Source organism: Streptomyces sp. NPDC087420 (assembly GCF_044744165.1).
Taxonomy (GTDB): domain Bacteria; phylum Actinomycetota; class Actinomycetes; order Streptomycetales; family Streptomycetaceae; genus Streptomyces.
In genome coordinates this window covers 1-57671 of sequence record NZ_JBIUXU010000015.1, presented here as the reverse complement: position 1 = coordinate 57671, position 57671 = coordinate 1, and the positions used below count along the sequence as shown (strand labels likewise).

Here is a 57671-nt window from a genome sequence, read left to right as displayed (position 1 = left end):
GCGCCGCGGAGGGCGTCGCGGCGACGAGGGTGGCCGAGGCGGCGGCGAGCAGGGCGGCGCGCAGCCGGCGGGAGGTGAGCAGCATGGACCACCGCTACCAGCGCCGGGCCGCCCCACCCCGGCGACGCGCGCGGATCCCACCCGAACGGGTGCGGAGGCCGCCGGGCGGGGCTCAGGCCGTGGCCGGCTGCTGGGCGCGGCTCACGTCGTACACACCCGGCACGTCCCGCATCGCGCGCATGAGGCTCGGGAGGCCCGCCGCGTCGGGCAGTTGGAGCGTGTACGTGTGCCGGACGCGCTGCTCGCTGGGCGGTTCGACGGTGGCCGAGACGATCGCCGCGTCGGCCGTGGCGATCGCCTCCGTGAGGTCCGCGAGCAGCCCGGGGCGGCCGAAGGACTCGGCGTAGAGCGTGACCCTGCATTCGGCCGCGTCCCCCCAGCTCACCCCGACCGGGGCCCGGTCGAGCGCCTTCATCCGCGCGACGGCGGGGCACTCCTCGCGGTGGACGGTGACGGCGCCGCCGCGCACGGCGAAGCCGACGACCGCGTCGGGCGGTACGGGCGTACAACAGCCGGCGAGCCGTACGGTCGCGCCCGGCAGGTCCACGACGGCGTTGGACGCCCCGCGCCGGTCGGCGGTGAGGGCGGCGGGCGCCCTGGGCGTCGCGGCGGGCGCCTTGACGCTCTCCGGATGCGCGGCCAGCCAGCCGGTGATCGCGATCCTGGCGGCGGGGGTACGGGCGTGGTCGAGCCACTCCGGAGAGGGCCCGGAGGCCGCGTCGTGGGACAGGAGCAGCTGGACGGTGTCACCGTCCCGCAGGACCGTACTGAGCGTCGCCAGACGGCCGTTGACGCGCGCGCCGAGGCAGCTGTGCGCCGCCTCGCCGTACTGCGCGTACGCGGCGTCCACACAGCTCGCCCCGGCGGGCAGCCCGAGCATCCCCCCCTCGGCGCGGAAGACCGTGATCTCGCCGTCCTGGGCGAGGTCCGCGCGCAGGGTGGTCCAGAAGGTGTCCGGGTCGGGCGCCGCCTGCTGCCACTCCAGGAGCCGGGAGAGCCAGCCGGGCCTGGTCGGGTCCGCGCGCTCGCCGTCCTGCGGCTCCGCCACGTCCACGGAGGCGTACGGGTTGCCGAGGGCGACCACGCCCGCCTCGGCGACGCTGTGCATCTGGTGCGTACGGATGAGGACTTCGGCGACGGCGCCGTCCGGTCCCGCGACCGCCGTGTGGAGCGACTGGTACAGGTTGAACTTGGGCGCCGCGATGAAGTCCTTGAACTCGGAGATCACCGGCGTGAAGCACGTGTGCAGCTCGCCCAGCACGGCGTAGCAGTCGGCGTCCTCGCCGACCAGCACCAGCAGCCGGCCGAAGTCGGTGCCGCGCAACTCGCCGCGTTTGAGCCTGGACCGGTGCACGGACACGAAGTGCCGCGGCCTGACGAGGACTTCGGCGGTGATGTCCGCCTCACGCAGCACCTGCCTGACGTCCTCGCAGATGGCGGCGAGGGCGTCCCCTGCGGTGGCGTTGTCCGCGATCAGCGCGCGCGTGCGGGCGTATTCCTCCGGATGGAGGATCGCGAACACCAGATCCTCCAGCTCGGTCTTGAGCGCCTGGACGCCGAGCCGTTCGGCGAGCGGGATCAGGACGTCGCGGGTGACCTTGGCGATCCGGGCCTGCTTCTCCGGCCGCATCACGCCCAGCGTGCGCATGTTGTGCAGCCGGTCCGCGAGCTTGATCGACATGACCCTGACATCGTTGCCCGTCGCCACCAGCATCTTGCGGAACGTCTCCGGCTCCGCCGCCGCGCCGTAGTCGACCTTCTCCAGCTTGGTCACCCCGTCGACCAGGTAGCAGACCTCGTCGCCGAACTCCGCCCGCACCTGATCGAGCGTCACGTCCGTGTCCTCGACGGTGTCGTGGAGCAGGGAGGCGGTCAACGTCGTGGTCTCCGCGCCCAGTTCGGCGAGGATCAGCGTCACGGCCAGCGGATGGGTGATGTACGGCTCGCCGCTCTTGCGGAACTGCCCGCGGTGCGAGAACTCCGCCAGGACGTACGCCTTGTGCAGCACGGAGAGGTCGGCGTCGGGGTGGTGGGCCCGGTGCGCGTCGGCCACATGGCCGATGGCGTCCGACAACCGCCCTCTGGAGGCAGGCCCCAGCAGCGCGGCCCTGCCGATCCTGCGCAGGTCGATCCGGGGAAGGCCGCGTCTGCGGCCGTGGGCACCAGGGCTGGTGGCCTCTGCGCTCATGGGGCACCTCCGGCAGCTTCGACCGGCGGCGGAGGAGCAGGAGCGCCCTCCGGGCCGGTGCTTGATGCTACCGAGCCCACCACGTGGTCCGGACCAGCTCCCGCCCAGCGTGAAACTGATCACTCGTTCGAGCGAACATTCGGTGTCGATCCGTGCCCTCTCGACCGGCTTCTCAGCCGAACGCCGTTGCCTGCCAGGCGGGTTCGAGGTGACCTTCCGCCACGATGACGGCGGGACCGGTCATCTCGATGCCGCCGTCCGGGCGTTCCGTGACGACCAGTCGGCCACCGGGGAGGTCCACGGTGTACGTGACGGGCTCTCCGGTCACCGCGGGGTCCACGCCGTCCCTGCGGGCGGCGGCGACGGCCACGGCGCAGGCGCCCGTACCGCAGGAGCGGGTCTCCCCCGAGCCGCGTTCGTGGACGCGCATCGCGACGTGGTTCGGGCCGCGTCCGACGACGAACTCGACGTTCACCCCGTCGGGGTAGGCGCTCGCGGGGGTGACGGCGGGCGCGGCGAAGAGCGTGCCCGCGTGTGCCAGGTCCTCGACGAAGGTGACCGCGTGGGGGTTGCCCATGTTGACGTGACGGGCGGCGGTGGCGCGGCCGTCCACGGTGACCGTCACCTCGCCGCCGGGGAGCAGCGCGCGGCCCATGTCGACCGTGATGTCCCCGTCCTCGGCGCCGGCGCCCTTGGCGAGGTGCACCTTCTTCACGCCGCCCCGGGTGGCGACGGCGAGGTCGCCCGGCTCGACCAGCCCGGCGCGCCGCAGGTGGCGGGCGAAGACGCGGACGCCGTTGCCGCACATCTCCGCGACGGACCCGTCGGCGTTGCGGTAGTCCATGAACCACTCGGCCTCGCCGGCCATGTCCCGCGCCTCGGGGTGCGCCGCCGACCGGACGACGTGCAGCAGCCCGTCGCCGCCGATGCCGGCCCGCCGGTCGCAGAGCGCGGCCACGGCGTGGGCGGGCAGGTCGATGACGTTGTCCGGGTCGGGGATGATCACGAAGTCGTTCTCGGTCCCGTGACCCTTGAGGAAGGCGATCGGTGCGGCGGATGCCGTCGGCGGGTTGCTCACGGGATCCATCGTACGAGGTCAGGCACGCGAGGCCAGCCGTACGGGACCGGGTACCGGTTCAGCGGAGGCGTGCGACGCGCCACACGGCGAGGGCGACCACGGCCGCGCCCACGGTGACGTACAGGGCGATGACCCGCCAGTCGGGACGCTCCCCGGAGGACCGGGCGGGCAGCCCCGGCCACGCGTGGCCCACCTTGCGGGCGGCCATCATGCCCCAGCCGGCGGCGCAGCAGCTGATCAGCAGCCCCAGCATCGCGACGACCGCTCCGCCGTCGCCCGTGCCGAAGGCGAGCGGGAAGGCGAACATCAGGGACCCCACCGCGGCGAGCACCACGATCGGCGCGAGCTGCCAGATCCGCAGCCTGCGCTGCGGCCGCAGTTCGACCTCGACCTCCGGGGTGGTGGTCTCCTCGTCGGGCCCGTCGGGACTCAGGCGCGGCGCGTCTTCCTGGGTCTGCCGCGCCGCGGGGTCTCCGTCGCGAGGGCCGGCCTCCATCGCCACGCGCCCTCCCAACTCGGACTCCACTGGTCGATCGATGCTCGATGATGGCACGCTCGCGGGTACGGGAATGACGGCCTGAGCGTCCCGATGCCATCACGTGATCAGGCTGTGACCGCTCGTTCGACCAACGTCAATGCCCGGTGCGGGAGTTCCTCGCGGTGCTCCGTTCCGCCGCTCAGCCAGTGCACGCGCGAGTCGCGGCGGAACCACGAGTCCTGACGTCGCGCGAAGCGCTTCGTGGCCCGTACGGTCTCGGCCCGCGCCTCGTCGTCCGTGCACTCGTCCGCGAGCGCGGCGAGCAACTGCTGGTAGCCGAGAGCGCGGGAGGCCGTACGCCCCTCCCGTAGACCCCGCCCCTCCAGGGCGCGTACCTCGTCCGCCAGGCCCGCCTCCCACATGCGGTCCACCCGGCGGGTGATCCGCTCGTCGAGTTCGGGGCGGGCGACGTCGACGCCGATCTGGAGGGTGTCGTACACCGCGTCGTGCCCGGGCAGGTTGGCGGTGAACGGCTTGCCGGTGATCTCGATCACCTCCAGCGCCCTGACGATGCGACGGCCGTTGCTGGGCAGGATCGCGCGGCCCGCCGGCGGGTCGGCGGCGGCCAGCCGGGCGTGCAGCGCCCCGGAGCCGCGGAGGGTCAGTTCGTCCTCCAGCCGCGCGCGCACCCCGGGATCGGTGCCGGGGAAGTTCAGGGCGTCGATGGCACCCCGTACGTACAGCCCCGAGCCTCCGACCAGCACCGGTGTACGGCCGGCGGCGAGGAGCCGGTCGATCTCCACCCGGGCGAGCCGCTGGTACTCGGCGACGCTGGCGGCCTCGGTGACGTCCCAGATGTCCAGGAGGTGGTGCGGGACCCCGGCGCGCTCCTCCGTCGTCAGTTTGGCTGTCCCGATGTCCATCCCCCGGTAGAGCTGCATGGAGTCGGCGTTGACGACCTCACCGTCGAGTTGCCGGGCGAGATGAACGCCCAGATCGGACTTGCCGGCCGCGGTGGGACCGACGACGGCGATGACCCGTGGTGCGCGAGCTGCGGTTCTCACCTGCCCAGTCTCGCAAACTCCGGGCCCCCGCCCGTACGAGTTGTGTGACGGAACGATTCCGGAGTGCGTTCACGGCGCCTCCGCGGCGCGGGGTCCGGTGCCCGCGAGTACGCTGGAAGGCGGATATGGGGGTTTGGACGCCATATGTCCCCTCATATGTCTTTCGAGGGAAGGTGGGCCATGGGCCTCATGGATTCGTTCAAGGCCAGACTGTCTCCTGCCAAGGACAAGGTCTCCGACCTCGCCCAGCAGCACGGGGGCAAGATCGGTGACGGGTTGGACAAGGCGGCCCGTACGGTCGACCAGCGGACCAAGGGCAAGTACAGCGACAAGATCGACTCGGGTACGGGCAAGGCCAAGAGCGCGTTGGACCGTCTCGCCCACAAGGACGACGGCGGTACGACGCCCGGCGGCACCACACCCGGCGGGACACCGCCCGGTGGCACCCCGCCGCCTCCCGCCTGACGTGTCCGGCGGTCAGGACCAGACCGCGACCGGATAGCCCACGCCGTACGGCGCGCTGTCGTGGAGCAGCGCGCCGTTGAGGTGTGCCCCTTCGGCGGCGCCCGCGAGGATCTGCCAGGGTGCCCTCCCGGCGGCCTGGAGTTCGTACGCCAGCTCCGCGTCCAGTGCCTTGAGAGCGGCCACGTCGGCGGCCCCCAGCGCGCGCGCCACCCCTTCGTCGAAGGCTTCCGCGCGCTCGTCGAGATATCCGGGCGCCTTGAGCGTCCGGCACGCGCTGGCGTCGCCCATCACCAGCAGAGCCGTCCTCCCCGGCTCCCCGGCGATCTCCTTCCCGACCTGAATACACCGCTCGGTGGCGAGAGGTTCCCCCACGCCGAGTCCGGTCACCGGTGCGGCCGTCCAGCGCGCCTGCTCCAGCAGCCAGGCGGCGACCGCGAGGGAGGCGGGCAGCGCGCGGGCCGGCGGCACTCCGGGACCCACCGCCCCGTCCGGTCCCGGCGCGGCGCTCTCGCCTCCCTGCGCGACGCTCTCGCCGAGCCTGACCCGTACGTCCACCCCGAAGCCGAGGAAGGACCCGGTGGCGCCCCCCGGATACGGTCCGCGGGCGGCCTCCCCGGCGGGTCCGACGACGATCAGCCGGTCGGGCCGCGCGGCGGCCAGCACGCCGAGGGCGTCGGCACACGCGGCGCGCGTGCCGTCCAGTTCGGCTCCGGCCCCCGCGGCGACGGCGGGCACGAGCAGCGGCGGACAGGGGCAGACGGCGGCGGCGACCAGCATGTCCGCACCCTAACGCGGGCACGGACGACGCCTCACGGGCCACCGGGTCCGGGACGCGGAGTCCCCGGGCCCGGCCGCCCGGCGGTCACTCGACGGAGCAGCCGCCCGACATCGCGGGCAGCGGCGCCGGCACGCCGATCGTGGGCAGTCCCAGCAGGACCCCGGCGGGCTTCGGCGCCTCCGCGGCGTTCCGCCGCTCCCAGGCGTCTCCGGCGCGGGTACGCCGTACCGCGTCCGTGGGCCCCTCGGCCAGCAGGTGGTGCGGCGCCGCGTAGGTGATCGCGACGGTCACCACGTCGCCGGGGCGCACCTCCTCGTCCGGCTTGGTGAAGTGGACCAGCCGGTTGTCGGGCGCGCGGCCGGAGAGGCGGTGCGTGGCGCCGTCCTTGCGTCCCTCGCCCTCGGCGACCATCACCTCCAGCGTGCGGCCGACCTGCTTCTTGTTCTCCTCCCAGGAGATCTCCTCCTGGAGGGCGGACAGCCGCATGTACCGGTCCTGGACGACCGCCTTGGGCACCTGGCCGTCCATCTCGGCGGCGGGGGTGCCGGGGCGCTTGGAGTACTGGAAGGTGAAGGCCTGGGTGAAGCGGGCCGCGCGGACCGCGTCCATCGTCTGCTCGAAGTCCTCCTCGGTCTCGCCGGGGAAGCCCACGATGATGTCCGTGGAGATGGCCGCGTGCGGGAGGGCGGCGCGCACCTTGTCGATGATGCCGAGGTAGCGGTCCTGCCGGTACGAGCGGCGCATCGCCTTGAGCACCCGGTCGGAGCCCGACTGCATCGGCATGTGGAGCTGCGGCATCACGTTCGGCGTCTCGGCCATCGCCGCGATCACGTCGTCCGTGAAGTCGCGCGGGTGGGGCGAGGTGAAGCGGACCCGCTCCAGGCCCTCGATCGCGCCGCAGGCCCGCAGCAGCTTGGAGAACGCCTCGCGGTCGCCCATGTCGGAGCCGTACGCGTTGACGTTCTGGCCCAGCAGCGTGATCTCGGAGACGCCCTCGCCGACCAGTGCCTCGATCTCGGCCAGGATGTCGCCGGGCCTGCGGTCCTTCTCCTTGCCGCGCAGCGCGGGCACGATGCAGAAGGTGCAGGTGTTGTTGCAGCCGACCGAGATGGAGACCCACGCGGCGTACGCGGACTCGCGGCGGGTCGGCAGGGTGGAGGGGAACGCCTCCAGCGACTCGGCGATCTCGACCTGGGCCTCCTCCTGGACGCGCGCGCGCTCCAGGAGGACCGGCAGCTTGCCGATGTTGTGCGTACCGAACACGACGTCGACCCAGGGCGCGCGCTTCACGATCGTGTCGCGGTCCTTCTGCGCCAGGCAGCCGCCGACGGCGATCTGCATCCCGGGCCGCCTGGTCTTCATCGGGGCGAGCCGGCCGAGGTTGCCGTAGAGCTTGTTGTCGGCGTTCTCGCGCACCGCGCAGGTGTTGAAGACGACGACATCGGCGTCGCCGTCGGCGTCCCGGGGCGCCCGGACGTACCCGGCGTCCTCCAGGAGCCCCGACAATCGTTCGGAGTCGTGGACGTTCATCTGACACCCGTAGGTGCGGATCTCGTAGGTTCGGTCAACGCCCACTGACAGTCTCCGGTCGCCGCTGCTCATCGGACCAGGGTAGGCGGTGGCGGGGACCCGTCTCGAACCCCGCTCCCTCTTCCGTAGTGTGCTCACTGCGAAGTCCGCACTTCACCCGGGAGGGATTGCCATGCCGAAGAGCCACAGGCTGGGCACCGTAGGCGTTTGGAGTTCGGCGTGGACCCACGCGCTGAGCGGCGGCGGATCGCTGTACACGAGCGCGTTCGACGACGCCGCGGCGGAGCTCGACGCGCTGGGCTACGGCACCATCTGGCTGGGCAGCAGCCCCGCCGTCCCGTATGCGGCGCCGCTCCTCGAAGCGGCCCCCCGGATCACCGTGGCCACCGGCATTCTCAGCATCTGGCAGCACGACGCCGCCGAGGTCGCGGGTCAGCGGGCCGCGCTCGAACAGCGCCACCCGGGACGCTTCGTCCTCGGGCTCGGCGTCAGCCACGACAGCATGACGGAGGGGTACGCCCGCCCGTACTCGGCGATGCGGGAGTACCTGACCGCACTGGACTCCGCCGCCGAGCCGGTGCCCGCCGAGGGGCGCGTCCTGGCGGCGCTCGGGCCCAGGATGCTGACCCTGTCCCGGGACCGGGCGGCGGGGGCGCACCCGTACCTGGTGACCGTCGAGCACACCGCCGAGGCGCGGGGGATCCTCGGCGAGGACGCGCTGCTCGCGCCCGAGCTGAAGGTGGTCCTCGACCCCGATCTCGACGCCGCGCGTGCGCGGGCGCGGGCCTACCTGAGCTTCTATCTCCGGCTGCCGAACTACACGAACAACCTGCTGCGCCTGGGCTTCACGGAGGACGACTTCCGCGACGGCGGGAGCGACCACCTGCTGGGCGCGGTGTTCGCGCTGGGGGACGCAGACGCCATCGCGGCGAGGGTCGCGGCGTACCTCGCGGCGGGAGCCGACCACCTCGCGATCCAGGTGGTGACCGACAACCCGCAGCACGACCTGCCGCTGCACGCGTGGCGCCGGCTGGCCCCGGCGATCGTCCCCTCGGACCACTGAGCACGGCCCCCTCGGCGTGAACGGCCGGGCCCCGGCGTTGAGTGGCGTGGGGCACCGGCGTGAAGTGGCGTGCAGCACCGGTGTGGAGTGGCGTGGAGTGGACAAAACCTGGTCAGCAGAGGGAGCGAACTGGCAGGATCGCGGCATGGTCACCCCATCACCGGGCATCAGGCGCAACCGGGCCTTCCAGGGCGCCGCCGCGGCGCTGGTGGCGCTCGGCCTGCTGACGTGGTGGCTGCTCCCGATCGGGGACGCGGCGCCCAGTGGCGCGGTGACCTTCAGCACCGGGGTCAGGACCGGGGTGTACCACCAGTACGGGGAGCTGCTCCAGGAAGACCTCGCCAAGGATCTGCCGGACGTGTCCGTCACGCTCAAGCCCAGCCAGGGCTCTCCGCAGAACCTGTCCTGGGTGGCGAGGGGCAAGGCCGATTTCACGATAGCGACGGCCGACGCCGTCTCGAACTACATCACGGAGAAGAAGCCCGGGTGGGAGCGGCTGCGCGGCTGCGCCCGGCTCTACGACGACTACGTACAGCTGGTGGTCGCCAAGGACTCCAAGATCCAGTCGGTCGCGGACCTGCGCGGTGCGCGGGTGGGGGTGGGACAACCGGAGTCAGGGGTACGCCTCGTGGCGGAACGGGTGCTGAAGGCCGCGAACCTGGATCCCGCGACGGGCGTCAGGGAGGTCTTCGCCGGGATCGACAAGATGCCGGGCAAGCTCGAACAGGGCGAGCTGGACGCCTTCTTCTGGTCCGGCGGTCTGCCCACCACGGCGGTGGAGAGGCTGTCGGAACGCTTCGCTGTCCGGCTGGTGCCGCTGGACGCCCCGGTGGTCGAGCAGTTGCACGCCGCGGGTTCGCCCGGCACGCGCTACTACCGCTCGGCGGCGATGCCCGCCGACGCCTATCCCGAGGCCAGGAGCGCCCAGGCCGTACCGACGATAGCGGTGGCGAACCTGCTGGTGACCACGGACCGGATGGACTCCGCGCTGACCGAGGGCTTCACCCGCACGGTGATCGACAGCCGGGACGGGATCGGCAAGGAGGTGCACTCCGCGCAGCTGGTGGACCTGCGTACGGCGATCTACACGGACCCCCTGGACCTGCACGAGGGCGCCATGCACTACTACGAGTCGGTCAAGCCCTGAGGCGTACCCGCGCACACCTCGCACGCCCTGCGCTCCTCGCACGCCTCGCACTCCCGCACGCCTCGCACTTCCGGCACTCCCGCACGCCGTCAGTCCCGGTCGGACGACCTCGGCACGCGCAGCGTCACCCGCAGCCCGCGCGGCTCGCCGTGCGCGTACGTGATCGAACCGCCGCCCACCGTCAGCAGGGCCCGGGAGATCGACAGTCCCAGCCCCGAGCCCTTGACGTTCTGATGGCGGTTGCTGCGCCAGAACCGATCGCCGATCCGGGTGATCTCGTCGTCCGTGAGCCCCGGCCCGCCGTCGTTGATGACCAGCGTGGACATCGGCCCCTCACGCCCCGCCGTCACCGTCACCCCGCCACCCGCCGGGGTGAACTTCACGGCGTTGTCGATCACGGCGTCCAGCGCGCTGGAGAGCGCGATGGGATCGGCCCAGGCCGTGACGGCGCCCCCCTCCCGGGTCAGCGTGACGCCCTTCTCCTCGGCCACCGGCCGCCACGCCGCGACCCGCTCGGCCGCCAGCTCCCCGATGTCCGTGAGCCGCAGCTGCGCGGAGGTGTGCTCGGCCAGCGCCAGGTCCAGCAGGTCGTCGAGCACGTGGGCCAGGCGCTTGCCCTCGGTGCGTACGGAGGCGATCTCCTCGTTCCCGTCGGGCAGTTCGAGGGCCAGCAGCTCGATCCGGAGCAGCAGGGCGGCGAGCGGATTGCGCAGCTGGTGCGAGGCGTCGGCCACGAAGGCGCGCTGCTGCTCCAGCACGTCCTCGACGTTGTCGGCCATCTCGTTGAAGGAGATCGCGAGGCGCCGCAGCTCCGGGGGCCCGCCGGCGGCGGCGACCCGTGAGTTCATCCGGCCCGTCGCGATGTCGTGGGTCACCGCGTCCAGCACCCGTACGGGCAGCAGCACCCAGCCCGTGAGCCGGATCGCCGCCCCGACCGCGACCAGCATCGCGGCCGCCTCGCCGGCGGCGATGATGAGCCAGCTCTGAAGGATGCGCGACCGCATCCGGCCCGTGGGCGAATCGGTCACCACGACCGCGACGACGTCTCCGTCCCGTACGACGGGCGAGTCGACGATCAGCCGGCCGCGCTGCCACGGCCAGACCTGCTCGGGGTCGTCGCTGCGGCGTCCCCGCAGCGCCTCCTCGAAGGCCTGGCGGCCCTCACCGGATGTCGGGATCGAGAACGTCCTCGGCGCGCGAGCCATCACTCCGTAGCCGTCGCGCAGGAAGACCCCCACATCGATCCCGTAGACGTCGTAGTAGCGCGCCAGCTCCTCCTTCAGCATGTCGAGCCGCTCGTCGGCGCCGTCGCGGCTCTCCACGGCGAACTGCGCGAGCGCGGCGACGCGCGCCGCGTCGTCGATGCGGTCGACCACCACACGCTGCTGCTGCGCGGCGGCGAGAAGGACGGCCAGCGGGAAGCCGAGGGCGAGGAGCACACCGGCCATGAGCACGATGAGCAGCGGCAGGAGTCGGCTGCGCACGGGGCGTTACGGACCCTCGTGCGCGGCCGGGACGACCAGGCGGTAGCCGACACCCCGGACCGTCTCGATCACCGCGGGCATGCCGAGCTTGGCGCGCAGCGAGGCCACATGGACCTCCAGCGTCCGGCCGGTGCCCTCCCAGCTGGTGCGCCAGACCTCGCTGATGATCTGCTCCCGGCCGAAGACCACACCGGGCCGCTGCGCGAGCAGGGCCAGCAGGTCGAACTCCTTGCGGGTCAGCTGGACGGCCCCGCCGTCGACGCTCACCCGGCGGGTGAGCAGCTCCAGGGTGAGCCGCCCGAGCCGCTGGCCGGCCCCGGCGCCCTCCGCGGCCGCCGGCTCCTCGGCGCCCGCCTTCCGGCGGCTCACGGCGTGGATACGGGCGAGCAGTTCACCGGTGTCGTACGGCTTGACGACGTAGTCGTCGGCGCCGAGGTTGAGGCCGTGGATCCGGGAGCGCACGTCGGCCCGCGCGGTCACCATGATCACCGGCGTTGTGGTGATCTTCCGTATCTTGCCGCAGACCTGGTAGCCGTCCTGGTCCGGCAGCCCGAGATCGAGCAGCACCACGGCAAACGGCTCCTTGCCCGCGTTGGCCGCCGGCAGGAGGGCCTGGAGCGCCTCCTCCCCGCTGCGGGCGTGCACCACCACGAACCCATGTTTGGCGAGCACCGCCGACAGCGCGGCGGCGACATGGTCGTCGTCCTCGACGAGCAGCAGCCTCATGGCCCCCCTCCACCCTCCTGAGCACGGTCCTGGACCCGCTTCCACGTACCGGGTCGCTCCGGTGTTCCGGCCGTACCCGGTCACGGTACGGACGGGTCGTCCACGCTCATGGTGTCGTCTCGGTCAAGACCGGGCCATGACAGCCAGGTTTCCGTTACCCACCCGTTCTCCTCCTGTTCCCGGCTGTTCCCCGCCCACCGCCCCCCTTCGTCCGGAGTGTCCGGTTGAGGCCGGATCGTGATCCTCAAGTTCAGCTCAGATCTGCTGACGCTGATAGCGGTGCGTGACTAGGGTCCTCCCCAACCGAGTGGGACGGAGCAAAAAGCCGATGAGCGGAGTGTCAGTGACCAAGGGCCCCGAGGACGCTGTTGCGGCGTCGGACGACCTGGTCGTACTGAGCAACGTCAACAAGCACTTCGGCGCGTTGCATGTGCTCCAGGACATCGACCTGACCATCGCCCGGGGCGAGGTCGTGGTTGTCATCGGGCCCTCCGGGTCCGGTAAGTCCACACTGTGCCGCACCATCAACCGCCTGGAGACGATCGATTCGGGCGCGATCTCGATCGACGGCAAGCCGCTGCCGCAGGAGGGCAGGGAACTCGCCCGGCTCCGCGCCGACGTCGGCATGGTCTTCCAGTCGTTCAACCTCTTCGCGCACAAGACCGTGCTGGAGAACGTCACCCTGGGCCAGGTCAAGGTCCGCAAGACGGACAAGAAGGCCGCGGACGAGAAGGCCCGCGCGCTCCTGGACCGGGTGGGTGTGGGGACGCAGGCCGACAAGTACCCGGCGCAGCTCTCGGGCGGACAGCAGCAACGTGTGGCCATCGCGAGGGCGTTGGCGATGGGCCCCAAGGTCATGCTGTTCGACGAACCGACCTCCGCGCTCGACCCCGAGATGATCAACGAGGTCCTCGAGGTCATGCAGCAGCTGGCCCGCGACGGGATGACGATGGTCGTCGTCACCCACGAGATGGGCTTCGCGCGCTCGGCGGCGAACCGGGTCGTCTTCATGGCGGACGGCCGGATCGTCGAAGAGGCGTCGCCCGAAGCGTTCTTCAGCAATCCCCGCAGTGACCGTGCCAAGGACTTCCTGTCGAAGATCCTGCACCACTGACCGATCGTCACCGATCATCCCGCGCACCGACCGGTCGTCACGGATCGCCCTTCGCACCGGCGGTCGTCACGGGTCGCCCTTACGGGTCGCCCTTCGTTTCGTCAGAACCGTCCGTCAACGTCTCACTTGAGGGAAGTCCACGCATGAAGCTTCACAAGGCAGGCGCGTCCGCCGCCGCCGCTCTCGTCCTCGCCCTGACCGCCACCGCGTGCGGCGGCGACAGCGGTGACGAGAAGGACAGCGAGAGCGGCGGCAAGATCGCCATCGGTATCAAGTTCGACCAGCCGGGCCTCGGCCTGAAGACGCCGGACGGCACCTTCACCGGCTTCGACGTCGATGTCGCCACGTACGTCGCCAAGGAACTCGGCTACGACGCCAAGGACATCGAGTGGAAGCAGGCGCCCAGCGCCGAGCGCGAGAACCTGATCGCCAACGGTGACGTCAAGTTCGTCGCCGCGAGCTACTCGATCAACGACGAGCGCAAGCAGAAGGTCGACTTCGCGGGACCGTACTTCCTCGCCCACCAGGACCTCCTGGTCCGCGCGGACGACTCCTCCATCACCAAGCCCGAGGACCTGAACTCCAAGAAGCTCTGTTCGGTCACGGGCTCCACCTCGGCGCAGAACGTCAAGGAGAAGCTCGCCCCCAAGGCCGGCCTCCTGGAGCAGGGCGGCTACTCCGAGTGCCTGACGGGCCTGGAGAACAAGACCGTTGACGCCCTGACGACCGACGACTCCATTCTCGCCGGTTACGCCGCGCAGAAGGAGCACGAGGGCAAGTTCAAGCTCGTGGGCCTCAAGCTCAGCGACGAGAACTACGGCATCGGCCTCAAGAAGGGCGACACCGAACTCCTCGGCAAGATCAACGACGCCCTCAAGAAGATGGAGTCGGACGGTTCCTGGCAGAAGGCCGTGACGGCCAACTTCGGTCCGGCCGGCTACAAGAACGAGCCCGCCCCCGCGATCGGCTGACGCGGCCCGATCACCGACCAGCAGAGACAGCGGTGACGCGCCGCCGGGACGACCGGCGGCGCGTACCGGAAAGCCAACCTGGGGAGAGCGCGGGGCATCGTGTTCGACTTTCTTGATTCCGGGCGGTACGACCTGCTCGGCGCGTTCTGGGTGACCGTGCAGCTCGCCCTTCTTTCCGCGGTCGGTTCCCTGATATGGGGAACGCTGCTGGCCGGGATGCGCGTCAGTCCCGTGCCACTGATGCGTGCCTTCGGCACCGCCTACGTCAACCTCGTGCGCAACACCCCGTTGACGGTGATCATCGTCGGCTGTTCGCTGGGTCTCTACCAGACGCTCGCGATCACGCTCGGCGGCCAGGATTTCAAGTCCATCGGTTTCCGGCTGGCCGTCCTCGGCTTGGTCGCCTACACCGGTACTTTCGTGTGTGAGGCCCTGCGCTCCGGCATCAACACGGTGCCGGTCGGACAGGCCGAGGCGGCCCGCGCGCTGGGCCTGGGTTTCTTCCAGGTCCTGACGCTGATCGTGCTCCCCCAGGCGTTCCGTTCCGTCGTCGCGCCTCTCGCGAACGTACTGATCGCCCTGACCAAGAACACCACGGTGGCCGCCGCGATCAGCGTCGCGGAAGCCGCCGCGCTGATGAAGACGATGATCGAGAACGAGGCCGACGCGCTCTTCGCCGTATTCGCGGTGTTCGCCTTCGGATTTGTTGTTCTCACCCTTCCGATGGGCCTGATCCTCGGCTGGGTCAGCAAGCGAGTGGCGGTGAAACGATGAGTGCCACCAACGTCCTCTACGACGTCCCGGGACCCGGCGCCAAGCGGCGCAACATCATCTACACGATCGTGTTCCTCGTCCTCTTCGGACTGGCGGCCTGGTGGGTCCTTTCCACCATGGCCGACAAGAACCAGCTGGCGTCCGAGAAATGGAGTCCGTTCGTCACGGATTCCCGGGTCTGGACGACCTATCTGCTGCCCGGCCTCGGGGTGACCCTCCAGGCGGCGGCGCTGTCCGTCGTGATAGCCCTGCCGCTCGGCGCGCTGCTCGGTATCGGCCGGCTCTCCGACCACCGCTGGGTCCGGGTGCCGGTCGGTGTGGTCGTCGAGTTCTTCCGCTCGATCCCCGTCCTGATCATGATGGTCTTCGCGAGTCAGCTGTACGTGCAGTTCACCGACATCCCCTCGGACAGCAGGCCGTTGTACGCGGTGGTGACGGGCCTGGTGCTGTACAACGCCTCCGTCATCGCGGAGATCGTCCGGGCCGGCATCCTCTCGCTCCCGTACGGGCAGACCGACGCCTCGAAGGCGATAGGGATGCGCAAGGGCCAGACCATGACGTACGTCCTGCTGCCGCAGGCGGTCACGGCGATGCTGCCCGCCCTGGTCAGCCAGTTGGTCGTGATCGTCAAGGACACCGCGCTCGGCGGCGCGCTGCTCGGCCTCCAGGAACTGCTCTCGCAGAACCGCACCATCACCGCGAACTACGGCGCCAACACCATCGCCGCGTTCACCGTCATCGCCCTGCTCTACATCGTGCTCAACTTCGTACTCACGACGTTCGCGGGCTGGCTGGAGAAGCGGCTCCGCAGGGCGAAGAAGAGCACGGGCGCGGTCCTGGGCGCGGGCGACGCGGATCTGGCCAACGGTCCGGGCCAGGCGAAGACGGCCACCGGCGCCTGAGGCCGGCTGCGTCCGAGCCCGGCAGCGTCCTGGTCCAGCAGCGTCCCGGCCGGGGCGGCGGCGCCCGCACCGGGCGCGCGCCGCCCCGGTCGTCGCTTGACGGGGGCACCCCCAGTAGGTTGCATACGTTCTGTGATCGCGTACCGGGCTCCAACCGCCACTGACCGCAGGACCGTACGGGCCGGAGGAGTCGCGCCGTGGACCCGGTGATCGTGGCGGGCGCGGGCCCCGTCGGGCTCGCGCTCTCCCTCGCCCTCGCCGCCCAGGGCGTCCCCAGCGTCGTCCTGGACGAAGGCTCTGGCACGGACGACCCGCGCCCGGCCCGCACCGTCGTCCTGCGGTCCGACACCGCCTCCTTCGCCGAACGCCTCGGCTGCACCACCCTGCGTGACGAGGGAGTCCACTGGGTGGGCTGGCGGTCACTGAGGCGCAAGCAACTGATGCGACAGCAGCCGCTCGGTGAGGACGGCGGCCCGGCCCCGCTGCACATCCCGCAGCACGCGCTGGCCCGCGGGCTGCGGGAGGCCATCGCGGACCAGCCGCTGGTACGGGTCGTGACCGGCAACCGCCTCGACTCGCTGGAGCAGGACGCGCGCGGGGTCAGCGTGCACACGCGCGGCCCCGGGGCGACCTGGTGGCGCGGCAGTCACCTGGTGGGCTGCGACGGCGCCCGGTCCACCGTCCGCAAACTGCTCGGGGTCCGCTTCCCCGGCCGTACGGGGGTCGAACGCCACGCCGTCGCCGCGCTGCGCGCCGAGCTGCCCTGGCCCGGGGAGGCCGTACTGCACCGGCAGCCGCCGTGGCGCTCCGGTGGCGCGGAGGTCTCCGCCCGGCCCCTGCCGGACGGGGTGTGGCGGCTCGACTGGCTGCTGCCCTCGCGGGACGAGTTGGTCACCCCCGACGCGCTGATCGCCCGTTTACGGGACACCCTGGCCGGCTGGTGCGGCGAGACCCCGCCGTACGAACTGCTCGACACCGGCGTCTACACGCTGCACCACCGGCTGGCCAAGCGCTGGCGGGTGGGCCGGGCGTTCCTCGCCGGGGACGCCGCGCACCTGCTCGGCGCCGTGGGCACACAGGGGCTCGACGAGGGGCTGCGGGACGCCGACAATCTCGCCTGGAAGCTCGCCCACGCCTGGCACCACGGTGCGTCCGACACCCTGCTGGACAGCTACCAGGCGGAGCGGCGCACGGCCGTGGCCGCACGGCTGCGCGCCGCCGACCAGTCGCTGCCGATACTGCGCGGCGGCGGGGGGCTGCGGACGTATCTCCCGGGGGGCGTACGCGGGCACGACACGCTGCTCTCGGACGGACATCTGGGCTTCGGGCCGCTGGGAGCACCGCCGGCCTATCCGCACTCCCCCCTCGCGCCTCCGTACGCCGAGGCGCAGACGGCGGTCGGCACGCCGCCCGGCGCGCCGGTCGACAACGTACGGGTGACGGCGCCGGACGGGACGACGGCCGGGCTGCGGGACCGGCTCGGGCGCGGACAGCTGCTGGTCGTGCTCGTCGCGCCCGGCACCGGCGTGTGGGACCGGCGGCACTGGCTGACCGCGGGTGTCATGCCCCGGTTGGCGGCGGCGGTGACGGCTCTGCCGGTACGGGCGGAGCTGCTGGTCACCGAGGGCTATCCGGGCGCGTCGGCGCACAGCGTGCTGCTGGTACGGCCGGACGGCCATCTGGTGGCGGCCTTCGGCGGAGTGCGCCCCGCCGCCCTGTACGAGGCGGCCGACGCGGCACGCGGGGGCGACCCGGCGGCCGACACCCCGTCCGTACCGTCCCCGTCCCCCGCCCCGTCCCCGCCTCCGGACTCGCCCTCCGAGCCCTCCGCGCCCTCGTCACCGACGGCCCCTGACCACACCTTGAACATCAATTGACCGTCCCCGGGCTCACATGGTGTACTCCGAAGCGTGACTGACACCGATGTGCGCCTGTGGCGGAGGGTCCATATGGACCTGGTCCGCTACGCGGGCTGCATCTGTCGCCCGTCCTGCTGATTCGCCATTTTCCCGCGTGCCGCCGTGCCTCAGGGCGGCAGTGCTTTCCGCGAACTTCTTCAGGACGGTCACCCGATGTCTTCACCCGTACGTTCCTCCGCGCCCGCACAGCCCGCCGACGGCTCTTCCGCCTCGGCGGCGGCCGTCGCCACCGCGGAGATCCCCTCTCCCGCACCTTCCGGCGTCTCGCCTTCCGCACCTTTCGGCGTCACGCGCTCCGGTCCCACGGCAGCCGAGCTGCTCGACTTCGTCCGCCGTTCCGCCGCCGACACCGAGCTGATCGCCACGCTCCCCCTCGACCCGGAGGGGCGCACGTGGATCCGGCTGGAAGGGCCCGCGGGCAGCGAGGCCTGGCTGATCGGCTGGCCGCCCGGCACGGGCACCGGCTGGCACGACCACGGCGGCTCGCACGGCGCGCTCGCCACGGCGGCGGGGACGCTCAAGGAGGACTCGCTGGCGGCCCGGCCGCCCACCGAGGGCTGGAAGACACTGGAGCTGGCCGACGGGGTGGACCGCGAGCGGCAGCTGACGGCCGGGGTGGGCCGGGCGTTCGGCAAGCACCACGTGCATGAGGTGCGCAACGAGTCCGAGATCGAACACGCCGTCTCCGTACACGCGTACTACCCGCCGCTGCCGATGATAAGGCGCTACAGCCGCAACGGCGCGGTCCTCCGGCTGGAGCAGGTCGAGGGTCCGGAGGACTGGCAGTGAGCGCCACCCACGCCGCCAACGGCGACAACTCGGCGATAGCCACCGGGTCCACGACCGCCGCCGCAGGTGAGCGGGTCGGGATCGACGAGCTGCTGGAGCGGGTCCGCGAGGGCCTCGACCGGGTCGAGGCCCGGGAGGCCTTCGAGGCCGCCGAGGACGGCGCCCTGCTGGTGGACATCCGTTACCAGGCCCTGCGCGAGCGCGACGGGCTGATCCCCGGGGCGCTGGTCGTGGAGCGCAACGAGCTGGAATGGCGTCTCGACCCGCAGGGCAGCCACCGGGCGGCGGAGGCCACGAGCCACGACCTGCGGGTGGTCGTGATCTGCAACGAGGGGTACGCGTCCAGCCTCGCCGCCGTGTCGCTGCGCCAACTCGGACTGCACCGCGCGACCGACCTGGTCGGGGGCTTCCAGGCGTGGAAGGCCGAGGGGCTGCCGGTCGCCCCGTGAGGTGACGGGCAGGACCGGGTCCGGCGCGACCAGCTCTCCCCCACCGGATCGGCTTCGGGCCGGCTGATTCTCCAGCCGGCCCCACCGCCCCTCCTCGTCCGCCACCGGACGCTGCCGGGCGCTACCGGGCAGCGACCACCTCCACCGGCCGGACCCTCAGGACGGACCTGCCGGGCAGGGCGGTCGCCACCAGCGCGAGCAGCGCGGCGGCGCCGACGACGGCCCCGTACAGCAGCGGTCGCACCGAGGGACTCGCCCCGCCCGTCATCCCGGCACTGAACGCGGTCAGGACGGCGAGGGCGATGCCCGTACCGAGCACGGTGGCGATCAGCAGGAGCGTGAGCGCCTCGGCGCGCAGCATCCGCAGGACCTGGCGGCGCGTGCCGCCGGCCAGGCGGAGCATCGCGAACTCCCTGATCCGCTCCGAGACCGACATGGCGAGCGTGTTGACGACGGCGATCGCGGTGAAGGCCAGCACCAGCCCCATGGCGAGGAAGTTCACCTCGGCGTTGGCCTGCCCCCGTTCGGCCTGGAGGCGGTCGGCACCGGCCGGATCGAGCACGGACACGCCGGGGAACCCGGCGACGGCCGCGGCCAGCGCCGCCCGGCCCTGCTCCCGGCTCCGGCCCTGCTCCTGGCCCGCGCCTCCCGCTACCTCACCGGCGACGAGGACCGTCGTGGCGAGCGGATTGTCCATGTGACCGGCCAACAGGTCGTGCGCGACGGTCAGATCGCCGAAGCCGAGGCCGCGTCCGTAGACGGCGGAGACGGTGAGCGCGGCCGGCGTACCGTCGCCCAGCGTCAGCCGCAGGCGGGAACCCACGCGCAGGTCCAGCTGATCGGCGGCGAGTTCGCTGACGGCCACCGTGTCCGGGCCGAACCCCTTGAGCGAGCCGTGGAGCAGGTCGGCATCCCAGGTGCGGTCCAGGCCCGCGGGGGTGACGCCCTGGGCCACGTACTTGTCTAGACCGACGCGGACCGTGGTCCGTACCACCTCCGTGACTGCCGTGACGCCCGGGACCTCACGGACCTGGGCGGCCGCCTCGGACGGCACACCCGGTCCGCCCGAGGTGAGCACCCAGCCGGCCAGAGTCCCTTCGCGGGCCTGCGCGCGGGCGGCGTCCTCCAGGGTCGGCCGGACGAAGAGGACGGTGCAGGTCATCCCGATCAGCAGAGCGAGCGGGGTGACGGCCGCGGCCATACGGGTGGCGTGCGCGCGGATGTTCGCGGCGGCGAGCCTGCCGCCGGGCCCGGCGAGCCGGAGGGGGACGGCGAGCGGCACCATGACCGCCCTCAGGAGCACCGGGCCGAGCAGGGAGACGGACGCGGCCAGGACCACAACGGCCAGGAACGTCACGGGGGTCGACGCGGGCTCGGTGCGCAGCGTGCTGAGCACGACGACGAGGACCACCCCGCCGGCCAGCAGGAGCAGTCCGGCGACCAGCCGGCCCCAGGCGGGACGGGTGCGCTCGACGGCGGCTTCGGCCATCGCCTCCGCCGGGCGGATCCGGGTGATGCGGCGGCCGGAGATCCGGGCCGCGGCCCAGGCCCCGAGGACGGTGACGGCGACGGCGGCGAAGACCGGGAAGACGCTGGTGACGCGCTCCAGGGTGGCGGGGACGGCGCCCAGCGCGACAAAGCGGCCGTGGAGCCAGGCTCCGAGGGGCAGTCCGGCCAGGGCACCGGTCACTCCGGCCGCCGCGCCGACGAACAGCGCCTCACGGCCGAGCAGGGCGCGGATCTGGCGGGGGGTGGCGGCGACGGCGCGCAGCAGGGCGAGTTCGCGGTGCCGCTGCTGGATGGAGAGGGCGAAGGTGGAGACGACGACGAGGATCGCGACGAGCAGGGACGTACCGCCCATCGCGCCGCCCATGGAGATGAGTTTCGCCCGGGCGCCGGAGGCGTCGAGGAACTCGACGGGGCCGCGGTCGTCACCGGAGGTGACCCGGGCGGTGGTGCCGTCCAGGGCGCGGGAGAGCGCGGTCTTCAGCGCCCTTGTGCCGGTGCCGTGTTCCGGCACCACCGCGATCGCGGTGACCTGCCCGGGCCGGCCCGCCAGCCGCCGGGCCTCGGCGGCGGAGAAGAAGAGCGAGGTCTGCTGCCGCAGGTCGCCGCCTTCCGCGGCGGCGATGCCCGAGACGGTGTAGGTGCGCGGGGCGTGGGTGGACTGGACGGCCAGCCGGTCCCCCGGCCGCAGTCCGGCGCGCCGGGCGAGCGGGCGGTCGATCACGACCTCGTCGGCGGCCTTCGGGGCGCGGCCGTCCGCCAGGGTGAAGGGAGTGAGCGCGGCGGACTCCCAGGCGTGGCCGTACGAGGTCCCGTTCGTCGCGTCCGTACCGCCGCTCAACGGCTGGGCGGGGAAGGTCAGTTCCGGTACGGCGGACCGGACGCCGTCGACCGCCGCGACCCGGCCGACGATCGCGTCGGACAGCCAGGCGCGCTCGGCGACGGGCTTCGCCTTGTGCTTGGTCTTGGTCTCGCCGTCGCCCTTGTGTTTGAGCGTCGTCTGATGGACGTTCTGGTCGGCGGAGACGATGAGCGGCGCCGCGGCGTAGCGCTCGGGGGCGATCCGGCCGCGTAAGCCGGTCTCCAGGAGGGTGCCGCAGGCGGTGATGAGCGCGGCGGCGCACATCAGGGCGGCGAAGGCGCCGAGGAACCCGGCCTTGCGGTCCTTGATCGTCTGGAAGGCGTACCGCAGCATCATGACGCGTCCGTCTCGTCGGTGGTACCGGGGACGCCGTGGGAGGGAGCGGGGGCGTCGGGGGCCGGGAAGGCGAGCAGCCGGGTGAGCACGGGACGCGCACCGGGCGGGGTCAGTTCGTCCGGCCGTTTGTAGCGGTTGAGGAGCGCGATGTACTCCTCGAAGAACTCGGCCAGTTCGTCACGGGTGAGCCGTATCGTGCCGCGCGAGTACGGGAAGGCGTCCGCCCAGTCGCCGAGGGGGTCGCTCTCGCGTTGCAGCCGCTCGAAGAGGTCGAGGTCCGCCGCGTACGCCTGGTGGTTCAACTCGTCCATGAGGAGGCGCGTCTCGGGACTCTGGCGGCTGCGCGGCGGAAAACGCCGGTCGCCGGGCACGGCCCGCCACCAACGCTCCCTGCGGGGAGTCGCGCCCTCGGTCTCCTCGACAAAGCCGTAACGGGCGAGCTCCCGGAGGTGATAGCTGGTGGCTCCGGTGTTGAGCCCGAGCACGCGGGCGAGGATCGCCGAGGTCGCGGGCCCGTGCAGGGTCAGGCGTTCGAGTATCTGCTGCCGCCGGGGTTGCGCGAGCGCCTTGAGCGCGGCGAGACCGGTCGTCGCGGGGTGGTCGGGTTCCTGTGCCATGCCGTCCACAGTGCTCTGTGCACATACCTCTGTGCACTGGAGCGGACCTGCGTCTTGGGGGTGGGGAAAGCCCTACCAACGGCGCCCGCACCGGCCCCGAGACCCACCCCGAGCGCGCCCGTCAACCGCCCTGGCGGCCCGCACTAGTACAGCTCCTCGTCCAGCCCTTCGGTGTCCTCGCCCTCCTCCTCCAACGCCTGTTTGACCACGCGCAGCGCCATGCCCTCTCCGTACCCCTTGCGGGCCAGCATGCCCGCGAGCCGGCGGAGCCGTTTGTCGCGCTCCAGGCCACGGGTGGACCGGAGCTTGCGGGCGACCAGTTCGCGGGCGGTCGCCTCCTCCCGCTCGGAGTCGAGCTGTCCGACCGCTTCGTCGATCAGGGTCGCGTCCACGCCTTTGGTCCGCAGCTCCCGCGCCAGGGCACGCCGGGCCAGGCCCCGGCCGTGGTGCCGGGACTCCACCCACGCGCCCGCGAACGCGGCGTCGTCGATGAGCCCCACGTCCTCGAAGCGGGAGAGGACCTCTTCCGCCACGTCCTCGGGGATCTCCCGCTTCTCCAGCGCGTCCGCGAGCTGTTTCCGGGTGCGCGGGGTGCCGGTGAGCAGGCGCAGACAGATCGCCCGCGCCCGCTCGGCCGGATCCTGGGGTGGCAGCTCCTGCTCGGCCCCCGACGAGTCGGGGCTGCCACCCGGCCGGTCCGTTCGCCGCCTCTTCGCATAAGGCATCGGACGAACTAGCTCTTGGCCGCTACTGCCTTGGCCGACTTGGCCTTGGTGGCAGGAGCGGGCACCGACTTCGCCGGGTCCTCGGCCGCGGTGGCCGTACCGGACGCCGTGGCGGAGATCGCCGCCGCGGCCGGCTCAGCGGTGACGGCTGCCGCCGCCTCCGGCCTGACACCGATGCCGAGCTTCTCCAAGATCTTCTTCTCGATCTCGTCGGCGAGGTCGGGATTGTCCTTGAGGAAGTTCCGCGCGTTCTCCTTGCCCTGGCCGAGCTGGTCGCCCTCGTACGTGTACCAGGCGCCGGCCTTCCGTACGAAGCCCTCGTCCACGCCCATGTCGATCAGGCCGCCCTCGCGGCTGATGCCGTGGCCGTAGAGGATGTCGAACTCGGCCTGCTTGAAGGGGGGCGCGACCTTGTTCTTGACCACCTTGACGCGGGTGCGGTTGCCGACCGCGTCCGTGCCGTCCTTGAGCGTCTCGATACGACGGATGTCGAGGCGCACCGACGCGTAGAACTTGAGCGCGCGGCCACCGGTCGTGGTCTCCGGCGAGCCGAACATGACGCCGATCTTCTCGCGGAGCTGGTTGATGAAGATCGCGGTGGTCTTGGACTGGTTGAGCGCGCTGGTGATCTTCCGGAGTGCCTGGCTCATCAGCCGCGCCTGGAGGCCGACGTGCGAGTCGCCCATCTCTCCCTCGATCTCCGCGCGCGGCACCAGGGCCGCGACGGAGTCGATGACGATGAGGTCGAGCGCCCCGGAGCGGACCAGCATGTCCACGATCTCGAGCGCCTGCTCGCCGTTGTCCGGCTGGGACAGGATCAGGTTGTCGATGTCGACGCCGAGCTTCTTCGCGTACTCGGGGTCGAGGGCGTGTTCGGCATCGATGAAGGCCACCGTGCCGCCGAGCTTCTGCGCGTTCGCCACCGCGTGCAGCGTGAGGGTCGTCTTTCCGGAGGACTCCGGTCCGTACACCTCCACCACACGGCCGCGCGGCAGACCGCCGACGCCGAGCGCGACGTCGAGCGCGGTCGATCCGGTGGGGATGACCTCGATGGGTTCGTTCGGCCGCTCGCCCAGGCGCATCACCGCGCCCTTCCCGAATTGCCGTTCAATTTGTGCGAGAGCGGCGTCGAGCGCCTTCTCGCGGTCGGTTCCTGCCATGGGTTCCACCCGATTTGCTTGTGTCGATCGCTTCACGTCAAAGACGCTATCCCCTGCCACTGACAACGGGCTCCGGCGCCGTCCCTGCCTGTGGACAAGTCCGCCGGAAACGCCACCGGCCGACCCCGGAAAACCGGTCCGCTTTCCATCAGAACGGATGTTCGATTTCAGTGTCAAGCGCCACACGCCTGCCGTCCCCGGGCCCGTGACTCACCGTTCGGCGACTGCCGCGTCGGAGCGCGGGTACCGGGTAGGCGCACGCGTAGAAGGGATACCGCGAGGTGCGGCAGAGGGGGGAGAGCCCGGTGGAACTGGCAGACGGTCGTGGCGCGTGGATCCCGGACGGGACGGCGGGAGTGGTGGTCGTCCTGCTCATCTTTGCCTTCGTCATCGGCATGTTCGCCTGGGGGATCTGGAACAAGTACCTCAGGGGGCGCTGAGATGGCCACCGTCCTGGGAGTGATCCTGATCGTCGCCGGCGCGGCCATCGCCGCGACGGGCCGGCTGACCGCCCGCACCTACGGACGGGACTCCGCCGGCCGCCGGATCGGGATCTGGTTGCTCTTTTTCGCCACGGGCGTGGGAGTGGCCTCAGCCGGCTTCGCCCTCATCTGACGGCTCCCGAAGGTGGTCGGCAGGCGACCGGGCACGATCGACGATCGCCGTATGTCCGCGTGTCAGCCACCGGTGATCGAGAAGCCGATCACCACGCCCGCGGTGACACTGATCTTGCCGGGGGCGAGGTCACCCTCGCCGCCGGCCCCGTCGGCCTGGCGGTGCCCTCGGTAGGAGTTCTGCAACTGGTCGGAGTCCACGTCCTTGATGTGGACGACGGGACCGAGCCGGACATCGGCGGCCTCCGCATACAGGGCCGCCTTCTCACGTGCGGCGGCTACGGCGGCCGTGCGCGCCTGGGCGCGAAGTTCGTTCTTTGTACTCACGTCGAACTCGACACCGTCGACCTGGTTCGCCCCGGCCTCGACCACGTCGACGAGTACCGTCTCCAGGATGTCCAGCTCACGCAGCTCGATCACGAAGGAGGCCTTGCACTCATAGCCAAGGAACGTGCGCTCATTGCCGTAGCTCCATGAGGACTTCAGGTCCAGGCGCGAGGTGGACACCGCACTGTCCGGAATGCCGTGGCCGCGCAGCACCTCCCGGATCTGGTTGACGCTGCCCCGGGTGACCTCGAACGACTCGCCCGGCTTCTGCCTCGTCTGGTTGATCGCCACGCGAAGCCGGGCAACATCCGGCGTGGCATCCACGCTTGCCGCGCCGAAGACGGATATGCCCCAGGGGGCGTCTATGGACTGGGTACCGTTCATGCCGCCCATCCAACCAGGTCAGCGACCTGCGAGGGGCGGGTTTGACGCCGGTACGGCGGGGTGGGTGGGAGAGGTCGCAGCGGATCCCGTCAGCCGCCCGCACAAGAAGCGGGTGTGCGTTGTCGACAGGACTACAGGGCTACAGGGCTAGGTGGGAAGCCTGGGATCCATGTCGACCAGTTCCCGATGCGAACGGAACAGGGGTCCGCCGAGGCGTTCCACGGCCCGGCGCAGCACCACCGGATCGCCGTCGACGGAGCTCAGTTGGCAGACTCCGATGTAACCAAAATCCCGCAACTCCTTGATGTCCCCGGGGAGGAGGGAGGTCCTGTCGGGGAGCGGGGCCGTCTGGCGTGGGCGGACCACCAGGACGTGGGATGCGGTCCTGCTGCCTCCCTGGCCGATCGAGTAGGTGAACGTGCGCAGCACGCCGAGATAGTCGACGTCCTGCCACGGGATGCGCCACGAGGCGCCATAGAGTTCCAGGGCCAGTCCTGTTTCGTCGACCGTCAGGATCCACGGTTTCTCTCGCGCCGCCACGGCCGCTCCCCAGCCGAAGAGCAGGAAGAACAGTTCAAAGATGAAGCCGCCTGCCCTCTCGCTCAGGTCGAGCCACATGTAGTAGCCGAACCAGCCGGCCAGGGCGATCATCACGGCGCTCAGGCAGGCCCACGAACGGCGTTTGGCGGGGCTCGTCCTCTTGGTGAGGAGTACGCGTGACGGGCCCGTCGGCTGCTGGCTCACCGGGCGTTCTCCGACGGGACCGCTGACCAGAACGAGGTCGCTGGCGGCGTTCACCGAGCGGCGCTGCGGACGAGGAAGTCCTCGCCTGGCCAGATCGTGGTCCACGTACGTATAGATCTCGTCCAGGGTGAGGGGGCCCGAAGCGTGGAGTGCTCCCAGCAGGGCTTCGGTGAAGGCGGTGTACGTGGCGCCGGGCGGTGCGTGTGAGGGGGCGGTGGCAGTCGTGGAGGTGAGGGTGAAGGTGCCGGTCACTTCCAGCTGGCCGGCCACGAGGCTGTCCGGCGTGCTCATCGCCGCCACGGCCCGGCCGGAGAAGCAGCAGTCGAGTATGAGGACTCTGGCTCTGGCTCTGGCGCGTGACAGTTCACGCTTGACCACTTCCAGCGGCACCGCGGTGTAGGCGACGTTGTCCGGCTCCGCGTCTGCCAGGGTGAGGTGCAGTAACCCGTCTTCGTCCAGCAGACCGTGGCCCGCGTAGTAGACCAGCAGCAGATCGGTGGCCTCACGCCGCGCCACGGCCAGCGCGCTGCCGAGCGTCGCCTTGTCGAGCGGCTGGTCCTCGTTTCCCAGGACCTGGCAGTGGTCGGCGGGGAGCAGACCGTGCTCCCCGGTCAGGACCTTCCACAGAGCGGTGAGGTTGTCCCGCACGGCCGGTATCTCCGCAAGGTTCGCGGAACTGTAGGCGGACACGCCGATCAGCACGGCGCGAGAGGCGCTTCCGTCGGGAATCCACGGGTCCGGCATCGGTCTCAGTCGCGGGACTGTTCGAGCAGCGTCACGACCTCGGCGATGACGCGCTCGGGATCCGCGGCCCGGCGCACATCCACCTCGACGCGGCGTCCGTCCGCCGCGACGACCGACACTTTGACATCCGTACGGCGCTGAATCAGCCAGGTCGTCAGGGACCGGGCGAGTACGGCGCCGGCGCCGCCCGAACCCAGGGCCACCGCCACCACGTCGAGAGCCACTCCCATGTGGCCCGGCTCCGGCGCGGATTGCCGCATCTCCAGACGGCCACGGAGCACGTCCTCCAGGGCCAGCCAGTCGCGCAGTGCCAGTAGGTGCGTCTCGGCGTCGTCGCCGGACACCCTCAGTTCGAGTTCAGGACTCTCCGTATCCCCCGTCGTCATGCCGACCATGATGCCAGGTGGCTCCCTCCTGGGAGGCCGCGTCTTCAATCGGACCGGAGATCGTTCCGACAGGCGGAACCGCCTTCAGGAATGAGGATGATCACGAGTCCCGTCACGACCAGTGCGGTGCCGGCGAGATGGACGCCGGTGAAGCCCGCCTGGTGCAGGACGGTGCCGCCCACGGCGGAGCCGGCCGCGATGCCGGTGTTGAACACGGAGATGTTGACCGCCCCGGCGAGCTGGGCGCCGGGACCGGCCCGCCGGTCCACATCCGCCTGCGCGGCGGTGCTGAACGCGCCGAACGCCGCGGACCAGACCAGGGCGGTGAGCCAGGTCATCGCCGGGCGGGCCATCACCACGGGGACAACGGCCAGGCACAGGGCGAGCGAGGCCGCCGCGACCGGCGGAGTGCGGCGGGTACGGCGGTCGGCGCCCGCACCGCCGACCGCGTTGCCGATCGTGGCGGCCACGCCGCCGGTCAGCAGCAGGAGAGCCGTCGTGGCCGGCCCGAGATCGGTACGCCGGGTCAGGAGGACGACGAAGTACGTGGACGCCGTGTAGTGGCCCGCCGTGACAGCGGCGTTGGCCACGAAGGTGAGCGGCATCCGGCCTCGGCCCAGCGCCGCCAGCTGCGCCTTCGTACCGGACGGTGGGGCGGGAGCGGGAGGTGGGGCGGGGGCGGACGGTGTCAGCAGTGCCGCTGCCGTCAGCACGGCCGCAGCCAGGGCCGCCAGCCCGCCGTACACCCCGCGCCAGCCCACGGCGTCCGCCAGTAGCGTGCTCGCCGGGACACCCACGACGCCGGAGACCGTGATGCCGCCGAAGACCACGGCCACCGCCCGGCCCCGCCGCTCGGGGCCGACGAGCACCGTCGCCGTGGCGAGCGCCGTCACGGCGTAGAGAGCCGCCGCCGCGCCGGTGAACGCCCGTGCGGCGAGCAGGAGGGGGAACGCGGGGGCCGCGGCGGTCACAGCGTTCCCCACGGCCAGCGCTCCCAGGGCGCCCAGGAGCACCCGCCGTCGAGGCGCCCTCCTGAGGACGAGCGTGAGTACGGGCCCCGCCACGACCACCGCCACCGCGTACACGGAGACGAGCGTGCCCGCGGCGCCGACGGAGACCGCCAGGTCGGCGCCGATGACGGGGAGCAGCCCGGCGACCCCCAGCTCACTCGTGCCCAGCACCCACGCGCCGAGGGCCAGCACGGTCAGAGTCGGCAGCACGCGCGTGCGCGGGTGTCGACACGAGTCGGCGCGCTCGGAGGGGGACGTGGAGAGCGAGGAGGAGCACATGCGCGGGACACCCCTGGGTGACAGTCCGGAGGCGCGCACCACCGATCGGGCGCGCGGGAAGCCGCACGGCGAAGGGGGGAGGGGTGTCGCTGAATACGGGCGGCGCGTCGGCTCAGTGGCCGCGCGGCGCGAACATGAGAACGGCCATGCCGACCAGGCAGATCGACGCGCCGGTGATGTCGTAACGGTCCGGGCGGTAGCCGTCGGCGACCACGCCCCACAGGATCGATCCTGCCACGAAGACGCCGCCGTACGCCGCCAGGATCCGGCCGAACTGCCCGTCCGGCTGGAGGGTCGCCGCGAAGCCGTACAGGCCGAGCGCGATGACACCGGCGCCGATCCAGATCCAGCCCTTGTGCTCGCGCACCCCCTGCCAGACGAGCCAGGCTCCGCCGATCTCGAACAGCGCGGCAACCACGAACAGGGCGAGCGAACGCGCTACGTACACGGATGCGGGTCTTTCTCTCGGGATGTCACGACCCAGCATGCACGGCCGGCGATCCGGCCGTGCGACCCGGGTCGGCGTCCGCACTCACCCGTTCACCGGCGCCCCAGCACCCTGCGCCTCGCCCACCCGAGGATCGACCCGCCCCCGCGCGGCCGCGTGCCGTGCACCCTCGGGTCGTCCATCACCGCGTACCGCTTCACGTACGCCCCCAGGAACGCCTGGAGCGTGGCGATCGCCGGGATGGCGATCAGCGCGCCGACCGCGCCCAGGAGGGCCGTACCGGCGATGACCGAGCCGAAGGCGACCGCCGGGTGGATGTCGACGGTCTTGGCGGTGAGCTTGGGCTGGAGGACGTAGTTCTCGAACTGCTGGTAGAGCAGCACAAATCCGAGCACCCAGAGCGCGTACCAAGGGGCGACGGTGAAGGCGATCAGCATCGGCAGGGCGCCCGCCAGATACGTACCGATGGTCGGGATGAACTGCGACACCAGGCCCACCCACACCGCGAGCACCGGCGCGTACGGCACCCCCAGAGTCGCCAGCAGGACGTAGTGCGCGACTCCCGAGATGAGGGCCATCAGGCCGCGGGAGTAGATGTAGCCCCCGGTCTTCTCGACCGCGATCTCCCACGCGCGCAGCACCTCGGCCTGCTTGGCGGGCGGCAGGACGGAGCACAGTCCGCGCCGCAGGCGGGGGCCGTCGGCCGCGAAGTAGAACGAGAACAGGAAGATCGTCAGGAGTCGGAACAGCCCGCCGAGCACGGTGGTGGAGACGTCCAGCACCCCGGTGGCGCTGTTCTGGACGTACCGCTGGAGCCAGTCGGAGTGCAGGAGGCTGTCCTGGACCGCGACGCGGGACAGCTCGGTGTGGAAGTTCTCGTTGAGCCAGTTGATCAGGGAGTCGAGGTACGCGGGAAAGGACTCGACGATCTGGATGATCTGGCCGGCCAGTATCGAGCCGAGCATCACGACAAAGCCGACGCTGGCGACCACCACACCGAAGAAGACCAGGAAGGTGGCGAGTCCACGCCGCATCCCGCTCGACGCCATGCGGCTGACGGCCGGTTCGACCGCCAGCGCCAGGAAAAACGCGATCAGTACGTTGATCAGCAGTCCGATGAGCTGATGGAACGCCCAACTGCCCAGCTGGAAACAGGCGACGAGTCCCAGCGCCAGGATCATGGCGCGCGGCAGCCAATGGGGCATACGGGCCCGGCCGTCGTCGCTCCCTTCCCGCACGCCCCCACCGGCGCCGGCGAGCGCCGGGACGGGGGATCGGGAGGAGGAAGGCGAGGGGGACGGAATCGGCGGATGTACGCCCTGCGGGGTCTCGTCTGTCGGTGCCACTGGCCAAGTGTCGCCTACCGCCGGGACGTCCCGTCCCACCGAGGACGACGAGGCGCCGCCACGGGTGGTTCGTTCATCCGCGCGTCGGCACAGCGCGATCGAATCGTGACGCGGTGCGAGGCACGGGTCCCCCTCCCCCCTCGATCCGTCTCACCGCCTCTCCGCCGGGATGTCCGTCGCGGCGCAGACCGCCCGCCACACGTCCTTCGTCTCCCAGCCCGCCTCGAGCGCGCCGTACACCGTACGACCCCCCAGCTCGGCCATCACATGGTCGCGGGCGAAGGACTCGGCGTACGCGACGCCGAAGTGGTCCGCCATCCGCTCCCAGAAAATCGTCAACCGCATGGCACCAGTATCGCGCCCCTGGGAGTGCGGAGGGAGCGGGCGTACGCCTCAGCCGCCCAGGGCCCGCACCCCTGCCGTGACCAGTACCGCCGCCCCCACGACCACCAGGAAGGGGGCGCGCAGGACCAGCGCGAGGGCCGCCGCCGCGACTCCCGCGCCCCGTGCGTCCACGACGAGCGAGCCGTTGAGGCTGAACGTCTGCTGCGCCGTGAGCGCGGCCAGCAGGGCGACGGGAAGCAGCGCGGAGAGCTTCTGTACGAGGGGTCGTTCGAGCGCTCCCTCGGGCACCAGCAGACCCACCAGCTTGACGAGATAACAGCCCACGGCCGTCACCCCGATGGCGATCCAGATGTTCAACGCCCTGCTTCCTTTCTGCCGTGAACGCCTTGGACGTAGAGCGCGGCGGGCGCGGCCAGCGCCGCGACCAGGACAGGGACACCGCCGGGCAGCACCGGCAGGAAGCCCAGCCCGAGGACGACGGCGAGACCCGCGACCGTCCGCTCGGTCGCCGTCCGCAGCATGGGAGCCAGCAGCGCGAGGAAGACGGCGGGTCCCGCCGCGTCGAGGCCCCACGCGTCGGTGTCCCCCAGGGCCTCGGCACCGAGCGCCCCGGCGAGGGTGGTGAGGTTCCAGAGGAGGTAGAGGGTGAGCCCGGTGACGGTGAAGCCGATCCTGGCGCCGCGCCGGGTGGGCTGGGCGAGGGCGACGGCCGTGGTCTCGTCGATGACCCACTGGGCGGCGAAGGGGCGTACGGGACCGGGCAGCCGCAGCAGTTGCGACAGCCTGAGTCCGTAGAACGCGTTGCGTACGCCGAGGAAAAACGCGCCGGCCGCGGCGGTCAGCGGATTGCCGCCCGCCGCCAGGGCTCCGACCAGGGCGAACTGCGAGGCGCCGGTGAAGACCAGCAGGCTGAGGGCGCAGCTCTGGAGAACGGTGAGGCCGGCGCCCGCGGAGGTGACGCCGAAGGCGAAACCGGAGAGCCCGACGGCGATCCCGACCCCCAGCGCGTCGCGGACGACGGCCCGGTCGGACTTCGGCTCGGGGATGGGTTGCCCGGCGGTGTGCGCCGGTGTGTCAATGCCTGACGAGGTCGGTCTGTCCGACGGGCCCCGCGGGCCGTCCGGCGTCGCGGGCCAGGGTACGGATGCTGTCTGATCTGCCACGTCCCGGACGGTACGCGGCCGGGACATGGTCGTCTTGTACGTTCTTGCACCGACCGTACAAGATCATCTTGCGCTCATCGCGCCGGGCCTCCGCTCCCTGCGGTAGGCGCCCGGCGGCACGCCGACGATCCGGGTGAAGTGCCGGTTGAGGTGCGGCTGGTCGGAGAAGCCGACGGCCAGGGCCGCCTCCGCCGGGGCGGTGCCCGCGTCCAGGAGCCGGCGGGCCCGCCGTACACGCGCGCCGGTCAGCCAGGTGTGCGGAGGCAGGTCGTACGTGTCCCTGAACGCCCTCAGCAGCGCGAACGGACTGGTCCCGAGGTCCGCCGCGAGCCGCTCCAGGGAGGGCGGGTCGGCCATCCGCTCCTCCAGCACGGCACGCGCGCGTGCCGCGATCCTGGCCCCCGCACCCCGTACCTCCCGCTGCTGGAGCGGCCCGCCGTTGAGGCGCAGCAGGCGGGTCACGGCGACCCTCAGGAAAGTGTCGGCGGCCAGGGCGTTGCCCTCGTCGGCCGCGCGGAGCACCTGGTGCACCAGCCGGACGGTGTACGGGTCGTCGAAGACCGGGGCCGTGAAACCGGGGGTCCCGCGGATCGTCATCGTCTCGGCCGCGATGGCGGAGACCACGTCGGCCGACGGGTAGACGGCCCCGTACTGCCAGCCCTCGGGGTCCTGGGCATGGCCGGTGTGCGGGGTCTCGGGGTTGACCAGCGCGAGGGAACCGGGTCCGGCGTACTGGTCGCCTCCGCCGTGGTGGAAGATCTCGACGCCCTCGGTGATCGCGGCGATGACAAAGGTCTCGTGGGTGTGCCGGAGGAACGTCTTGTGGATGTAGTGCGCACGCAGCAGGTCGACCCCCGGCAGGTCGGCGTAGTTCCAGTGCCGTGCCCGCTCCCGTGCCGCCATTTCCCCATTCTGCCGTCGCGCGGCGGCGGCGGATGAACGGCGGCTGGTGAACAGCGGCGCGTGAAAGGCGGACCGGAGCCGTTTCCCCAGCTCCGGGCGATTGTCAGTGGCCGGGTGCACGATAGGTGGCATGGCACGTACCGCGCTCGACTCCTTCTCCCCCGCGACCCGCGCCTGGTTCACGGGGGCCTTCTCCGCGCCCACCGCGGCGCAGGAGGGGGCCTGGCGTGCCATCCAGGAGGGTTCTGACGTGCTGGTCGTCGCCCCGACCGGCTCCGGCAAGACGCTGGCCGCCTTCCTCGCCGCCCTCGACCAGCTGGCGTCGAAGCCGCCGCCCGCCGAGGCGCGGAAGCGCTGCCGGGTGCTGTACGTGTCGCCGCTCAAGGCCCTCGCGGTCGACGTGGAGCGCAATCTGCGCAGCCCGCTCACCGGCATCAGGCAGGAGTCCGTGCGGCTCGGCCTGCCCGAGCCCGAGGTGCGGGTCGGTATCCGCTCCGGGGACACCCCGGCCGCCGAGCGCAGGACGCTGGCGACCAAACCGCCGGACATCCTCATCACGACCCCCGAATCGCTGTTCCTGATGCTCACGTCCGCCGCCCGGGACGCGCTCGCCGGGATCGAGACGGTGATCCTGGACGAGGTGCACGCCGTGGCCGGGACGAAGCGGGGGGCGCATCTCGCGCTCTCCCTGGAGCGGCTGGACGAGCTGCTGCCGCGCCCGGCCCGCCGTATCGGTCTCTCGGCGACGGTCCGTCCGGTGGAGGAGGTCGCCCGTTACCTCTCCCCGCAGCGCCGGGTGGAGATCGTCCAGCCCCCGTCGGGCAAGGAGTTCGACCTCTCCGTCGTCGTGCCGGTCGAGGATCTGGGCGAGCTGGGCGGCTCTCCCGCGACCGACACGGACAACGCCGAGAAGCCCTCGATCTGGCCGCACGTGGAGGAGCGGATCGCCGATCTTGTCCAGTCCCACCGCTCGACGATCGTCTTCGCCAACTCCCGCCGCCTCGCCGAGCGCCTGTGCAACCGGCTGAACGAGATCGCGTACGAACGGGCGACAGGGGAGGCCATGCCCCAGGCGCACTCCCCCGCCGAGGTGATGGCCCAGTCGGGCGCCGCGCAGGGGGCGCCGCCGCTGCTCGCGCGGGCGCATCACGGCTCGGTGTCCAAGGAGCAGCGCGCGCAGGTCGAGGAGGATCTCAAGGCGGGCCGGCTGCCCGCCGTCGTGGCCACGTCCAGCCTGGAGCTGGGCATCGACATGGGCGCGGTGGACCTGGTCATCCAGGTCGAGTCGCCGCCCTCGGTCGCCTCCGGCCTCCAGCGCGTCGGGCGCGCCGGCCACCAGGTGGGAGCGGTCTCCACGGGCGTGGTCTTCCCCAAGTACCGCGGCGATCTGGTGCAGGCGGCGGTGGTCACGGAGCGGATGCGCAGCGGCTCCATCGAGGCACTGCGGGTCCCCGCGAATCCGCTGGACGTGCTGGCACAGCAGCTGGTCGCGATCGTCGCCCTGGACACCCGGCAGGCCGACGACCTGCTGGCGCTGGCCCGCCGGGCCGCACCGTTCGCCTCCCTGCCCGAGTCGGCCTTCACCGCCGTGCTCGACATGCTCGCCGGGCGCTATCCGTCGGACGCCTTCGCGGAGCTGCGCCCGCGTGTGGTGTGGGACCGCGTGGCCGGTACGGTCACGGGCCGCCCCGGGGCGCAGCGCCTGGCCGTCACCTCCGGGGGCACCATCCCGGACCGTGGCCTGTTCGGTGTCTTCCTGGCCGGGTCCGACCCGAAGAAGGGCGGCGGGCGGGTCGGTGAGCTGGACGAGGAGATGGTGTACGAGTCCCGGGCGGGCGACGTCTTCACGCTCGGCACGTCGTCGTGGCGCATCGAGGACATCACCCGCGACCGGGTGCTGGTCACCCCCGCGCCGGGAGCCCCGGGCCGGCTGCCCTTCTGGAAGGGCGACCAGCTGGGCCGGCCGCTGGAGTTGGGGCGTGCGGTGGGCGCGTTCCTGCGCGAGGTCGGCGCGCTCTCCGAGGAGGACGCCCGGCTGCGGCTGATGACGGCGGGCCTCGACCACTGGGCGGCGGGCAATCTGCTGGCGTATCTGGACGAGCAGCGCCGTGCCTGCGGCCACGTCCCGGACGACCGGACGATCCTCGTCGAGCGCTTCCGGGACGAGCTGGGCGACTGGCGGGTGGTGATCCACTCCCCGTTCGGCGCCCAGGTGCACGCTCCCTGGGCGCTGGCGCTCGGCGCCCGCCTCGCCGAGCGGTACGGAATGGACGCCCAGGTCATGCACGCGGACGACGGCATCGTGCTGCGCCTGCCCGACGCCGACCTGATGGGTCTCGACCTGCTCGACGCCGACCTCGGCGATCTGGGCAGCCCGGGCGGGACGGGCGATACGGGCCGGTCGGGCGGTACGGGCGGCCCCGGCAAGGAGCGCGACCGCCTCGACACGACCTTCGACAGTGCGCAGGCGCCCGTCGGCGCCGCCGATGTGGCCTTCGACCGCGGTGAGATCAGCGGCCTCGTCACCGAACAGGTCGGCGGATCCGCGCTGTTCGCCTCCCGCTTCCGTGAGTGCGCGGCGCGGGCGCTTCTGCTTCCGCGCCGCAGCCCCGGCAAGCGCACCCCGCTGTGGCAGCAGCGCCAGCGCGCCGCCCAACTCCTCCAGGTGGCCAGCGAGTTCGGCTCGTTCCCGATCGTGCTGGAGGCCGTCAGGGAATGCCTCCAGGACGTCTTCGACGTGCCGGGTCTCACGGAACTGATGGGGGACATCGAGTCCAGGAAGGTCCGGCTGGTCGAGGTCACCACCACCGAGCCCTCCCCCTTCGCCCGTTCCCTGCTCTTCGGCTATGTCGCCCAGTTCCTGTACGAGGGCGACTCCCCGCTCGCCGAGCGGCGCGCGGCCGCGCTCTCCCTGGACTCCCGGCTGCTGGCCGAGCTGCTGGGCCAGGCCGAGCTGCGCGAACTGCTCGACCCGGAGGTCCTCACGGAGCTGGAGCGCGAGCTCCAGTGGCTGACCGAGGACCGCCGTATCAAGGACGTGGAAGGGGTCGCCGACCTCCTGCGGGTCCTCGGGCCGCTCACGGACGCCGAGTTGGCGGAGCGCGGCGCGCGAGCGCCCTGGGCCGGGGAGCTGGCCGAGGCCCGCCGGGCCATCCGGGTCCGCGTCGGCGGAGCCGACCACTGGGCGGCGATCGAGGACGCGGGCCGGCTGCGGGACGCTCTGGGCACCGCCCTGCCCGTCGGCGTCCCCGAGGCGTTCACCGAACCGGTCAAGGACCCCCTGGGCGATCTCCTCGCCCGCTTCGCCCGTACACACGGCCCGTTCACCTCGTCCCAGGCCGCCGCGCGCTTCGGCCTGGGCGCGGCGGTCACGGACGGCGCGCTGCAACGCCTCGCGGCCGGCGGCCGGGTCGTCCAGGGCGAGTTCCACCCCTCGGGCATCGGCCAGGAGTGGTGCGACGCCACGGTCCTGCGCCGGCTGCGCCGCCGCTCGCTGGCCGCCCTGCGCCAGGAGCTGGAGCCCGTCCCGCCCGCCGCGCTCGCCACCTTCCTCCCCCAGTGGCAGCACCTGGGCAGCCACAGCCTGCGCGGGATCGACGGACTCGCCCGCGCCGTGGAGCAGTTGCAGGGCGCCCCGGTCCCGGCCTCGGCCCTGGAGCGGCTGATCCTGCCGTCCCGGGTCAGCGGCTACACCCCGGCGCTGCTGGACGAACTGACCACCACGGGTGAGGTCTTGTGGGCGGGCGCCGGCGCGCTCCCCGGCAAGGACGGCTGGGTCTCGCTCCACCTCGCCGACACGGCCCCGCTGTTGCTGGCGCCCCCGCACCCCCTGGAGCTGAGCGCGCTCCACGAATCCGTCCTCGCGATCCTCTCGGGCGGTTACGGCCTGTTCTTCCGCCAGATCGCCGACCAGGTCCGCGCCACCACCCACCCGGACGCCGCCGATCCGCACCTGGCCGACGTCCTCTGGGACCTGTCCTGGTCCGGCCGGCTCACCAACGACACGCTCGCGCCCCTGCGGGCGCTGCTCGGCTCGGGCCGCACGGCGGGCTCCACCGCCCACCGGGCCAGGCGCCCGGTCCCGCGCGGGCGGTACGGCTCGCTCACGACGGCCGCGCGGACCGCGTCGCGGACGGGCCCGCCGACGGTCAGCGGACGCTGGTCGCTGCTCCCCGCCCCGGAACCGGACCGTACGCACCGCGCGCACGCGCTGGCCAGGGCCCTCCTCGACCGCCATGGCGTGGTGACCCGCGGCGCGGTCGCCGCGGAAGGCGTCGAGGGCGGCTTCTCCGCCGTGTACCGCGTCCTGTCGGCCTTCGAGGACAGCGGGCAGGCCCGCCGTGGTTATGTCGTGGAGGGCCTGGGCGCGGCCCAGTTCGCGATGGACGGCGCGGTCGACCGGCTCCGCGCGGCGTCGACGGCCCGCGACCGCGGGGAATCCGGCGCCGCGCCCCGGGCCGTGGTCCTGGCGGCCGCGGACCCCGCCAACGCGTACGGGGCGGCGCTCCCCTGGCCCGAGCCCCCGGACGGCGCCGGGCACAAGCCGGGCCGCAAAGCCGGCTCCCTGGTCGTCCTGGTCGACGGCGAGCTGACGCTGTACATGGAACGGGGCGGCAAGACCCTCCTGGCCTGGCCGAAGGACCCGGAGGATCCCGCCCTCACGGCGGCGGCCCAGGCCCTGGCGGGAGCGGCCCGCGCGGGAGCGCTGGGCACGATCACGGTGGAGCGGGCGAACGGCGTATCGGCCCTGACGTCCCCCTTGGGCCGCACCCTGGAGACCGCCGGTTTCCACGCGACCCCGAGGGGCCTGCGCCTACGCGCCTGAGCCGCTGTCCCGGCGCCGCATGCCTACGCGCCTGAGCCGCCGCCCCGGCGTGGCGAGGAGGACACCCCGGCGGGCCGTACCGGGTCGGACACCCCGGCGGCCGTACGGGACACGGCGTGCACCGGCAGCAGACTCAGCCCCCAGCCGCCCGCCGCCACCGCCCCCTCGACGAAGCCGGTGTGCTCGGGCGCCAGCACGAGCCGCAGGACCGCCCACCACCACAGCCCGCCCAGCGCGACCGTCGGCAGAAGGATCCATCGCCTCGCCATAGCCGCCGCTGCCTCCTCCACCCGCCCCAGGACCACCCGGCCTCCGGTCGTCTCAGAAGTCTCCCCCGCCCAGCCCCACCCCGCATCCAGAACGCCCATCCCCACCCAAAAGCCGCTACCAGAAGCCGCCACGACACGACCGGCAGCGCACAGAAGTGGGCCCCCCGGCCGACGACCGGGGGACCCTCTTCACGCTCGCGCGGACCGCAGCGGGAGCGGACGACGTCAACCTGCTCTCAGACGCTCTCCGCCTGGAACATCCAGGCATGCTTCTCCAGATCCGCCGTGACCTGGATCAGGACGTCCTGGGTGACCGGGTCGGGGTCGTCGGTCACCTTGACGCGATCGCGCATCTGCCCGATCACCGCGCCGAGGCCGTCGACCATGAGGCGGACCGCGTCCGCGTCCTTGATCCAGCCGTTCGGGACCGTACCGAAGGCACTGGTCGCCGCGACCGTGCCGGCGCGGCCGTCCGGGGTGACGCCGAGGGCCGACGCCCGTTCGGCCACGGTGTCCATGTGCTGCCGCGCCGTGGTCACGACCTCGTCGAGCTGGAGATGTACGGAGCGGAAGCGGGGACCGACGATGTTCCAGTGCACCTGTTTGGCGACCAGCGCGAGATCCACCAGGTCCACGAGCGCGCCCTGGAGCGCCTCGCCGACCAGCTTGACGTCTTCCTCGGACAGGGAACTCTTGACGACAGACATGCACGTCCTCCATTGCCGTTCGTACGTACCTTCAACCATGGCACAGATGCCCTGAAGAGGTCATTTCACTCCCATGGGCTGCCGGGGGCTGGCGGGGGCTGCGGGAAGAAGACAAAAACCCCGGCCGGTGAAGTGCACCGGACGGGGCTCGCGCCGAACGTACGAACGGGTGGGACAGCACCCGCGGAATCTAGGCGGCGACGACGTCCACCGCTTCCGTGGGTGCCTTGATGGTCACCCGTTCCGTCGGCACCTTGGCCACCGACGTCACGGAGACAGAGTTGAGCATCGGGCGTACTGGCGCCGGCACGGGCTCGTTCGCCGCCGCCGACGCTGCCAGCTCGGCCAGCGACAGTTCGTCGCTCACTTCACGCATGAGCTCGGACATCCGTACATCCAGCGCGTCGCAGATCGCGGAGAGCAGCTCGGAGGATGCCTCCTTCTGCCCCCGCTCCACCTCGGAAAGATAGCCGAGCGAGACTCGGGCGGACGAGGAGACTTCGCGCAGAGTACGGCCCTGGCGCTGGCGCTGCCGACGCAGCACGTCACCAAGCAGGCGACGGAGCAGAATCATCGGTGGCTCCCTCCTCGGACCGCGTAGCCGCATCCTTCTCGCCCCACCGTACCGCCTCGCGCCGCGGCCGTGCGGGGAGCGATGCGGTGTTCACTCAGGGCTGCAAACATCAATTCCCCCCGTTCTGTTCCGTATCCTGTGCCCGCCCGTTCCCGGAAAGTTCGCTGCGGAGCAGTCTCAGCACGCTGAGTACACTCTCTTTACGAATGTCCGCCCGGTCACCGTTCAACCGCAGAGCGACAACTTTCCCGGGACCGATCGGTCCCGCGACCGCCACATAGACGGTCCCCACGGGCCGGCCGTCCTGCGGTTCAGGACCCGCCACCCCGGTGGTCGAGGCGCCCCAGTCGGCGCCCAGGACCCGTCGTACCCCCGCCGCCATCTGCCGTGCGACCTCGGGATCCACCGCACCGCGCTCGGCCAGCAGGGGCGCGGCGACGCCCAGGACGTCCCGCTTGAGATCCGTCGCATAGGCCGTCACGGACCCGCGGAAGCTCCGGGAGGCGCCGGGGACGGAGGTCAGCTCCGCGGCCACCAGACCGCCTGTCAGGGACTCCGCGACGGCGAGCGTCGCGGACCGCTCCTCCAGCAGCGCCAGCACCCGCGCCGCGTCGCCGTTCACCGCGTCGACTCCGCCGCGGCACTCTCCCCGGCCCCGTCGGCCTCACCCGACTCGTCAGAGTCATCAGACGCGGCTGGATGGTGAACCTCCGCCGCCAACCGCCGCGCCACGATCCCCCGCCGCCGGATGAGCACCGCGTCGCGTACGTAGTCCAGTCCGGTGACCACCGTCAGCACGACGGCCAGCGCCATCACCCAGAAGCGCAGCGTCGCCAGCGGCCCCGTCAGCGCCAGTACGTACATCCCCACCGCCACGCCCTGCGCCAGGGTCTTCGCCTTGCCGCCCCGGCTGGCCGGGATGACGGCGAGTCTGATCACCCAGAACCGCATCAGCGTGATGCCGGTCTCACGGAAGAGGATGACGCCCGTCACCCACCAGGGCAGATCGCCCAGCACCGAGAGACTGATCAGCCCCGCCGCCATGATCGCCTTGTCGGCGATGGGGTCGGCGATCTTCCCGAAGTCGGTGACCAGGTTGTACGTACGGGCCAGATGGCCGTCGAAGACGTCGGTGATCATGGCGACGGCGAACGCCGCCCACGCCCAGGCGCGCCAGGCCGGGTCGAACCCGCCGTCCTGGAACAGCAGCACCACGAAGGCGGGCACGAGCACCAGCCGCACCATGGTGAGTATGTTGGCGATGTTCCACAGGCTGGCCTGATTGACCGCAGCAGCCCCCAGCTTGCCCTTGGGCGCCGGTACCCGCTTCGCGCCGGTACCGCCCGCAGCGGACGCCGGGACTCCGGTCATCTGGCCGCCTCCTCACCCGGGGTCCGTGGGTCGTCCCCCGGAAAGTCGCAGTACTCGACGACCAGGTCCACGCCCTGGGTGCCGACCACCTTCGCCTCGACCATACGGCCGGGACGCAGACCCGTGCCGGAGGTGAAGATCACCTGTCCGTCCGTTTCGGGCGCCTGGTGCGCCGCGCGCCCGGTGGCGGCCTCCTCGGGCCCCTCTTCGCCGGCGTAGGAATCACTCTCCGCACCACTCTCCGGAGCGACCGACTCCACCAACACCTCAAGGCTCTCACCGAGGCGCTCCTCGGCGCGCTGGGCCGTCAGCTCCTCGGCGAGGCGCGACAGGTGCGCCAGCCGCTCGTCGATGACGTCCTGGTCCAGCTTGTCGCCGTAGGTGGCGGCCTCCGTGCCGTCCTCGTCCGAGTACCCGAAGACGCCGATGGCGTCGAGCCGCGCACCGGTCAGGAAACGTTCCAGCTCGGCGAAGTCCGCCTCCGTCTCGCCGGGGAAGCCGACGATGAAGTTCGAGCGCACACCGGCCTGCGGGGCCTTGCCCCGGATGGTCCCGAGCAGTTCGAGGAAGCGCTCGGTGTCCCCGAAGCGCCGCATCGCGCGCAGCACACCCGGCGCGGAGTGCTGGAAGGACAGGTCGAAGTACGGGGCGACCTTGGGCGTGGACGTCAGGACGTCGATCAGGCCGGGGCGCATCTCGGCCGGCTGGAGGTAGCTGACCCGGATCCGCTCGATGCCGTCGACGGCCGCCAGCTCGGGCAGCAGCGTCTCCAGCAGGCGGATGTCGCCGAGGTCCTTGCCGTACGAGGTGTTGTTCTCGGAGACGAGCATGACCTCCTTGACGCCCTGGTCGGCCAGCCAGCGCGTCTCGGTGAGCACGTCGCTGGGGCGCCGGGAGATGAAGGAGCCGCGGAACGAGGGGATGGCGCAGAAGGTGCAGCGGCGGTCGCAGCCGGAGGCGAGCTTCACGGAGGCGACGGGGCTGGTGTCCAGGCGGCGCCGCAGGGGGGCGCGCGGTCCTGAGGCGGGCGCGAGCCCGGCGGGCAGGTCGGCGGGGAGCGTCTCGGGGTCCGGCGCGACGGCGGCTGCCAGGACCGTGCCGGCGGGGGCCGCCGTGGCGACCCCGCCGGCGTGGCCGTGACCGGGCAGGGCCACCCCGGCGGCACCCTGTCGCTCGGCCGGGCTGAGCGGCAGCAGCTTGCGCCGGTCGCGGGGCGTGTGCGACGCGTGGATGCCGCCGTTCAGGATGGTCTGGAGCCGGTCGGAGATGTCGGCGTAGTCGTCAAAGCCGAGCACGCCGTCCGCCTCGGGCAGGGCCTCGGCCAGCTCCTTGCCGTAGCGCTCGGCCATGCAGCCGACGGCGACGACGGCCTGGGTCTTGCCGTGGGCCTTGAGATCGTTGGCTTCCAGCAGGGCGTCGACGGAGTCCTTCTTCGCGGCTTCGACAAATCCGCAGGTGTTGACGACGGCGACGTCCGCGTCCGAGGCGTCCTGGACGAGCTCCCAGCCGTCCGCTGCCAAGCGGCCTGCAAGCTCCTCCGAGTCCACCTCGTTACGGGCGCAGCCAAGAGTGACAAGGGCGACGGTACGGCGTTCGGGCATGGCATCAGACTACTTTGTCCCGGCCGCGGCCCCTGCCGTGCAGGGTCGGTCAGCCGACCTCGGGGTCTCCCTGCGTGTACGAGAGCCGCTCGACCTGCCCGGACTCGAACGCGTCGCTGACCTTCTTGCCGTTGACGAACAGCTCGGTGGCCCCGGCGTTGCCGAGGATCAGGTCGATCTGCTCGTCGTCCTGGAAGGTCTTCGACTGACCCTTGAGGAGGAGCCCGTCGAACAGCAGTTTTCCGTTGTGCGCCTTGGCGGAGATCCAGCTCTTGTCGTCCACGGCCGACAGCCTGACGGTCACCTTGTCGCGCGGCGCCGCCGCGATGGCGCTGTCCGAGGGGACGGGCTTGGGGTCGGCGCTCTTGGTGGCCGTGGGCTTGGCGTTGGTCTTGGCGGGCTTGGGGCCCTCGGCGGCCGTCTTCGTCTTGCCGTTGTTCTCGGTGCCGTTGAACGCGGTGAAACCGACGAACCCGACCACCGCGACGATCGCGGCGACCATGGCGGCGGTCCAGTTCGGGCGGCGCCGTTCCGGCCGGATCCGTTCCGCTTCGAACAGCGGGGCCGCCGGCGTGGGCACCGGACGCCCGCCGTGGTCGGCGTCGAACCGCTCCATCAGGGGCTCGGGATCGATCCCGACCGCCTGGGCGAGCATGCGGATGTGCCCACGGGCGTAGACGTCGCCGCCGCTGCGGGAGAAGTCGTCCTGCTCGATCGCGTGCACGATGGGGATGCGCACCCGGGTCGAGCCGCTGACCTCGTCGACCGTCAGATCCGCGGCGACGCGCGCCTGCTGGAGGATCTGACCGATCGTGGGCCGGTCGTCGTGGGGGGAGGTACCGTCGGGGTCATTGCCGTCGGGAGAGTTGCCGATGGACACGGGGGCGCCTTTCGAGCGTGTAGCCACCTGCTGGACATTCAGTCTATGGGTGGTACGAAAGGGTGGGGCAACCGGGCGGATGCACTTTGTACGCCATCAGAATGGCCTCGCGGCGTCTGAGTGGCGGAGTGAGGGACATCATGCACTCCCTCACTCCAACTTGACGTGTGGCCAGGGGAAACGGTTGCGTTCCATTTCCCTCCGAAATTCACTGTGAAGCCCCACAGGGGTCCGCGAGGCGTCCTTGGAGGTCGGTACGGTCCGGCCCTACACAACAGACTCCCCGCGGATCACGGCGAGCACGCCATCCAGTTCGTCCGCCTTCACCAGGACATCGCGCGCTTTGGAACCCTCGCTGGGGCCGACGATGTTCCGAGACTCCATCAGATCCATGAGCCTGCCCGCCTTGGCAAATCCGACACGCAGTTTCCGCTGGAGCATCGAGGTCGAGCCGAACTGTGTCGACACGACCAGCTCGGCCGCCTGGCACAGCAGGTCGAGATCGTCGCCGATGTCCTCGTCGATGTCCTTCTTCTTCGCCGTGCCGACCACGACGTCCTCGCGGAAGACCGGTGCCATCTGATCCTTGCAGTGCTGGACGATCGCCGCGACCTCGTCCTCGGTCACGAAGGCGCCCTGCATACGGGTGGGCTTGTTGGCGCCCATCGGCAGGTAGAGCCCGTCCCCCTTGCCGATCAGCTTCTCGGCGCCCGGCTGGTCGAGGATGACCCGGCTGTCGGCCAGCGAGGAGGTCGAGAAGGCCAGCCGTGAGGGCACGTTCGCCTTGATCAGACCGGTCACGACGTCCACCGAGGGCCGCTGGGTGGCGAGCACCAGATGAATGCCGGCGGCGCGGGCCAGCTGGGTGATGCGGACGATGGAGTCCTCCACGTCACGCGGCGCGACCATCATCAGGTCGGCCAGCTCGTCCACGATGACCAGGAGGTACGGGTACGGCGACAGCTCGCGCTCGCTGCCCTCGGGCAGTTTGATCTTGCCCGCCCGTACCGCCGCGTTGAAGTCGTCGATGTGCCGGTAGCCGTACGCGGCGAGGTCGTCGTAGCGCAGGTCCATTTCCCGTACGACCCACTGGAGCGCCTCGGCGGCCCGCTTGGGATTGGTGATGATGGGCGTGATCAGGTGCGGGATGCCCTCGTACGCGGTCAGCTCGACGCGCTTGGGGTCTACCAGGACCATCCGGACGTCCTCGGGGGTCGCCCGGACCATGACCGACGTGATCAGGCCGTTGATGCAGGAGGACTTTCCGGAGCCGGTGGCGCCGGCGACCAGGAGGTGGGGCATCTTGGTCAGGTTCGACATCACGTAGCCGCCCTCCACGTCCTTGCCGAGCGCGACCAGCATCGGGTGGTCGTCCTCCGCGGCGTCCGCGAGGCGCAGCACGTCCCCCAGGTTGACCATCTCGCGGTCCGAGTTCGGGATCTCGATGCCGACCGCCGATTTGCCGGGGATCGGGGAGATGATCCGCACGTCGGGGCTGGCGACGGCGTAGGCGATGTTCTTGGCGAGCGCCGTGATGCGCTCGACCTTCACGGCGGGGCCGAGCTGGACCTCGTAACGGGTGACCGTCGGGCCCCGGGTGAAGCCGGTGACGGTCGCGTCGACCTTGAACTCCATGAAGACGTTCGTGAGGGAGTGGACCACGGCGTCGTTGGCGGCGCTGCGGGTCTTGCCGGGGCCGCCGCGCTCCAGCAGGTCGAGCGAGGGCAGCGCGTACGTGATGTCCCCGCGGAGCTGGAGCTGCTCGGCGCGGGGCGGCAGCGGCCGGTCCTCGGCGGGCGCGGGCTTGGTCAGGTCGGCGACGACGGGGAGCGGGCGCTGGCCCGCACGCGCCGTCGGTACGGGCACGGAGCGCTCCGCGGGCGCCTCCCCCTCGGCGGTGTCCGGGGAGCCGTCCCGCGGGCCGCCCTGAGCGTCCTGGCCATCCTGCCCGTCGTGTACGCCGTGACCGTCCCGCGCGTCCTCCTCCGACCGCTCCCCGCGCCGGCGTGAACCGGTCACCGAGACGCCCTGGGTGAGGTCCGCGACGACCGGCGAGGGCGGCATCCCGTTGAGGACGGCTCCGTCCAGCGCCGCGGCCGCGGCGGCCGCCACGTCGACGGCGTCCATGGGCCGGCCCAGTCCGTTCTCCCCCGCGCCCCGGCGACGTCGGCGGCGCGAGAGCGCCTCGGCCTCGGCCCGGTGCGGATCGTGCGCGACCGGCGCGCCCCGGCGTGCGCCCGCCCCGCGTGCGCCGGGCGGCAGCGCCTCGCGCCACTGGTCCTCGTACCGCTCGTCGTCCTCGTACTCCCCCTCACCGAGGTCGTCCACCGCCGCCGGGGGCGGCGGGCCTACGATCCCCAGCCGGGCGCCGAGCAGCCGCAGCCGCTGCGGGATGGCGTTGACCGGGGTGGCGGTGACGACCAGCAGGCCGAACACGGTGAGCAGCAGGAGCAGCGGTACGGCGAGGACCTCGCCCATGGTGAAGATCAGCGGCTTGGAGGCGGCCCAGCCGATGAGGCCGCCCGCGTCCTGCATCGCCTCGGTGCCCTCGCCGCGGCCCGGCGCGCCACAGGCGATGTGGACAAGACCGAGCACGCCGAGGACCAGCGCGGACAGCCCGATGACGATCCGTCCGTTGGCCTCGGGCCGCTCCGGGTACAGGATCAGCCGCACGGCGACGGCGCCCAGCAGTATCGGCACGAGCAGGTCCAGGCGGCCGAAGGCGCCGGTGACCAGCATCTCGACCAGGTCGCCGACCGGCCCTTGCAGGTTCGACCACGTGCCGGCCGCGATGACGAGGGAGATGCCGAGGAGCAGCAGCGCCACCCCGTCCTTGCGATGGGCCGGGTCGAGCCCCTTCGCGCCCCGCCCTATGCCGCGGAAGACCGCCCCCACCCCGTGGGCCATGCCGAGCCAGAGGGACCGTACGAGCCAGAACACGCCCCCGGTGGGGGACGGCGCGGGTTTTGGTACGGGCCGGACGGCCGCCTTCTTGGCGGGGGCCTTCTTGGCCGGTGCCTTCTTGGGGGGCGGGGGCTTCTTCGCCGCCGTCTTCTTCGCGGGCGCCGCCTTCGCGGCGCCGGTCGTACGGCCGGCGCGCGGCTTCGCGGTGCCCGCCGTGTCCTGGGAGCCCTTGCCGGACGTACGTGAGGCCATGGTGGTGAGGTTACCGGTGTGGACGCCCGCGGACACGTGTGCCCACCGCTTCACCCGATCGTGTCGGCCGGGCCGCGAGAGCAGGGCCGTACCGGATCTGACACGCCCTCAGCCGGCGTACGAACCGGACGGCGCAGGTCAGTTCTGTGAGGGGAGGGCGGCGGGACCGCTTCCGGCGCCGGGCTCCAGCGCGTCCAGCGCCCGCCGCAGGCCGGTGAGTTTGCGCTCCAGGTGCGCTGCCGTCGCCACGGCGGACGCGTCGGCCGAGTCGTCGTCCAGCTGCTTGGAGAGCGCCTCCGCCTGCTCCTCGACGGCGGCGAGCCGCGCGGACAGTTCGGCCAGCACCCCGCCGGGCTCCCTGACCTCGCCCGCCCCGGCGAGCTGCCGCCTGAGCAGCTCGGCCTGCTCCTTCAACTGGCAGTTCTTCATGTACAGCTCGACGAACACGGACACCTTGGCGCGCAGCACCCAGGGGTCGAACGGCTTCGAGATGTAGTCCACCGCGCCCGCCGCGTACCCCCGGAAGGTGTGGTGCGGGCCGTGGTTGATCGCCGTGAGGAAGATGATCGGGATGTCCCTGGTCCGCTCCCGGCGCTTGATGTGCGCGGCGGTCTCGAACCCGTCCATCCCCGGCATCTGGACATCCAGCAGAATGACCGCGAAGTCGTCCGTCAGAAGCGCCTTGAGCGCTTCCTCCCCTGACGATGCCCGCACCAGCGTCTGATCGAGCGCGGAGAGAATGGCCTCCAGCGCCAGCAGATTCTCCGGCCGGTCATCGACCAGGAGGATCTTGGCCTTCTGCACCATGGCCGCCCGCCCTCCTCGCCCCGGCATGGGGCGTCCCCTGCTCGTGGAGCTCGGAACGGCACCGGGCGCCGTCCCAGGGGACGTCTCCGCTACGCCGTCCGTCCTTGTGCCGGTCATGGTAGCCGCACCCCGCCCGTCGCCACACCCTGTCACCGTGATGTCACTGTGCACGAAACTGAAACGTCGCGAGAGACCAGAAGGTTCCCCGCATAGTGCGCCCTCACACGCCCTCGGGCACAGTCGCTCCGTACATCCTGGCGAATCGTGCACACATTGATCACTTGTTGTGCATCCACTGATCCATCACCGACAGCAGATGGTCCGGGTCGACCGGCTTCGTCACATAGTCGGAGGCACCGGATTCGATGGCCTTCTCCCGGTCGCCCTTCATGGCCTTGGCCGTGAGCGCGATGATCGGCAGACCGGCGAACTGGGGCATCCTGCGGATCGCCGTCGTCGTCGCGTACCCGTCCATCTCGGGCATCATGATGTCCATCAGAACGACCGTCACGTCGTCGTGCTGCTCCAGGACTTCGATGCCCTCCCGGCCGTTCTCCGCGTACAGCACCGTCAGCCCGTGCTGCTCCAACACGCTGGTCAGCGCGAAGACGTTACGGATGTCGTCATCCACGATCAGCACCTTCTCGTGCGTGAAGGCGAACGCGCGGCGCGGCTGTGGCGCCTCCTGCCGGCCCGTACCGGCCGCTCCCGAGGCCCAGGTCTCCGCCCGGCCGATCGGCACCCCCGAGGGCGCCGGGTAGCTCTGTCCGGTCGCGCGGCCCTGCGCCTCCTCCTCCGCGTTCTTGCGTCGGCGGCGGAACAGCGCCGCGGGCCCCGACATGTCCGGGGACAGCGGGCCGCTGTCGGGGCGCACCATCCCGACCGTCTCCGCCGCGGCGGACGCGATCGAGACCGGCGTCGACTGCGGGTCCATGCCCGCCGGAGTCAGCTGCGGATAGCCCTGCGGGGGCAGTTCGCTGGGGTGCAGCGGCAGGTACAGCGTGAACGTCGAGCCGCGCCCCGGCTCGCTCGCCGCGTGGATCTCCCCGCCCAGCAGCCGCGCGATCTCCCGGCTGATGGACAGACCGAGGCCCGTACCCCCGTACTTGCGGCTGGTCGTCCCGTCCGCCTGCTTGAACGCCTCGAAGATCACCCGCATCTTGCCCGCCGCGATCCCGATCCCGGTGTCCGTGACGGAGAACGCGATCAGGTCCCCGTCGGCGTCCCGCAGCGAACCGGCCTCCAGCAGCTGCTCCCTGATGGCGTCCGGCACGTCAGAACCGGCCGGCCGGATCACCAGCTCCACGGCGCCGCTGTCGGTGAACTTCACCGCGTTGGACAGCAGGTTGCGCAGCACCTGCAACAGCCGCTGCTCGTCGGTGTGCAGCGTGGCCGGCAGCTCCGGCGACACCCGTACGGAGAAGTCGAGGCCCTTCTCCGCGGTGAGCGGCCGGAAGGTCGCCTCCACGTAGTCGACCAGCTGGACCAGCGCGATCCGGGTCGGGCTGACGTCCATCTTGCCCGCCTCGACCTTCGACAGGTCGAGGATGTCGTTGATCAGCTGGAGCAGGTCGGACCCCGCGCCGTGGATCGTCTCCGCGAACTCCACCTGCTTCGGCGACAGGTTCGTCTCCGCGTTGTCGGCGAGCAGCTTGGCGAGAATGAGCAGCGAGTTGAGCGGGGTACGCAGCTCGTGCGACATGTTCGCCAGGAACTCGGACTTGTAGCGCATCGAGACGGCGAGCTGTTCGGCCCGCTCCTCCAGCACCTGCCTGGCCTCTTCGATCTCGGTGTTCTTCACCTCGATGTCGCGGTTCTGCCGGGCCAGCAGCTCGGCCTTCTCCTCCAGCTCCGCGTTGGACTCCTGGAGCGCCTTCTGCCGGTTCTCCAGCTCCGCCGACCGCTCCCGCAGCTGCTCCGTCAGCTCCTGCGACTGCTTGAGGAGCACCTCGGTCTTGGAGTTGACGCTGATGGTGTTGACGCTCGTCGCGATCATCTCGGCGATCTGGTTCAGGAAGTCCCGCTGGATCTGGGTGAACGGCTGGAACGACGCCAGCTCGATCACGCCGAGGACCTTCCCCTCGAAGAGCACCGGCAGCACGATCACATGCGCCGGCGACGCCTCGCCCAGCCCGGACGAGATCTTGAGATAGCCCGGCGGCACGTTGACCTGGATCGTGCGCTTCTCCTCGGCGGCCGTGCCGATGAGCGTCTCGCCCGGCCGGAAGGCCGTGGGCATCGCGCCCGCCGAGTAGCCGTAACTGCCGCGCATGCACAGCTCGTACGAACTGTCCCTGCCGGCCTCCGACCCCACCTGGGGAGCCCCGCCGGTCTGCATCGCGAGGAAGAACGCGCCGTGCTGCGCCGAGACGGCGGGGGTCAGCTCGCTCATGATCAGCGAGGCCACGTCCTCCAGGTCGCGGCGGCCCTGCATCAGGCCTGAGATCCGGGCGAGGTTGCCCTTGAGCCAGTCCTGTTCCTCGTTGGCGAGGGTGGTGTCGCGGAGGTTCGCGATCATCGTGTTGATGTTGTCCTGGAGGACCTGGATCTCGCCCGCCGCGTCCACGTCGATCTTGAGGCTGAGGTCGCCTCGGGTCACCGCCGTGGCCACCCCGGCGATCGCCCGCACCTGACGCGTCAGGTTCCCGGCCATCTCGTTCACCGACTCGGTGAGGTCACGCCAGGTGCCGTCGACGTCCCGCACCCGGGCCTGGCCGCCCAACTGCCCGTCCGTCCCCACCTCGCGGGCCACCCGCGTCACCTGGTCGGCGAACGACGACAGCTGGTCGACCATCGTGTTGATCGTGTTCTTCAGCTCCAGGATCTCGCCCCGGGCGTCGATGTCGATCTTCTTGGTGAGATCGCCCTTGGCGATGGCGGTGGTGACCGTGGCGATCTGCCGCACCTGGCCGGTCAGGTTGTCGGCCATCGAGTTCACCGACTCGGTCAGGTCCTTCCACGTACCGGAGACGCCCGGCACCCTCGCCTGGCCGCCCAGCTCACCCTCCGTACCCACCTCACGGGCGACGCGGGTCACCTCGTCGGCGAAGGACGACAGGGTCGTCACCATCGTGTTGACGGTGTCGGCCAGCTCGGCGACCTCGCCGCGCGCCTCGACCGTCACCTTCTTCGTCAGGTCACCGTTGGCGACCGCCGAGGAGACCCGGGAGATGTTCCGCACCTGACTGGTCAGGTTGTTGGCCATCGTGTTGACGTTGTCGCTGAGGTCCTTCCAGATCCCGGTGACCCCCCGCACCCGGGCCTGGCCGCCGAGGATGCCCTCCGTACCCACCTCACGGGCGACCCGGGTGACCTCGTCCGCGAAGTTCAGCAGCTGGTCGACCATCGTGTTGACGGTCGTGACCAGGTCGAGGATCTCGCCCTTCGCGTCGACGGTGATCTTCTTCGACAGATCGCCCTTGGCGACCGCCGTCGTGACCTCGGCGATGTTGCGCACCTGCGAGGTCAGGTTGTTCGCCATGAAGTTGACGGACTGGGTGAGGTCCTTCCACGTACCCGACACGCCCTGGACCTCGGCCTGGCCGCCCAGCATGCCCTCGGTGCCCACCTCGCGGGCCACCCGCGTGACCTGCTCGGCAAAGTTCGACAGCTGGTCCACCATCGTGTTGAGGGTGTTCTTCAGCTCCAGGATCTCGCCGCGCGCGTCCACGTCGATCTTCTGCGACAGGTCACCGCGCGCGACCGCCGTGGCGACCTGCGCGATGTTGCGGACCTGGGCGGTCAGGTTCCCCGCCATCCCGTTCACGGAGTCCGTCAGATCGCGCCACACCCCGGCGACACCCGGCACCTGTGCCTGGCCGCCGAGCCGGCCGTCCGTACCCACCTCGCGGGCGACCCGTGTCACCTGCTCCGCGAAGGCCGACAGCTGGTCGACCATCGTGTTGATGGTGTTCTTGAGCTCCAGGATCTCGCCGCGCGCGTCCACGTCGATCTTCTGCGACAGGTCGCCCCGCGCCACCGCCGTGGTCACCTGCGCGATCTGGCGCACCTGGTCGGTCAGGTTCCCGGCCATGAAGTTGACGGAGTCCGTCAACTCCTTCCACGTACCGCTGACGCCGTCCACCCGCGCCTGGCCGCCGAGGCGGCCCTCCGTGCCCACGTCCCGCGCCATCCGCGTCACCTGGTCGGCGAACGAGGACAGCTGCGACACCATCGTGTTCACGGTGTTCTTCAGTTCGAGCATCTCGCCGGCCACGTTGACCGTGACCTTCTGGGACAGGTCACCGTTGGCGACCGCCGTCGTCACCTGCGCGATGTCCCGCACCTGGCCGGTGAGGTTACGGAACGCGGTGTTCACCGAGTCCGTGAGGTCCTTCCACGTCCCGGCCGCACCGGGCACCTCGGCCTGGCCGCCGAGACGGCCCTCGACCCCGACCTCCCGCGCGACCCGCGTGACCTCGGAACCGAACGACTGGAGCTGGTCGACCATCGTGTTGACGGTGTTCTTCAGCTCCAGCATCTCGCCCGCGACATCGACGGTGACCTTCTGCGACAGGTCACCGTTCGCCACCGCCGTCGTCACCTGGGCGATGTCCCGCACCTGCGTCGTCAGGTTCCGGAAGACCGTGTTGACCGAGTCCGTCAGGTCCTTCCACGTCCCCGCGGCCCCCGGCACCTGCGCCTGGCCGCCCAACACGCCCGAGGCACCGACCTCGCTCGCCACCCGCGTCACTTCGTCCGCGAACGTACGGAGCGTCTCGGTCATCTGGTTGATCGTCTCGGCGAGCTGCGCCACCTCACCACGCGCGCTCACCGTCACCTTCTGCGACAGATCACCGTTGGCGACCGCCGTGGTGACCTCGGCGATGCCCCGCACCTGGTTGGTCAGGTTCCCCGCCATCGTGTTCACCGAGTCGGTGAGGTCCTTCCAGACCCCCGCCACCCCCGGCACGGTCGCCTGACCGCCCAGCTCACCCTCGGTGCCGACCTCCCGTGCCACGCGTGTGACCTCGGAGGAGAACGACGACAGCTGGTCCACCATCGTGTTGACGGTGTTCTTCAGCTGGAGCATCTCGCCCGCCACGTGCACCGTGACCTTGCGGGACAGATCCCCCTTGGCCACCGCCGTCGTGACGAGAGCAATGTCACGCACCTGCGCGGTCAAGCGGTACGCCATCGTGTTGACGGAATCCGTGAGGTCCTTCCAGGACCCGGACATACCGCGCACCTTGGCCTGACCGCCGAGCTTGCCCTCCGTACCGACCTCCAGCGCCACCCGCGTCACCTCGTCGGTGAACGCGGACAGCTGGTCGACCAGGTTGTTGACCGTACGGGCCACCTTGAGGAACTCGCCGCGCAGCGGCCGCTCCGCCCCGTCCTCGGACTGCGAGCGCAGCTCCATGCGCTGCTCCAGGTCACCCTCGGCCACCGCCGACAGCACCCGGCCCACCTCGGACACGGGCCGCGCCAGATCGTCCACCAGCGCGTTCGACGCGTCGATGGCCGTCGCCCAGGACCCCTCACAGGCCCCGGTCTCCAGGCGTTCCGTGAGCTTTCCCTCACGTCCCACCATGCGCCGCACCCGCGCCAGCTCACCGGTCAGATGCAGATTCCGGTCCGCGACCTCGTTGAAGACGGCGGCGATCTCCGCCATCTCGTCGTCACCGGAGACCGTCAGCCTCTTACGGAAGTTGCCGTCACGCATCGCCACCAGGGCGGCCAGCAGTCTGTTCAGCTCCGCCGAGTCCACCTCGGTGGCCCCGTTGTTCCGGGACCGTCCGCCTTTTGCGCGCGTGTTCACGCCACGCGCCGCCACGCCAGACTCCACCGTGTCCCTCCCGCAGGGTTCGAACGTACTGCCCGGGCCGTCTCCAAGAGCCTGCCCAGTGTTTCACCCCGGCCCAACCAGGCCATAACAGATCGGCAGCTTCGCATAGGGTCCCCGCAACCGGGGGACGGAAACAGTTGCAACCGGCATCCGCTCGGACCGTGAAGGTAAGTAACCTGGCATCCGGCTGTCCAACCGCCCCGGTCCGCCCGGCGGGGGTGGTGTGGCGAAGGTACTACCACCGGGCACCTGGAGGGGCGGGGCCGATCATGGCGGAGCCGGGTATCGACACGCGTACGAGGAGTTCTGTGATCACCGCCCGGGCGGCTGCCACCTTCGAACCTGTCGGGCGGTCCGTCGCGACCGCCCGCGCCTTTGTCCGCGACACGCTCCAGGGCTGGGGATACTCCGACGTCGTGGACGACGCCGTCGTTCTCACCAGCGAACTCGTCACCAACGCCGTGGTCCATGCCGGTACCTCCGCCGATGTCCTCTGCCTCCGTACGGAAGACGGGGTCCGCGTCGAGGTCGCCGACCGCTACCCCGAGCGCGAGGTGCCCATACAGGGCACAGGACACGCGTTCGCCAGCCCCGACAGCGAGAACGGCCGGGGACTGCTCCTCTGCGCGGCCCTCGCCTCCCGCTGGGGCGTCGAATACACGCCCACGTACAAACAGGTCTGGTTCCAGCTCGACCTTCCCGAACGCGCGATCGGCACCCGCTCCGCCGGCCCCGTCCTCCCCACCAGCATGCTCCCCGTCGCCGACGAACGCGTACGGGTCGCCGTCATCCAGATCGACGCCACGGGCACCGTCGCCGGCTGGAACGAGGACGCCGAACATCTCTTCGGGCACCCGGCGGAGAAAGTCGTCGGCAAACCCCTCACCGACTTCGCGGCCTGGCCGCACACCCCCGGCCTCGGCACCGGCATCGCAGAAGCGCTCCAGCTCTCCCGCTGGGAGGGCAGCTACGGCATGCGCGTCGCCGACGGCCGGGTGATCGCCGTCTACGCCTCCCACCTCAGGGTCCGCGACACCCACGGCGAACCGTCCACCGTCTGCCTCCTCGTACGGGACCACGAACGCGCGGTCATCCAGACGCCGCCGCGCGCCCCCTCCACGGAGGTGGGCTCCGAGAACCGCGCCGCCGACCCCTTCGAGGTCTTCATCGGCTCCCCCGCCCCCGACGACCTCGACGGCCTCCTCCAGCGCACCGTCGAACGCGCCCGCGACATGCTCGACGGCGACTCCGCCTTCCTCCTGCTCGCCACCGACGACGAGACGGAACTGGAAGTACGGGCCAGCACCGGCCTCCCCTCCGCCCGCCAGCGCTTCGCCCGCGTCCCCGTGGAGGCCGGCACGGGCCGGTACGGCTCCGCGCGCATGCCGGCCGTCCACGAGGACCTCATCGCCGTCCCCGGGGCCGTCCCGCTCCTCGGCGGCACCGGCATGCGCTCCGTCGTCACCGTCCCCCTCAAGGTCGAGGGCCGCCTCACCGGCTCCCTCGGCGTCGCCGCCGAAGCGGCGGGCCGCTACTCGAACGAAGAGGCACTGCGGCTCCAGTTCGCCGCCGACCGCATCGCGCTGGCCGTCGAATCCGCCCGCCTCGGCGAGCTGGAACGCCTCCGCCGAGGCTCCCTGTCGTTCCTCGTCGAAGCCTCCGACCTGCTCGCCGGCACCCTGGACCGCGACCAGACCCTGGCCCTCATGGCCCAGATGACCGTCCCCACCCTCGCCACCTGGTGCGCCGTCTACACCATCGCCGACCAGTCCTCGGACCCGTACCTCTCGTACGTCCTGCACGAGGACGAGGAGCGCATCGACGGCCTCAAGGCCCTCCTCGCCAAGATCGACCCGCCGGAACCGGTCCCCACCCCCGGCGCCCGCATCTGGACCGCCCCCGCCGCCGCGGCCCACGAAGCGGCGCTCCGCACCTCCATGCGGGAGCTGGGCGGCGGCTCCGCGCCGGTCTCCTCCGGCATCGGTACGACCCTGGCGACCGCGGCCGCCGTCGGCGGCGAGACCGTGGTCCTGCCCCTGGTGGCCCGCAACCGCGTCATCGGCATGCTGACCCTCGGCAAGCCCTCCGACGACCACTTCCGCCAGGAGATCCTCGAACTCGCGGAAGACCTCTCCCGCCGGGCCGCCCTCGCCCTCGACAACGCCCGCCTCTACTCCGAGCGCACCGCGATCAGCCAGGCCCTGCAACGCAGCCTGCTGCCCCCGGGCCTCCCCCAGATCCCGGGCGTCGAGGTCGAGGTCATCTACCGCGCGGCGGGCGAGGGCAACGAGGTGGGCGGCGACTTCTACGACCTGTTCCCCATCCGCGACGGCGCGTACGGCTTCGCCATCGGCGACGTCTGCGGTACGGGCCCCGAGGCCGCCGCCGTCACCGGCCTCGCCCGCCACGCCCTGCGCCTGCTGGCCCGCGAGGGCTTCGCGGGACCCGCCGTCCTGGAACGGCTGAACACCGCGATCCTCGACGAGGGCGCCCGCAGCCGCTTCCTCACCCTGCTCTACGGGGAGTTGTGGCCCCAGGAGGACGGCAGCGCGGTCCTCAAGATCGTCTGCGCCGGCCACCCCCTCCCGCTGCGCCTGCGGCCCGACGGCACGGTCGAACCGGCGGCGGAACCGCAGCCGTTGCTGGGTGTCATGGAGGATCTGGAGCTGTACGAACAGGTGATCACCCTCGATCCGGGCGACGTCCTGCTCTGTGTCACGGACGGCGTCACCGAACGCCGCGAAGGCACGAGGATGTTGGGCGACGACGGCCTGGCGGACGTCCTGGCCACCTGTACGGGACTCACGGCGGGCGCGGTCGCGTCCCGCATCCTGCGCGCGGTGGAGCGTTTCGCGGCGGAACCGGCCTCGGACGACATGGCGATCCTCACCCTCCGCATCCCCGAACCGCACCTCGCCTAGGACGTGTTCGGCCCGGCCGCAGGTGTGATGACCTGCGGCCGGGCAGTTCCCCTCATGAAGCGCGGAGATGACGCGGGCTTCAGTGGTGGAACGCGGAACCGAAACGGGCGCCGGTGATCGGCGCGGCGAGTGTGCCAGGTCCGAAGGTCACGGAACCGGTCGCGGTGAGACCGGCGGCGGTGCCGGGGAAGACCCAGACGGACCCGTTGCCGCTGTTCTCCGCGGGCGCCCCGACAGCGACGTACCCACCGACGACGGTGGTACGGCTGCCGAACCGGTCACCGTTCTCGGCCGTGCCGGGCACCCCGGCCGTGTCCTGGCTGAACGACTGGGCGCCGGTGCCGGTGACCCCGGCCGCGCTTCCCCGCAGGACGGTGAAGTTGCCCGCGTCGGTCACCTCGCCCAGGTCCTCGCCGGGGACACCCGCGACGACGTCCGCGTAACCGTCGCCGGTGACATCGCCGACGGAGACGTCGGTTCCGAAGCGGTCGCCGCTCTCTCCCGTCCCGGGGACATCGGCGGTGTCCTGGCCGATCAGGGTGGCGCGCGGCGCGAGTCCGCTCGCCGTGCCCCGGACGACACCCACCAGACCGCCGCCCGGCGCCGTGCTGCGGCCGAAGACGACGTCCTGCCGACCGTCGCCGTCGATGTCGCCGAGGGCGATGCTGTCCACGGACACGGTATCGGGGGAAGCGATGAACGCCCCTGCGACCAGGCCGTTCTCCGTGCCCTTGAACAGCCGCAGCCGGGGCGGCGGGATCGTCCCTCCATCGTCCGAGTCCCAGGAACCGCTGCTGACCACGAGGTCGGTCGTACCGTCGCCGTCGACGTCACCGGCTTCCATCGCGTACACGGGGACGTCGACGTCGACGAGGGGTCCGGTGCGGGCCGCGCCGCCGTCGCGGGTGAAGGGCCCGTACCGCGTCTGATAGGCCGTCGCCAGGTCCAGGTGCCCGTCCCCGTCGAAGTCTCCGGCCCGGGTCTCCGCCCGGCCCTGGCCGACGTTGGCGGCGGTGGCGAGCCCGCCCACGCCTCCCCACAGGACGGTGTGCAGCCCGGCGTCCGGCGTACTGCCGATGTCCTCGCCCGGGGTGCCGACGACCAGGTCGGTGTACCCGTCGCCGTCCAGGTCGGCCGCCGTGACGTGGGTGCCGAAGCCGTCGCCCGCCTCCGAGGTGCCGGGGATCGCGTAGCGGTCCTGGCTGATGATCTGTCGCTTGACGCCGTCGGGGCCGTCGGCCATGCCGTACACGACGGCGATGTACCCGGCGCCGGCCCGGCCGTTGACGGTGCCACCCGGGGCGGCGATCGCCACGTCGGGATATCCGTCACCGTCGAAGTCGGCCCGCGTGGACACCGAGGCGTCGAGGGCCCGGGCGCCGGCGGGGGCGTCTTCGGCGTAGGACACCGCCGGGGCGGCCCCCGTCACGGCGATCACGACGGCGGCAACAGCGGCGGCTGACGTGTGCAATCTATGGGAGGACAAGGCAAACCCCTTGGGATGGCGAGCGGTTGGCCGCGATTCTCACGCGCTCGGCAACCATCAAGACCCGCACCGGGCATCAAGGGTTGTACGCCGTCCGGCCACCTCACGTTCACCTGGGCCCAGCCGGCCGCCCTCACCGCGGGCAAAACGCAAGAAGGCCCCCGCCAGAGGCGGGGGCCTTCTTGTCAAACTATGGAGCCCCAATGCGGAATCGAACCGCAGACCTTCTCCTTACCATGGAGACGCTCTACCGACTGAGCTATTGGGGCTTGAGGAATGCCCCACACCTATAAGGGTGCAGGGCATTCCCACTAAAGATTGTTCGGCGGCGTCCTACTCTCCCACAGGGTCCCCCCTGCAGTACCATCGGCGCTACGAGGCTTAGCTTCCGGGTTCGGAATGTAACCG

General features: G+C 71.4%; 48 protein-coding genes, 1 tRNA gene, 1 rRNA gene and 1 pseudogene (1 of these 51 running past the window's edge). 15 read left to right on the top strand and 36 right to left on the bottom strand.

Features of this window, described 5'->3' with window-relative positions:
- The 5 genes from ACIO1C_RS29115 to miaA form a co-directional block, all read right to left on the bottom strand.
- A protein-coding gene (locus ACIO1C_RS29115; protein WP_401868799.1) for a M1 family metallopeptidase crosses the window boundary here: on the bottom strand, positions 1-85 show its 5' end (the start). The gene continues 1433 nt to the left of window position 1, outside the view; 85 of the gene's 1518 nt are visible here — the first part of the coding sequence; its start codon is at positions 83-85; its stop codon lies off the left edge, out of view.
- A gap of 87 nt (positions 86-172) precedes the next feature.
- Entirely contained in the window at positions 173-2248 is a 2076-nt protein-coding gene (locus tag ACIO1C_RS29110; RefSeq protein WP_401868797.1) for a RelA/SpoT family protein, read from the bottom strand.
- 172 nt (positions 2249-2420) lie between these two features.
- Positions 2421-3326 carry a diaminopimelate epimerase gene (dapF, locus tag ACIO1C_RS29105; RefSeq protein ID WP_401868794.1) on the bottom strand — a complete coding sequence of 302 codons (906 nt, stop codon included), beginning with the start codon at positions 3324-3326 and terminating at the stop codon, positions 2421-2423.
- A 58-nt stretch (positions 3327-3384) separates the two neighbouring features.
- Entirely contained in the window at positions 3385-3822 is a 438-nt protein-coding gene (locus ACIO1C_RS29100) for a hypothetical protein (protein WP_401869199.1), read from the bottom strand.
- A gap of 107 nt (positions 3823-3929) precedes the next feature.
- Complete coding sequence (gene miaA, locus ACIO1C_RS29095; protein ID WP_401868792.1) at positions 3930-4868, bottom strand: tRNA (adenosine(37)-N6)-dimethylallyltransferase MiaA; 939 nt, start codon at positions 4866-4868, stop codon at positions 3930-3932.
- A 180-nt stretch (positions 4869-5048) separates the two neighbouring features.
- Between miaA and ACIO1C_RS29090 the strand changes: the two genes are divergently transcribed.
- Entirely contained in the window at positions 5049-5333 is a 285-nt protein-coding gene (locus tag ACIO1C_RS29090) for an antitoxin (RefSeq protein WP_401868790.1), read from the top strand.
- Between the two features lie 12 nt (positions 5334-5345).
- Here ACIO1C_RS29090 and ACIO1C_RS29085 read toward each other — a convergent pair whose 3' ends face one another.
- Together ACIO1C_RS29085 and miaB are read right to left on the bottom strand one after the other, a co-directional pair.
- On the bottom strand, positions 5346-6110 hold the full coding sequence (locus ACIO1C_RS29085; protein WP_401868787.1) for a class III extradiol dioxygenase subunit B-like domain-containing protein: 765 nt from the start codon (positions 6108-6110) through the stop codon (positions 5346-5348).
- Between the two features lie 85 nt (positions 6111-6195).
- The gene (miaB, locus tag ACIO1C_RS29080; protein ID WP_401868785.1) at positions 6196-7713 is read right to left on the bottom strand and encodes a tRNA (N6-isopentenyl adenosine(37)-C2)-methylthiotransferase MiaB; all 1518 of its coding nucleotides are present in this window, start codon (positions 7711-7713) and stop codon (positions 6196-6198) included.
- Between the two features lie 100 nt (positions 7714-7813).
- Here miaB and ACIO1C_RS29075 point away from each other — a divergent pair, with 100 nt between their 5' ends.
- The gene (locus tag ACIO1C_RS29075) at positions 7814-8704 is read left to right on the top strand and encodes a TIGR03620 family F420-dependent LLM class oxidoreductase (RefSeq protein WP_401868783.1); all 891 of its coding nucleotides are present in this window, start codon (positions 7814-7816) and stop codon (positions 8702-8704) included.
- Positions 8705-8849: 145 nt separating this feature from the next.
- Complete coding sequence (locus ACIO1C_RS29070; protein WP_401868780.1) at positions 8850-9851, top strand: TAXI family TRAP transporter solute-binding subunit; 1002 nt, start codon at positions 8850-8852, stop codon at positions 9849-9851.
- An 89-nt stretch (positions 9852-9940) separates the two neighbouring features.
- On the opposite strand, the gene ACIO1C_RS29065 is transcribed toward ACIO1C_RS29070, so the two are convergent.
- Together ACIO1C_RS29065 and ACIO1C_RS29060 are read right to left on the bottom strand one after the other, a co-directional pair.
- Positions 9941-11335, bottom strand: coding sequence for an ATP-binding protein (locus ACIO1C_RS29065; RefSeq protein ID WP_401868778.1), 1395 nt, complete (start codon positions 11333-11335; stop codon positions 9941-9943).
- Between the two features lie 6 nt (positions 11336-11341).
- Positions 11342-12061, bottom strand: coding sequence for a response regulator transcription factor (locus ACIO1C_RS29060; protein WP_401868776.1), 720 nt, complete (start codon positions 12059-12061; stop codon positions 11342-11344).
- Positions 12062-12389: 328 nt separating this feature from the next.
- On the opposite strand from ACIO1C_RS29060, the gene ACIO1C_RS29055 reads away from it, so the two are divergent.
- From ACIO1C_RS29055 to ACIO1C_RS29020, 8 genes are all read left to right on the top strand, one after another.
- The gene (locus tag ACIO1C_RS29055; protein ID WP_161309395.1) at positions 12390-13175 is read left to right on the top strand and encodes an amino acid ABC transporter ATP-binding protein; all 786 of its coding nucleotides are present in this window, start codon (positions 12390-12392) and stop codon (positions 13173-13175) included.
- 143 nt (positions 13176-13318) lie between these two features.
- Positions 13319-14146: a glutamate ABC transporter substrate-binding protein gene (locus ACIO1C_RS29050; RefSeq protein ID WP_401868774.1), complete on the top strand. Its 828-nt coding sequence runs from the start codon at positions 13319-13321 to the stop codon at positions 14144-14146.
- A gap of 99 nt (positions 14147-14245) precedes the next feature.
- Positions 14246-14920, top strand: coding sequence for an amino acid ABC transporter permease (locus ACIO1C_RS29045; RefSeq protein WP_401868771.1), 675 nt, complete (start codon positions 14246-14248; stop codon positions 14918-14920).
- On the top strand, positions 14917-15822 hold the full coding sequence (locus ACIO1C_RS29040; RefSeq protein ID WP_401868768.1) for an amino acid ABC transporter permease: 906 nt from the start codon (positions 14917-14919) through the stop codon (positions 15820-15822). The genes ACIO1C_RS29045 and ACIO1C_RS29040 overlap by 4 nt, the downstream gene beginning before the upstream one ends.
- 197 nt (positions 15823-16019) lie before the next feature.
- Positions 16020-17699: an FAD-dependent monooxygenase gene (locus ACIO1C_RS29035; RefSeq protein WP_401868765.1), complete on the top strand. Its 1680-nt coding sequence runs from the start codon at positions 16020-16022 to the stop codon at positions 17697-17699.
- A 33-nt stretch (positions 17700-17732) separates the two neighbouring features.
- Positions 17733-17819, top strand: a complete 87-nt coding sequence (locus ACIO1C_RS29030) for a putative leader peptide (protein ID WP_401768269.1) — start codon at positions 17733-17735, stop codon at positions 17817-17819.
- A gap of 75 nt (positions 17820-17894) precedes the next feature.
- The gene (locus tag ACIO1C_RS29025) at positions 17895-18530 is read left to right on the top strand and encodes a cysteine dioxygenase (protein WP_401868763.1); all 636 of its coding nucleotides are present in this window, start codon (positions 17895-17897) and stop codon (positions 18528-18530) included.
- Positions 18531-18565: 35 nt separating this feature from the next.
- On the top strand, positions 18566-18979 hold the full coding sequence (locus tag ACIO1C_RS29020; protein ID WP_401869196.1) for a rhodanese-like domain-containing protein: 414 nt from the start codon (positions 18566-18568) through the stop codon (positions 18977-18979).
- A 121-nt stretch (positions 18980-19100) separates the two neighbouring features.
- Here ACIO1C_RS29020 and ACIO1C_RS29015 read toward each other — a convergent pair whose 3' ends face one another.
- The 4 genes and pseudogenes from ACIO1C_RS29015 to recA form a co-directional block, all read right to left on the bottom strand.
- The gene (locus ACIO1C_RS29015) at positions 19101-21683 is read right to left on the bottom strand and encodes an ABC transporter permease (protein WP_401868760.1); all 2583 of its coding nucleotides are present in this window, start codon (positions 21681-21683) and stop codon (positions 19101-19103) included.
- Positions 21680-22300 carry an ArsR/SmtB family transcription factor gene (locus ACIO1C_RS29010; RefSeq protein ID WP_401868758.1) on the bottom strand — a complete coding sequence of 207 codons (621 nt, stop codon included), beginning with the start codon at positions 22298-22300 and terminating at the stop codon, positions 21680-21682. The genes ACIO1C_RS29015 and ACIO1C_RS29010 overlap by 4 nt, the downstream gene beginning before the upstream one ends.
- Before the next feature lie 143 nt (positions 22301-22443).
- Positions 22444-23151: pseudogene (gene recX, locus ACIO1C_RS29005) on the bottom strand (recombination regulator RecX); the annotation flags it as partial.
- Positions 23034-24185: a recombinase RecA gene (gene recA / locus ACIO1C_RS29000; protein ID WP_401868756.1), complete on the bottom strand. Its 1152-nt coding sequence runs from the start codon at positions 24183-24185 to the stop codon at positions 23034-23036. The gene recA and the pseudogene recX, both read right to left, overlap by 118 nt.
- A gap of 305 nt (positions 24186-24490) precedes the next feature.
- Between recA and ACIO1C_RS28995 the strand changes: the two genes are divergently transcribed.
- Positions 24491-24625 (top strand): hypothetical protein, encoded by a 135-nt coding sequence (locus ACIO1C_RS28995; protein ID WP_401868755.1) that lies wholly within the window; start codon positions 24491-24493, stop codon positions 24623-24625.
- Position 24626: 1 nt separating this feature from the next.
- Positions 24627-24800, top strand: coding sequence for a hypothetical protein (locus ACIO1C_RS28990; RefSeq protein ID WP_401868754.1), 174 nt, complete (start codon positions 24627-24629; stop codon positions 24798-24800).
- Positions 24801-24862: 62 nt separating this feature from the next.
- On the opposite strand, the gene ACIO1C_RS28985 is transcribed toward ACIO1C_RS28990, so the two are convergent.
- The 10 genes from ACIO1C_RS28985 to ACIO1C_RS28940 form a co-directional block, all read right to left on the bottom strand.
- Positions 24863-25510 (bottom strand): SIMPL domain-containing protein, encoded by a 648-nt coding sequence (locus ACIO1C_RS28985; protein WP_401869193.1) that lies wholly within the window; start codon positions 25508-25510, stop codon positions 24863-24865.
- Between the two features lie 147 nt (positions 25511-25657).
- Complete coding sequence (locus tag ACIO1C_RS28980) at positions 25658-26998, bottom strand: caspase domain-containing protein (protein WP_401868751.1); 1341 nt, start codon at positions 26996-26998, stop codon at positions 25658-25660.
- A gap of 5 nt (positions 26999-27003) precedes the next feature.
- Positions 27004-27384, bottom strand: a complete 381-nt coding sequence (locus tag ACIO1C_RS28975) for a hypothetical protein (protein ID WP_401868749.1) — start codon at positions 27382-27384, stop codon at positions 27004-27006.
- Between the two features lie 44 nt (positions 27385-27428).
- Positions 27429-28673 carry an MFS transporter gene (locus ACIO1C_RS28970; RefSeq protein WP_401868746.1) on the bottom strand — a complete coding sequence of 415 codons (1245 nt, stop codon included), beginning with the start codon at positions 28671-28673 and terminating at the stop codon, positions 27429-27431.
- 112 nt (positions 28674-28785) lie between these two features.
- Positions 28786-29121, bottom strand: a complete 336-nt coding sequence (locus tag ACIO1C_RS28965; RefSeq protein WP_327234175.1) for a YnfA family protein — start codon at positions 29119-29121, stop codon at positions 28786-28788.
- A 92-nt stretch (positions 29122-29213) separates the two neighbouring features.
- Positions 29214-30326 carry an AI-2E family transporter gene (locus tag ACIO1C_RS28960; RefSeq protein ID WP_401869190.1) on the bottom strand — a complete coding sequence of 371 codons (1113 nt, stop codon included), beginning with the start codon at positions 30324-30326 and terminating at the stop codon, positions 29214-29216.
- A gap of 291 nt (positions 30327-30617) precedes the next feature.
- Complete coding sequence (locus ACIO1C_RS28955; protein WP_401868743.1) at positions 30618-30812, bottom strand: DUF3046 domain-containing protein; 195 nt, start codon at positions 30810-30812, stop codon at positions 30618-30620.
- Positions 30813-30860: 48 nt separating this feature from the next.
- A complete protein-coding gene (locus ACIO1C_RS28950) occupies positions 30861-31169 on the bottom strand; it encodes an AzlD domain-containing protein (RefSeq protein WP_401868740.1) in 309 nt (102 codons plus the stop codon).
- Entirely contained in the window at positions 31166-32002 is an 837-nt protein-coding gene (locus ACIO1C_RS28945; protein WP_401868738.1) for an AzlC family ABC transporter permease, read from the bottom strand. Before ACIO1C_RS28945 ends, ACIO1C_RS28950 begins: the two co-directional genes overlap by 4 nt.
- 36 nt (positions 32003-32038) lie before the next feature.
- Positions 32039-32878, bottom strand: a complete 840-nt coding sequence (locus tag ACIO1C_RS28940; RefSeq protein WP_401868736.1) for an AraC family transcriptional regulator — start codon at positions 32876-32878, stop codon at positions 32039-32041.
- A gap of 130 nt (positions 32879-33008) precedes the next feature.
- Here ACIO1C_RS28940 and ACIO1C_RS28935 point away from each other — a divergent pair, with 130 nt between their 5' ends.
- On the top strand, positions 33009-37703 hold the full coding sequence (locus ACIO1C_RS28935; protein ID WP_401868734.1) for a DEAD/DEAH box helicase: 4695 nt from the start codon (positions 33009-33011) through the stop codon (positions 37701-37703).
- Positions 37704-37726: 23 nt separating this feature from the next.
- Here ACIO1C_RS28935 and ACIO1C_RS28930 read toward each other — a convergent pair whose 3' ends face one another.
- The 10 genes from ACIO1C_RS28930 to ACIO1C_RS28885 all read right to left on the bottom strand — a co-directional run bounded on the left by ACIO1C_RS28930 (position 37727) and on the right by ACIO1C_RS28885 (position 52733).
- Complete coding sequence (locus tag ACIO1C_RS28930) at positions 37727-37972, bottom strand: hypothetical protein (RefSeq protein WP_401868731.1); 246 nt, start codon at positions 37970-37972, stop codon at positions 37727-37729.
- A gap of 236 nt (positions 37973-38208) precedes the next feature.
- Complete coding sequence (locus ACIO1C_RS28925; RefSeq protein WP_401868730.1) at positions 38209-38679, bottom strand: Dps family protein; 471 nt, start codon at positions 38677-38679, stop codon at positions 38209-38211.
- A 190-nt stretch (positions 38680-38869) separates the two neighbouring features.
- Entirely contained in the window at positions 38870-39253 is a 384-nt protein-coding gene (locus ACIO1C_RS28920; protein WP_161309327.1) for a helix-turn-helix domain-containing protein, read from the bottom strand.
- Between the two features lie 109 nt (positions 39254-39362).
- A complete protein-coding gene (locus ACIO1C_RS28915) occupies positions 39363-39875 on the bottom strand; it encodes a CinA family protein (protein WP_401868728.1) in 513 nt (170 codons plus the stop codon).
- The gene (gene pgsA, locus ACIO1C_RS28910) at positions 39872-40624 is read right to left on the bottom strand and encodes a CDP-diacylglycerol--glycerol-3-phosphate 3-phosphatidyltransferase (RefSeq protein WP_401868726.1); all 753 of its coding nucleotides are present in this window, start codon (positions 40622-40624) and stop codon (positions 39872-39874) included. The genes ACIO1C_RS28915 and pgsA overlap by 4 nt, the downstream gene beginning before the upstream one ends.
- Positions 40621-42225, bottom strand: coding sequence for a 30S ribosomal protein S12 methylthiotransferase RimO (gene rimO, locus ACIO1C_RS28905; RefSeq protein ID WP_401868724.1), 1605 nt, complete (start codon positions 42223-42225; stop codon positions 40621-40623). Before rimO ends, pgsA begins: the two co-directional genes overlap by 4 nt.
- Positions 42226-42274: 49 nt before the next feature.
- A complete protein-coding gene (locus tag ACIO1C_RS28900) occupies positions 42275-43105 on the bottom strand; it encodes a helix-turn-helix domain-containing protein (protein WP_401868723.1) in 831 nt (276 codons plus the stop codon).
- A gap of 267 nt (positions 43106-43372) precedes the next feature.
- Positions 43373-46261 carry a DNA translocase FtsK gene (locus ACIO1C_RS28895; RefSeq protein WP_401868720.1) on the bottom strand — a complete coding sequence of 963 codons (2889 nt, stop codon included), beginning with the start codon at positions 46259-46261 and terminating at the stop codon, positions 43373-43375.
- Positions 46262-46399: 138 nt separating this feature from the next.
- The gene (locus ACIO1C_RS28890) at positions 46400-47068 is read right to left on the bottom strand and encodes a two-component system response regulator (protein ID WP_161311384.1); all 669 of its coding nucleotides are present in this window, start codon (positions 47066-47068) and stop codon (positions 46400-46402) included.
- A 277-nt stretch (positions 47069-47345) separates the two neighbouring features.
- The gene (locus ACIO1C_RS28885) at positions 47346-52733 is read right to left on the bottom strand and encodes a HAMP domain-containing protein (RefSeq protein ID WP_401869187.1); all 5388 of its coding nucleotides are present in this window, start codon (positions 52731-52733) and stop codon (positions 47346-47348) included.
- A 392-nt stretch (positions 52734-53125) separates the two neighbouring features.
- Here ACIO1C_RS28885 and ACIO1C_RS28880 point away from each other — a divergent pair, with 392 nt between their 5' ends.
- Positions 53126-55777, top strand: a complete 2652-nt coding sequence (locus ACIO1C_RS28880; protein WP_401868718.1) for a SpoIIE family protein phosphatase — start codon at positions 53126-53128, stop codon at positions 55775-55777.
- A gap of 79 nt (positions 55778-55856) precedes the next feature.
- On the opposite strand, the gene ACIO1C_RS28875 is transcribed toward ACIO1C_RS28880, so the two are convergent.
- The 3 genes from ACIO1C_RS28875 to rrf all read right to left on the bottom strand — a co-directional run.
- Entirely contained in the window at positions 55857-57248 is a 1392-nt protein-coding gene (locus ACIO1C_RS28875; protein WP_401868716.1) for an FG-GAP-like repeat-containing protein, read from the bottom strand.
- 208 nt (positions 57249-57456) lie between these two features.
- A tRNA-Thr gene (locus tag ACIO1C_RS28870) sits at positions 57457-57532 on the bottom strand.
- A gap of 51 nt (positions 57533-57583) precedes the next feature.
- Positions 57584-57671: ribosomal RNA gene (gene rrf / locus ACIO1C_RS28865) — 5S ribosomal RNA — on the bottom strand; the annotation flags it as partial.

Excerpts from the sequence above, each read along its gene's own strand:
- ACIO1C_RS29110 (WP_401868797.1), bottom strand. The coding sequence starts at position 2,248 with ATGAGCGCAGAGGCCACCAGCCCTGGTGCCCACGGCCGCAGACGCGGC.
- ACIO1C_RS29100 (WP_401869199.1), bottom strand. The coding sequence starts at position 3,822 with ATGGAGGCCGGCCCTCGCGACGGAGACCCCGCGGCGCGGCAGACCCAG.
- ACIO1C_RS29090 (WP_401868790.1), top strand. The coding sequence starts at position 5,049 with ATGGGCCTCATGGATTCGTTCAAGGCCAGACTGTCTCCTGCCAAGGAC.
- ACIO1C_RS29085 (WP_401868787.1), bottom strand. The coding sequence starts at position 6,110 with ATGCTGGTCGCCGCCGCCGTCTGCCCCTGTCCGCCGCTGCTCGTGCCC.
- miaB (WP_401868785.1), bottom strand. The coding sequence starts at position 7,713 with ATGAGCAGCGGCGACCGGAGACTGTCAGTGGGCGTTGACCGAACCTAC.
- ACIO1C_RS29075 (WP_401868783.1), top strand. The coding sequence starts at position 7,814 with ATGCCGAAGAGCCACAGGCTGGGCACCGTAGGCGTTTGGAGTTCGGCG.
- ACIO1C_RS29070 (WP_401868780.1), top strand. The coding sequence starts at position 8,850 with ATGGTCACCCCATCACCGGGCATCAGGCGCAACCGGGCCTTCCAGGGC.
- ACIO1C_RS29060 (WP_401868776.1), bottom strand. The coding sequence starts at position 12,061 with ATGAGGCTGCTGCTCGTCGAGGACGACGACCATGTCGCCGCCGCGCTG.
- ACIO1C_RS29055 (WP_161309395.1), top strand. The coding sequence starts at position 12,390 with ATGAGCGGAGTGTCAGTGACCAAGGGCCCCGAGGACGCTGTTGCGGCG.
- ACIO1C_RS29050 (WP_401868774.1), top strand. The coding sequence starts at position 13,319 with ATGAAGCTTCACAAGGCAGGCGCGTCCGCCGCCGCCGCTCTCGTCCTC.
- ACIO1C_RS29040 (WP_401868768.1), top strand. The coding sequence starts at position 14,917 with ATGAGTGCCACCAACGTCCTCTACGACGTCCCGGGACCCGGCGCCAAG.
- ACIO1C_RS29025 (WP_401868763.1), top strand. The coding sequence starts at position 17,895 with ATGTCTTCACCCGTACGTTCCTCCGCGCCCGCACAGCCCGCCGACGGC.
- ACIO1C_RS29015 (WP_401868760.1), bottom strand. The coding sequence starts at position 21,683 with ATGATGCTGCGGTACGCCTTCCAGACGATCAAGGACCGCAAGGCCGGG.
- ACIO1C_RS29010 (WP_401868758.1), bottom strand. The coding sequence starts at position 22,300 with ATGGCACAGGAACCCGACCACCCCGCGACGACCGGTCTCGCCGCGCTC.
- recA (WP_401868756.1), bottom strand. The coding sequence starts at position 24,185 with ATGGCAGGAACCGACCGCGAGAAGGCGCTCGACGCCGCTCTCGCACAA.
- ACIO1C_RS28990 (WP_401868754.1), top strand. The coding sequence starts at position 24,627 with ATGGCCACCGTCCTGGGAGTGATCCTGATCGTCGCCGGCGCGGCCATC.
- ACIO1C_RS28985 (WP_401869193.1), bottom strand. The coding sequence starts at position 25,510 with ATGAACGGTACCCAGTCCATAGACGCCCCCTGGGGCATATCCGTCTTC.
- ACIO1C_RS28980 (WP_401868751.1), bottom strand. The coding sequence starts at position 26,998 with ATGCCGGACCCGTGGATTCCCGACGGAAGCGCCTCTCGCGCCGTGCTG.
- ACIO1C_RS28975 (WP_401868749.1), bottom strand. The coding sequence starts at position 27,384 with ATGACGACGGGGGATACGGAGAGTCCTGAACTCGAACTGAGGGTGTCC.
- ACIO1C_RS28970 (WP_401868746.1), bottom strand. The coding sequence starts at position 28,673 with ATGTGCTCCTCCTCGCTCTCCACGTCCCCCTCCGAGCGCGCCGACTCG.
- ACIO1C_RS28960 (WP_401869190.1), bottom strand. The coding sequence starts at position 30,326 with ATGCCCCATTGGCTGCCGCGCGCCATGATCCTGGCGCTGGGACTCGTC.
- ACIO1C_RS28955 (WP_401868743.1), bottom strand. The coding sequence starts at position 30,812 with ATGCGGTTGACGATTTTCTGGGAGCGGATGGCGGACCACTTCGGCGTC.
- ACIO1C_RS28945 (WP_401868738.1), bottom strand. The coding sequence starts at position 32,002 with ATGTCCCGGCCGCGTACCGTCCGGGACGTGGCAGATCAGACAGCATCC.
- ACIO1C_RS28940 (WP_401868736.1), bottom strand. The coding sequence starts at position 32,878 with ATGGCGGCACGGGAGCGGGCACGGCACTGGAACTACGCCGACCTGCCG.
- ACIO1C_RS28935 (WP_401868734.1), top strand. The coding sequence starts at position 33,009 with ATGGCACGTACCGCGCTCGACTCCTTCTCCCCCGCGACCCGCGCCTGG.
- ACIO1C_RS28930 (WP_401868731.1), bottom strand. The coding sequence starts at position 37,972 with ATGGCGAGGCGATGGATCCTTCTGCCGACGGTCGCGCTGGGCGGGCTG.
- ACIO1C_RS28925 (WP_401868730.1), bottom strand. The coding sequence starts at position 38,679 with ATGTCTGTCGTCAAGAGTTCCCTGTCCGAGGAAGACGTCAAGCTGGTC.
- ACIO1C_RS28920 (WP_161309327.1), bottom strand. The coding sequence starts at position 39,253 with ATGATTCTGCTCCGTCGCCTGCTTGGTGACGTGCTGCGTCGGCAGCGC.
- pgsA (WP_401868726.1), bottom strand. The coding sequence starts at position 40,624 with ATGACCGGAGTCCCGGCGTCCGCTGCGGGCGGTACCGGCGCGAAGCGG.
- rimO (WP_401868724.1), bottom strand. The coding sequence starts at position 42,225 with ATGCCCGAACGCCGTACCGTCGCCCTTGTCACTCTTGGCTGCGCCCGT.
- ACIO1C_RS28895 (WP_401868720.1), bottom strand. The coding sequence starts at position 46,261 with ATGGCCTCACGTACGTCCGGCAAGGGCTCCCAGGACACGGCGGGCACC.
- ACIO1C_RS28890 (WP_161311384.1), bottom strand. The coding sequence starts at position 47,068 with ATGGTGCAGAAGGCCAAGATCCTCCTGGTCGATGACCGGCCGGAGAAT.
- ACIO1C_RS28885 (WP_401869187.1), bottom strand. The coding sequence starts at position 52,733 with ATGCGTGACGGCAACTTCCGTAAGAGGCTGACGGTCTCCGGTGACGAC.
- ACIO1C_RS28880 (WP_401868718.1), top strand. The coding sequence starts at position 53,126 with ATGGCGGAGCCGGGTATCGACACGCGTACGAGGAGTTCTGTGATCACC.